The organism is Alkalibacterium gilvum, assembly GCF_900109085.1.
Taxonomy (GTDB): domain Bacteria; phylum Bacillota; class Bacilli; order Lactobacillales; family Carnobacteriaceae_A; genus Alkalibacterium; species Alkalibacterium gilvum.
Genome location: NZ_FNYW01000008.1, coordinates 1 through 48,420 on the forward strand (window position 1 = coordinate 1; position 48,420 = coordinate 48,420).

Sequence of the window (48,420 nt, forward strand, 5' to 3'; positions counted from 1 at the left end):
TTTTTAGTAATCGAGTGTTCCTCATTCATCGATCCGCAGTGATGACAAGCCTTCGGCTTGTATGTCAATGTAGCTTGATAAACTAAGTAGTTCGTCTCTTTTATCTTTTCTTCGGGACAAAGATAATTATTTACATCAAAAATAATGTTTTCATCTTTAATATTTAGTGAATTTCGTATAATATGAGAGTGGGTCATGTAGATTCTCCTTTGATTGGTTTTCGTCGACTTAATTATAAGGGAATCTACTGGCCTTTTTCTATTGATATACAAAAAAACGTGCCAGCGAGTTCGTTAGAACTCACCAACACGATTAATTATAGAACCACAAGAATACACACAGAACGATAGCATCTAGTGGGCGAATATGTGTAAAATGAAATGGATGATGGTATACTAGACATGCATTAAAACGAATGCATTTTCAAAAGGAGAGAAGAAGATGATCAAAACTTTTAAAAATAGACTGAAATTTATTGCTGCCTTAAGTGTCTTAAGCTTGATGCCAATAGCAACGGTAAATGCATCGGAAGGAATAGATACCAGCGTAGTTAATGAAGCATGGGGATTGCCGACCTTTGTATATGGAGGTGGATTGAATGATGCTCAAATTAATGACACATCAGATCTACTTGGAATTGATAATAGAGAAAATGTGGCAAGTGTAGACGTTACAGGAAATGATTTACAAAATTATTTAGGTACAGGTTCAGGGAATACGTCTAGTATGATTTCTTCCGTTCTTGTTCAAAGAGAAAACGAAGGCGGTGGTGTGACTGTTTTAATTGAAACACCAGAAGATATAACTGAAATTACAGAAGAGCAGTATGTCAATGCAGCGATCACTGCTGGAGTGGAAGATGTAACTATTATGGTTGCAAGTATTCGTCCCGTAACAGGCGAGAGTGCATTGACAGGAATATATAAAGCCTTTGATATAAATGGGGAAGAGTTGGACCAAGATCGTATGAAAGTGGCTCAAGATGAACTGGAAACCACTAACGATATTGCCCAAGCTAATGAGGGCAATGAAGGATTTGATACAGCACGATTGGATCAAGCCATTGTCGAAATTAAACAACAGCTAGCAGAACTGCGCGAGAAGCAGGATGATTTGGCTACACGCGAAGATATTGAGCGTATCATTAATGATGCACTGGAAAATAATGAGCTAACGAACGTAATCAGCCAGGAACAAATCGATCGTTTATTAGGATTTTTTGAACGTTATCAACAAACCGGAGCCATTAATTCTGAAGAAGTTAAAAAGCAATTGGAGAATTTATCCTCTAATATAAAAGATCGCTTTGGTGATTTATGGCAAGATGCTGAAGACAGTGGATTAATAGATAAAATCGGTAATTTCTTCAGTGAATTGTGGCAGACGATAAGAAATTTTTTTAATTAAATAAAAAGGAGTCAGATCAAAATATGATCTGACTCCTTTTCTGTTTTAAAAATCAAACTAAATTAACGAGGAAATACTTTTTCTTACCTTTACGTATAATAATGAAGCGTTCTTCAAAGCTATCCTCTTTTGAAATTAAATAATCAACATCTTTAACTTGGACACCTTTGATACGAATAGCACCATTTTTGATGTCTTCACGCGCTTGGCGTCTTGAAGGTTCAATCTTAGTTATATCAACTAGGAACTCAACTAAGTGATGTTCGCCTAGAGGTGCGTTTGATGTTGGAACATCTTTAAATGTCGTTTCAATTTGGTCTGCCGTTAATTCTTGGATGTCACCAGAAAAGAGGGCTTGTGAAATTTTAATTGCTTCATCTAAGGCGTTTTGTCCATGAACAAAACGAGTCATTTCTTCTGCTAGAGCTTTTTGTGCTGCACGTTTATGTGGCTCTGTTTCTACTTTTTCAGCCAAAAGGTCTATTTCTTCTTTTGAAAGGAAGGTAAAGTACTTCAAGTATTTCACAACATCTCGGTCATCTTGATTAAACCAGAATTGGTAAAACTCATAAGGCGTTGTTTTTTCAGGATCCAGCCAGATGGCACCGTCAGCAGATTTACCAAATTTTGTTCCATCCGCTTTTAAAAGTAGTGGAATTGTGAGACCAAATGCTTTGGCTTCTGTTCCTTCTTTTTTACGTATCAAGTCTAAACCTGCAGTGATATTCCCCCATTGGTCAGAACCGCCAATTTGAAGTTGGACGTCTTCATTCTGATATAAGTGCAGAAAGTCTACCGACTGAATGATTTGATAACTGAACTCAGTAAAGGAAATACCTGTATCTAAACGGCTTGATACAACATCTTTTGCAAGCATGGTGTTGATATTGAATTCTTTTCCGAAATCACGAAGAAAATCAAGGAAAGAGAGTTCGCTTAGCCAGTCATAATTATTTACCAATTTGATACCTGACTGTTCGGATCCCGCCTCGAATAACTGGCGCATTTGCCCGCTTAATTTTTCAGCATTCTTTTCAATCTGATCCATTGTTTGGAGAAGACGCTCAGATTTACGCCCACTAGGGTCACCAATAGAACCTGTCCCTCCACCAATAAGAATAACTGGCTTATGTCCAGCCAGCTGGAATCGTTTCAAAATCATAAATGGAATCAAATGACCGACGTGCATGCTGTCGCCTGAAGGGTCAATACCACAATATAAAGCAACCTCTTTTTCATTTGTGAGTTCACGCAGGCCGTCTTCATCTGTCTGCTGATTAATGGCCCCGCGCCATCTTAGTTCGTCTAATATATTCATGTTTTAAATGTCTCCTTTTACATATTTTTGAGCAACAAAAAATCCCCACAAAAGTTTATATACTTTTGCCGGGACGAACAGAGCCGTGGTACCACCCAGATTAAAGTCAATAATATTATATGTACTGACCTTACTCAATCCTATAACGCTAGGATGCGTCTCAAAAGAGAAAAGCTCACGAGTGTAATTCGTATTGTCTGCCTAGGCGAATTTTCACCAGCCATTCGCTCTCTAAAACTATTCAGACATACTACTGTGCTCAGTCATCGCTGATATTTTATATACAAGTTAGTATAAGGGAATGAAAAGAATTAGTCAACTACACATCCTCTGCTTATTTTTTATATTGTTTATTTAAGAGCAAATTGCATTCTTATAAGTGGAGATATGTGGCTTGTATGCTAAACTATAAATAAGAGTTAATGGGAAAGGATGAGGAGACTTGGTTAAGAATCGAAAAGACGTGTTTAATTTAAATAGAGAACCAAAAGCCCCAGTTGAATCACAGATTATATGGGAGAATTACCGATTCACTATTTTAACAACTGCACTTTTCCGTTTAGAATATAATGCAAATGGTGACTTCGAAGACCATGCGACACAAGTCGTTTTGAATCGTAATTTCAACACACCAGAATTCAAGAAAAAAGAAAATGATGACTATATAGAAATAATTACAGCCAAAGCGCATCTTATTTTTCATAAAGAAAAGGGTGGATTTACAAAAAACAACCTTCAAATAGAAGCGATTGGGAATTATAGTCTTTATCATAGCAGCTGGCACTTTGGAGAAAAACCAGAAACCCTTAAAGGGACGGCGCGTACATTAGATTTTACAGATGGAGCAATCGAACTCAAAGAGGGACTTATGAATAAAAGTGGGTATTCTGTTTTTGATGACAGTGAATCCATGTGCTTAACCGATGATGGTTGGGTAGAAAAAAGAACTAAGGGCGTTACAGATATGTATTTCTTTGGGTACGGGAGGGACTACTTAGGTACGTTGAAAGACTATCATCACCTTACAGGCAAAGCACCCATGCTACCAAGATACGCCTTGGGGAATTGGTGGAGTCGTTATTACCCTTATACTCAAGAGGGATATAAACGTTTAATCAAAGAGTTTGAAACCAGAGAATTTCCTTTTTCAGTTGCAGTTATCGATATGGATTGGCATCTTACTGATGTGCCGTCTGAATATGGTTCAGGTTGGACAGGCTATACTTGGGATACAGATTTATTCCCAAATCCAAACGCGTTTCTTAGCTGGCTTAAAGAGCGAGGTTTGCGAACTACATTAAATCTACATCCTGCGAATGGGGTGCAGCCCTATGAAGAAATGTATGAACCAATGGCTGAAGAGATGGGCATTGATATAGAAGAGAAAAAACCCATCAATTTTGATATTACAAACGATACATTTTTAGATGCTTATTTTAAATATTTGCATCATCCGCATGAAGAGATTGGTGTTGATTTTTGGTGGATTGATTGGCAGCAAGGAAGTGTGACTAAAGTAGAAGGCCTGGATCCGTTATGGATGCTTAACCACTATCACTTTCTAGATAACGGACGTGGAGAAAGTCGGCCTCTTGTTTTCTCAAGATATGCCGGTTTAGGGTCTCACCGATATCCTATTGGTTTTTCTGGAGATACGTCGGCAACGTGGGACTCATTAGATTTTCAGCCATACTTTACAGCAACCTCTTCCAATGTTGGTTATGGTTGGTGGAGTCATGACATTGGCGGACACTTCGGTGGGAAAAAAGATAACGAACTCTTTGTACGTTGGATACAGTTTGGTGTCTTCTCACCAATCAATCGGCTTCATAGTCAAGATGGTGAATTCAGCGGAAAAGAGCCATGGCGCTATGGGAATAATGCTGAGAGAATAGTTAAGGAATATCTGCAGTTAAGACATCGTTTAGTGCCTTATACTTATACGATGAATGTGATTAGTCATTTTGATGATTTTCCACTTATTCGACCAATGTATTATCATCATCCTTGGAAAGAAGAGGCATATGAAGTACCTAATCAGTATTATTTTGGGACTCAAATGATTGTTGCCCCCGTTACCACACCTCTCAAAAAAAACTTGCGGTTAGGGCAGGTCAAAGTCTGGCTTCCTGAAGGACGATGGTATGACTTCTTTATTAACCGTGCTTATGAAGGCGGGCGTACGATAGATATGTATCGTTCATTATCAGCGTATCCCGTATTTGTAAAAGCGGGTGGAATCGTTCCGCTCGATCAGAGCTTCAGCAATTACACGGATAATCCAGAAACTATGGAAGTTAACGTTTACGCTGGAGATAATGGGAGTTTTTCATTATACGAAGATGATGGCCTTGGAAAAGATTTAGAAGAAGTAACCACTAAAATGTCACTGATGTGGAATCAAGAGAATGATGACTGTTCGATTTTCCGGATAGATAAACCGGATGGAAACCATGGCGTTTTACCGGCAGAAAGACAGTTTACACTAACCTTAGTCGGCTTTGCGTGTCATAAAATGCCAGAAGTGTATGTGAATGATAAAAAAATTGATGTTGAAGTCTTTCGTAAAGGAAAAGTTACGAAAGTTATTATACCAAAGCAACCGATAGATGCTGCGTATAATGTTTATCTAAAAGACATGGCTTTAAAATACAATGACATGCACGGTGAGTTGTTCCGCTTTCTTGATCGCGCTCAATTACCAGCAAGTCAAAAAGAAAAAATATATAACACAGTGATTAGAGGGAAGACGAGTGCCCGTGTTATTAGCGCATTACTCGCCCTAGATTTAGACGAAGATCTTCTTGGGGCTATTAGTGAAATTGTCTGGGCAAATCCAGATGAAGTCGATTAAAATAAAAAAGAAATAGAAAAAAGAAAGCAGGAATCGGGTCAAAATGACTAGCCATACTGCTTTCTTTTTTTGATCTTATTTTAGGCACTCGTCTCAACTCATGATATAATAGAGGGAACACAGATATTAAGGAAGTGAGCTTTTATAATGGAGAAGGTAGTTTTTCTTGACATAGACGGCACTCTTGTAACAAAATACAACAGCATTCCCGAGTCAGCAAAACAAGCAATACAAGACTTAAAAAAGAATGACATATTACCCGTTATTGCCACAGGACGTGCGCCTTTACTTATTGAGGAAGTGCGTAAGGAATTAGGAATTGATAGTTACATTGCCATGAATGGTCAACTTGTTGTCCATAAAGGTGAAGTGGTCTACCACAATCCGATTGAAAAAGAGATAGTAAGTAAACTGATTGATCAGGCAGTAGAAAATAACGATGGGATAATATTATGCGGTGCCAAGGATATATTCAGTAACTCCATAGTATCACTTGCTAAGCGTAGCTCAGTACTCACTCTACTCAAAGGGGTTGTGAAAATAATCCCCGGTTCGATTCAGTTTTCGCTTTTAAGTCGCTTGATAAAAAAGCCGCCCAAACCAAAAGATTATGAAGGCAAACCTATTTATCAAATAATCGTTGAAACATCGATTGAAGAAGAACGACACTATAAGGAAATTTTTGAAGACTTGCATTTTGCAAGGTCAAATCATTACACGGTAGATATAATCAGCGAAGGTATTTCCAAAGCCACTGGAATTGAGCATTATTTAAATCATCTAGGTTTAAAAAAAGAAAATACCTACGCTTTTGGTGATAGCCCCAATGATCTAGAAATGCTCGCGTATGTCGATACTAGTGTTGCGATGGGCAATGGTTGGGATAGTGTTAAAGAAGCAGCTGATTATGTAACGGATGACGTAGATAAAGACGGTATCAAAAATGCATTAAAGCATTTCAAACTGATATAAACTCTCTCATTCCATTCTTTTTCAATAGGCCCTCCTATGCTATACTAGTTAAGAAAAGATTTTTAGCATTAGGAAGGACTAAATCAAAGTAAATTAAAGGAGGACATTAAGTTGTCTGAAAGAAAATCGTTTTACATTACAACCCCTATTTATTATCCAAGCGGCCAGTTACATATAGGTAATGCCTATACAACAATCGCGAGTGATGTGCTAGCCCGATACAAACGTTTAAAGGGGTTTGACACGTTTTATCTTACTGGAACAGATGAGCATGGTCAGAAAATCGAAACAAAAGCTAATGAACTGAATCAGTCACCAAAAGAATATGTTGATATGATGGCGAAAGGAATAAAAGAACTCTGGAAGACACTTGAAATATCTAATGATGCCTTTATCCGTACAACAGATCCCAAGCATAAAGAAGTTGTCGGTAAAATTTTTGAAAAACTTGTTGCCCAAGGCGACATCTATTTAGGTGATTATGCTGGCTGGTATTCTGTATCTGATGAAGAGTTTTTCACTGAGACTCAATTAGCCGAGGTGTTTAAAGATAAAGAGGGCAACATTATCGGCGGGGTTGCACCAAGTGGCCATGAGGTTGAATGGGTAAAAGAAGAGTCCTATTTCTTTAAAATGAGTAAATATGCTGATCGTTTATTGGAATATTACGAAACGCATCCTTCATTTATTCAACCTGAATCACGTAAAAAAGAAATGATTAATAACTTTATTAAACCCGGACTTGAAGATTTAGCGGTGTCTCGCACAACATTTGACTGGGGAATTTCAGTCCCATCAAATCCAAAACATGTGGTTTATGTGTGGATTGATGCACTTACCAATTACATTACAGGTCTTGGCTATGACCCAGATTTAGGCGGCTTTGATAATCAACCTGAGACATTTAAAAAGTATTGGCCGGCAGATGTGCAAATGGTTGGGAAAGAAATTGTCCGTTTCCATACAATATACTGGCCTATATTACTTATGGCACTTGATTTACCATTACCTGAACAAGTTTTTGGTCACGGTTGGTTATTGATGAAGGATGGAAAAATGTCTAAATCTAAAGGGAACGTTGTTTATCCCGAGAAATTGGTTGAACGCTATGGTGTAGATGCTGTACGTTATTACTTGATGCGAGAAGTCACCTTTGGTAGTGATGGTGTATTTACGCCCAAAGATTTTGTTTCCCGTATAAATTATGACTTAGCCAACGATTTAGGTAATTTGGTGAATCGTACGGTAGCAATGATTAATAAGTATTTTGATGGGAAAACGCCAGCGTATAAAGGAGATATCACGTCGTTTGATGAGGCACTACGCCTACAAGTACTTGAAACCGTTGATGACTATGAAATGGATATGTCTCAGATGCAATTCAGTTCTGCACTTAAATCAGTTTGGAAGCTTATTTCGCGTACCAATAAATATATCGATGAAACGGCACCTTGGGTTTTAGCTAAAGATGAGAGCAAGAAAGAAGCACTTGAAAGTGTTATGGCTCATTTGTCTGAAAGTCTACGCATTACTGCTATATTACTTCAGCCTATTCTGATGCATACATCTAAAGCAATCACTGAACAGTTAGGCTTTTCTGATTCAGATGTTGCCTTTGAAAAAGTGACAGTCATGAAGCTTGATGAAGGCAAGACAGTTGTTAAAAAAGGGACACCTATATTCCCTCGCTTAGACGTGGATGAAGAAGCAGAGATTATAGAAAGCTGGATGAAGCAAACGTCTGAAGATGAAGGAGAATCAGAGGAATTGGATACATTTAATCCGGAAGAAACAACGCTAACATCTGTTAAAGATAAAGAAATAAAATATGATGTATTTGATCGTATGGAACTGAAAGTAGCAGAAATTGTTGCAGCGACAAAAGTTGAAAATGCGGATAAGTTACTGAAATTTAGGCTCGATGCGAATGACGAAGGCGGACACCGTCAGATATTATCTGGAATTGCTGCTTTTTACCCTGACCCAGAAGAACTTGTTGGTAAAAAGGTTGTTATTGTAGCTAACTTGAAGCCAAGAAAAATGCGTGGAGAAATTAGTCAAGGGATGATTCTTTCCGCTGAGGATACAGAAGGAAATCTAACAGTGGTCGAAGCGCCCACTCATATGCCGAATGGCTCAATTGTGGCTTAACAGATTTCAATGAAACAAATTTAATATAATCAGAAATTCCAGTAAAGAAAAAAGAGCGGTCTTTTACCTTTGTTGGAATTTCTCTTTTTAAAGTGAAAGTTAAATTGTACGAAAGAGATAAGTAAAGGAGAGAACGTATGCTTTTTGATACACATACACACATTAATGTACACCAATTTAAAGAAGAAGAAGCCGAAGCGATTGAACGTGCAAGAGAAAATCAGGTATCCCGCATGGCAGTGGTTGGCTTTGATACAGACACCATTCAAAAATCTTTAGAATTGAGTGATAAATTCGAAGGTGTTTATTCAATCATTGGATGGCACCCAACTGAAGCAGGCTCATATACCGATGCTGTTGAAAATCAACTCATAGAAAAACTTAAGGGCGATAAGATTGTTGCGATGGGTGAAATGGGGCTTGATTACTACTGGGATGCTGACCCAAGAGCTGTGCAGCATGATGCCTTTCGCCGTCAAATAAGAGTGGCAAAAGAATTAAATCTTCCTATCAGTATTCATAATCGTGAAGCAACAGAGGATGCCTATAAAATCCTTAAAGAAGAACACGCTGGCGATACTGGAGGAATCATGCATAGTTTTAATTTAGATACCTACTGGATGGAAAAGTTTCTAGATATTGGGATGCATATATCCCTGAGCGGGGTTGTTACTTTTAAAAATGCGCCTGAAGTTAAAGAGGTAGCTAGGATTGTTCCTTTTGAAAAATTACTCGTAGAAACGGATGCGCCTTATCTAGCCCCTATGCCTAATCGTGGTAAGCGAAATGAACCAGCTTATGTTAAGTATGTCGCTGAAGAGGTTGCTAAACAAAGAGGATTAACGCTTGAGGAAGTAGCAAAACAGACGACCCAGAACGCCAATCGCCTGTTTAAACTGAAAAATTAAGGTGAATAGAAAATGAAGAAAATAAAAGAAATTATTGTTGTCGAAGGTAAGGATGATACCAAACGTATACAACGTGCTGTAAAGGCAGACACTATCGAAACGCGCGGCTCGGCGATTAATGATGAAATACTTGAACGAATTGCCTTGGCTCAAGAAACGCGTGGGGTTATTGTGTTTACTGATCCAGACGGTCCCGGGGAAAAAATTCGGAAAATCATTTCAAAAAACATTCCGGGAGTTAAGCATGCTTTCATCACCAGAGATCAAGGGCGTCACAGAAAATCCGTTAAAGCAAGTCTGGGTATTGAGCATGCCTCTTTTGACGATATAAAAGAGGCCTTGGACAAAGTTGTGGAAGAACGAATGGATGCAAAGGAGACGGTGAGCCGGGCTTTTCTAATAAGAGAAGGGCTCATCGGAACGGATAAAGCAAGGGAGCTTAGAGAGGCCCTTGGAGAAGAGCTGCGTATTGGTTATACTAATGGGAAACAATTAAAAAAACGGTTAACCATGTTTGGCTTTACAGAACCAGATGTCAAAGCAGCTTTAGACAGAATACGAAAGGAACCGTATGATAATGAATCATAAAGATATTGCAACACCTAACCGTACGAAAGAAATACTTCAAACCTATAATCTCTCTGCCAAAAAAAGTTTAGGCCAGAATTTTATCATTGATACCAATATATTGAAAAATATTGTCGAAGAGGGAGATGTCTCTGAGCGTACGACAGTCATCGAAATTGGGCCAGGCATAGGAGCATTAACAGAACAATTAGCCAAACAAGCAGGTCGGGTCATTGCTTTTGAAATAGATGATCGTTTACTTCCTGTTTTAGAGGACACACTCTCTCCTTATAATAATATTGAAATCATTCATAAAGATATTTTAAATGTTGATATGGAAGCTTTTTACACCTCTCACTTAAAAGAAGCAGAAGAAATTGTGGTTGTAGCCAATCTGCCTTACTATATTACGACACCTATTATTTTGAGATTTCTAGAGTCTAATCTACCGGTTGACCGTATGGTATTGATGATGCAAAAGGAAGTGGCCAGTCGTCTGTCTGCCCAGGCAAGTACGAAGGCGTATGGGTCCTTGTCTATTGCAGTACAGTACTATATGAATGCTGAGGTAGCCTTTACTGTGCCTAAAACTGTCTTTATGCCACAACCGAATGTAGATTCAGCTATTATTAAACTAAGTAGAAAAAGTGAAAACGTCAATGTAGTGGATGAGAAACTATTCTTTACTCTTACAAGGGCTGCTTTTGTACAACGTCGAAAAACATTATGGAATAACCTCCAGGTGGCGTTTGGTAAAGATCCAATGATGAAAGAGAAAATGTCAGAAGGTATTCTCCAAGCAGGAATAGACCCGAAAAGAAGAGGAGAGACCCTCACAATCGAAGAATTTGCCCGTTTATCTAATGCCTTTAGCCAACTAAATATCACCCCCCAAAATGCTATTCGGTGATGAAGTGTTAAAATGCATATAAAAGAAAAACACGAACAATAAAGATTGACTATTGGCATGTTGTGTTAAAGAAATCTCATTTTGTAAACCGATTAATTGATTTTTAAAGGATTTAAAACTCACTATAATTTAATATTCACATGAAATCCTATCTTTATTGGGCTTATAGCTTTTAATTTTCGTTTTTTAGTGTTATGATGGGTATACTACTTTGTGAGGTGAGTCGGAATATGCCAATTACTTTAGCGAGCATTAAGAAAACCTTGGATAGTCAAATTGGACAAAAAATCAAATTGACTGCACAAGCGGGACGAAAAAAGACGACAGAGCGCAATGGTATTTTAACAGAAACATATCCTTCGATTTTCGTCGTAGAACTTGATCAGAAAGAAAATGCAGTGGAACGCGTCTCATATAACTACACAGACGTATTAACGAGTGCTGTAATAGTCGAACTTTCAGAAGAAAATAATCTAGCATTCAACTAATTGAATTAAATAAACGGTGGTAGTATGATTTATATAAATTGTACTACTTTTTTTTGTTTAAAATACTGTAAGTAAAGGATAAAATAGAATCTCAACTCCTATAACCCAATATTTTCTTGACAGGGGTTAAAAGAAAGTGATATTCTTTAAATCGTAATCATTACGATTTGACTTATCGGAGGAAAATATAAATGAAAATAACAAAGAGCATGATTTTTTCTATTCTAACTGTTTTTGTACTTGTTGGGTGTGCAAAAGAAGGGGAAGAGTCAAAAGGAACGTCTTCAAATAATAAAGAGAAGCTATCCGTTGTAACAACTTTCTATCCAGTCTATGAATTTACCGAGAAAGTTGCTGGGGATCGGGCGAACATTGAAATGATGATTTCTGGTGGGACAGATGTCCATCATTATGAGCCGAGTGCTAAAGATATGGCCATGATAAATGATGCAGATATGTTTGTTTACAGCAGTGATGAAATGGAAACATGGGTGCCAAGCATGCTTGATTCTCTTGATAACAGTGACCTTTTGGTAGTGGAACAAGCTGAAGCAATTGAATTACTTGAACCTAATGAAGAAACGTCTGGGGATCACGATCACGACAGCGAACATAACGATGACGACGATCATGACCATGCAGTGGATCCGCATATCTGGTTAGACCCTGTCTTGGTTCAACAGCAAGTAGAAACGATGAAAGAGACCTTAATTGAAGTTGATCCAGAACATTCAAGGGATTACTCTAAGCGTGCAGAAGCATATCAGGGTGAACTTCAAGAGCTTGATAGAGAACTGGCAGAGGCTTTCAAAGATGCTAAGCAACGCCGTTTTGTAACGCAACATGAGGCCTTCGGTTATCTAGCCGATCGGTATGATTTAAATCAGATGGCGGTAGGCGGCTTATCTACTGAGGTCGAGGTTAGCCCGTCGCGTATAGCTGAAATCAATCATAAGGTTGAAGAGTATGCCATTCCTATCATTTATTTTCAAGAGGGAGCGAACTCTGCGATAGCTGAAACAATAGCTAATGAAATAGGTGTTGAGGTTGCTGAATTATATAGTTTAGAGTATTTACCCCAAAATATTGAAGATAAAGGGCAAGGTTATATTGAAGCAATGAGAAAAAATTTAGAAGCCTTGAAAATGAGTATCTATTAAATTTCAACTTATGATAATTAAGCATAAATGAAAGTGGGAAAGAATATGCAATATATAAAAGTGGAGGATTTAGCCTTCCATTATGAAGACGAGCCGGTACTGGAAAACATTTGTTTTCAAGTTAACTCCGGCGATTTTGCCATGCTCACAGGTGAAAATGGCGCAGCCAAAACAACGCTTTTACGTAATATTTTAGGATTGTTGAAGCCGACAAAGGGCTCTGTGACGCTTTCTAAGAAGAATAAGGAAGGGGAAAAGTTAGTTGTTGGCTATATCCCTCAGCAAGTTGCCTCTTTTAATGCTGGGTTTCCAAGCACAGTCCTTGAGTTAGTCAATTCTGGACGCTTTCCAAGGGGGAAATGGTTCAAAAAATTGAATGCAGACGATAAAGAGCATGTAAAAAAAGCTCTAGAATCTGTTGGGATGTGGGATGCCCGTCATAAAAAAATTGGTGAATTATCGGGTGGGCAAAAACAACGGATATCCATTGCCCGTGTATTTGCCATGGACCCAGACCTATTTATTTTGGATGAGCCAACCACAGGGATGGATGTCGACTCTAGAGAAGAATTTTATAAACTTCTCCAACATGCAAGTGAGTTTCACAATAAAGGTATACTGATGGTGACCCATGATCACGAAGAAATCAGACACTATGCCAATAAACATATTGAACTTATAAGAAAGGAGGGCTCACCATGGAGGTGTTTTTCTACGGATTCATGCAAAGAGCGTTCCAAGCATCCATCCTCATTTCACTAATCGCTCCTGTACTGGGTTTGTTTTTAATATTAAGGCGTCAGTCTTTAATGGCGGATACCTTATCACACGTTTCATTAGCTGGAGTAGCCTTAGGTTTACTTTTGGGGTATGATCCTACATGGATTAATATACTAGTTATTGTGATAGCGGCTATTTCACTTGAATATTTAAGGAAGGTGTACCGGACATATTCTGAAATTTCCATTGCTATTTTAATGTCTGGCGGAATGGCTGTAGCCCTTGTTTTAATGGGCCTAAATGATAGTGGAGGAACTGTGAGTATTCAACAGTTTCTTTTCGGTTCAATTGTTACGATAAGTAATCAACAAGTTTGGATGTTACTTATATTGACAAGTATTATTCTTATTTTATATGGTATTTTCCGTAAACCTATGTATACACTGACTTTTGATGAAGAGACAGCTTACACTGCTGGTTTGCCGATACAATTTATGTCATTGCTGTTCAATATATTAACGGGAATAACGATTGCGCTTATCATGCCAATTGTTGGAGCGTTGCTGGTTTCTGCGATACTAATTATGCCAGCGGCTATTTCTATAAGACTGAGCAAACGATTTAATGGTGTTATAGTTATAGGTATCGGTGTTGCTTTAACCGGTATGATACTGGGACTTTTGGCCTCCTACTATATAGGAACACCACCTGGCGCATCGATTACATTAATTTACATTGCCATCTTTTCTTTGATTTCAGTATTTAAATAAAGGGAAAAAAACAAAGAGAAGCTGAGAGAACAATCAGCTTCTCTTTGTTTATACGCGTTAAATAATCCTACAAAAACAAGTCGTCTTTCTAATAGGATTTTATTGGATAGTAAATGTGAAGATATACGGAATAAAATATGAATGATTGGAACAGACTTTGTTTAAAAGAGAGCAACGTGATACACTATTTTTATATATAAAATAAGAACAATAAAAATTTGATTTAATAGCTCAATATTGAATAAGAGGAGGATTTGATGGTATCTGATTTGTTTGTCAATTTTTCTGTTGTTATCTCACTAATTTTTATTTATATGAAATTGAGATGGAAAAGTTATGAAAAGTCATCTGTTCCAGGGCTCTCTGCGCTTATAGATGGAATTTGTGGTGGAACCTTGGGCTACCTTTTGATGTATTTTTCTATAAATGTTACATCAGACACAATTATTGATTTCAGGTTTGTTCCAGTTATGCTTCTTGTTTTGTTTGTAAGCAAGCGGTCTGCATTAATAGCTGCTTTAATTATTGTATTGGGTCGTTTTCAGATTGTTATGGGACTATCAGCTGTATACGCGTCCTACTTGATGCTTACACTTTTAGTAGGCTATCATATACTAGATCGTTTATTAAAAAAGGAAGAACGTATGCTAAGAAAGGGATTTTATTTCATTCTATATTCCAATATAGCGACCACTTATTTCCTAATTATTGCCGTTGACAAAGTTAATTTACTTCCAGTGATTCTTCTATTTTGGTTAACAGCAACCCTTACTGGTATGTCTGCCGTATATCTCGTCAACTACATAAGGAATTCGGAATACCTATTTAATAAATATCAGGTTGAGTCATCTACAGATTTTTTGACTGGTTTAAGTAATGTCAGACAATTTGCAGACTATTGGACAAAGGTTTCTCAAAAGGCAGAAAAAACCCAAGAGGCTTGTGCAATTATCATGCTTGATATTGATCGATTTAAATTGACTAATGACACCTATGGTCATGCTGCGGGTGACTACGTCCTTGTTGAATTGGGACGTTTGCTTGAAGAAACTATTCAAGACAAGGGGATAGCCTTTAGAAAAGGCGGGGAAGAATTTACAATTGTTTTACCAAAAACAGGTAAGGGCGAAGCCGTTGAGTTGGCAGAGAACATTAGAGAAAAAGTTGCTAAACATAAATTTGTAACTAACCAATTAGTGCGTATTCCAGTGACGATTTCTATTGGTGTCGCTGCTTATCCAGAAACAATTAACCAGATCTCAACTATGGTTGAAAGAGCAGATACACTTCTATATAAATCTAAAAATGAGGGTAGAAATAGAGTAAGCGTATAGCATACGTCTGTAAAAGAGTGCTTTTAAGCATTTTTTTTTTCAGTATAAATTGAAAAACTTTTTAATTTCACTGCTACTCTGGTAAAATAAGGAGTAAGTTTATAAGATGATAACATTTTCATAAAAATAAGAATGAGGTGAATTTCTGATGAGAAAAGTATTGGTCGCGAATAGAGGCGAAATAGCTATTCGTATTTTCAGAGCACTGGCCGAGCTTGAAATTGATACAGTAGGTATTTATGCTCAAGAAGATGAAGCAAGTGTGCACCGTTTTAAAGCTGACGAAGCCTATCTTGTAGGAAAAGGAAAGAAACCAATAGAGGCCTATTTGGACAGCGAAAGCATTATTGACGTTGCTAAAAAAGCAGGAGTGGATGCTATTCATCCCGGATACGGTTTTCTTTCAGAAAACCTGGCATTCGCAAAAGAGTGTGAAGCGAATGGCTTAACATTTATTGGACCAAATACGCATCATTTAGATATATTTGGAGATAAAATAAAAGCAAAGAAAGCAGCCATTGAGGCAGGTATACCAACAATACCTGGGACAGATGGACCTGTTAAGGATATACAAGATGTACTAACCTTTGGTGAAGAGCATGGTTATCCAATTATAATGAAAGCTGCTATGGGCGGAGGCGGCCGTGGCATGCGTGTCGCTAATAATCCCAAAGAGGCTACAGAAGAATTTCCAAGAGCAAAAAGTGAGGCAAAAGCGGCATTTGGACTAGATGATATGTACGTCGAAAAATATATTGCTGAACCTAAACATATAGAGGTACAAATTTTGGGCGATCAGCATGGTAATATCGTGCATTTGTATGAAAGAGATTGCTCGGTTCAAAGACGTCATCAGAAAGTTGTTGAGGTCGCCCCTTGTGTTGAATTAGAAGAAAATGTAAGAGAAGAACTGTGCCAAACAGCAGTGAAATTAATGAAGCATGTTGGCTATGTAAATGCTGGGACAGTTGAGTTTTTACTGGAAAACGATTCATTTTATTTTATTGAGGTTAACCCACGTATACAAGTTGAGCATACAATCACTGAAATGGTTACGGGAATTGATATTGTACAAACACAGATTTTGATTGCACAAAATAAACACTTGCATTCAGAAATTGGTTTGCCTGAGCAGAAGGATATTGTGTTAAAAGGTGCAGCAATACAATGCCGAATAACAACTGAAGATCCGGCGAATAATTTCCTACCTGATACGGGCAGAATCAATACATACCGCTCCCCAGGAGGTTATGGTGTTCGCCTAGATGCTGGGAATGGCTTTCAGGGATCCGTCGTTACACCATTCTTTGATTCTTTGTTAGTTAAATTATCAACCGAAGGCTTAAGTTATGAAAAAGCTGTACAGAAGATGACGCGTGCCCTAGAGGAATTTCGAATCAGGGGAGTCGTAACAAATATTCCGTTTTTGATTAATGTTTTGAAACATCCAACATTTAAAAACGGTGCAATGACAACGCGCTTTATAGACGAAACACCAGAATTATTTCATTATCCCAAAGTGAGAGATAGAGGGAATAAGACATTAAAATATATTGGAAACGTTACGGTTAATGGATTTCCGGGAATTGGAAAACCAGAAAAACGTGCATTTGAAGAACCGAGAATGCCTGAGAAACTTATCATCCCCTCAAAAGAAATTATTCGTCCCAAACATATATTAGACAAGGAAGGGCCTGAAAAAGTTTCCGGTTGGGTGAAATCTCAGGAGTCTGTTCTACTGACAGATACTACATTCCGTGATGCCCACCAAAGTTTGCTGGCCACTCGCTTGCGAACGCACGATATGCTCGCTATTGCTGAAAAAACTGAAAAAGCCATACCAGAACTCTTTTCTATGGAAATGTGGGGCGGAGCAACTTTTGATGTAGCTTACCGATTCTTGACAGAGGATCCGTGGGTACGATTGAAAAAGTTACGGAAAAAAATGCCAAATACTCTTTTTCAAATGCTATTCCGTGGGTCGAACGCTGTGGGTTACGACAATTATCCGGACAATGTATTGGAAGAATTTATACGCCTTGCTTCCGAGAATGGCATTGATGTCTTTCGTATATTTGACAGCCTTAATTGGTTGCCTCAAATGGAAAAAAGCATTCAGTATGTAAGAGATAATAATAAAATTGCAGAAGCAGCTATTTGCTACACAGGTGATTTGCTTGATTCAAATCAGACCAAGTACACAATGGCTTACTACAAACGTATGGCGAAGGAACTAGAAGCGTCCGGGGCACATATTTTAGCTATCAAAGATATGGCTGGATTACTTAAACCACAAGCAGCCTATCGTTTGATTGGAGAATTAAAGGATACGGTGTCTATACCCATTCATTTGCATATGCATGACACAAGTGGAAATGGTGTATACACATATGGTGCAGCAATTAGAGCCGGCGTGGATATTGTAGACGTTGCGCAAAGTGCTTTGAGCGGGAAAACAAGTCAACCAAGTATGGGAAGTCTTTACTATGCTTTGGAAGGAACATCTCATGCGCCAAAGTATAACATCAAGAATGTGGAGCAATTAAATCGCTTCTGGGAAGATACCCGAAAATACTATACCGATTTCGAAGAAGGTATGCCGGCCGCTTCTACTGAAGTGTATACTCATCAAATGCCTGGAGGACAATATACAAATTTAAAACAGCAAGCTAAGGGGCTAGGTTTAGAAGAACAATGGGATGATATCAAAGAAATGTACGCTGTTGTTAACCGTATGTTTGGCGATATTGTAAAAGTAACGCCATCTTCTAAAGTAGTTGGAGATATGGCGTTATTCATGATCAGAAATGAATTAACAGAAGAAGATGTTTATGAAAAAGGTGAAGACTTAAGCTTCCCAACATCAGTTGTGCGCTTCTTCAAAGGTGAAATTGGTCAGCCTGAAGGAGGCTTTCCAGAAGAACTGCAAAAATTAGTCTTGAAAAATGAAAAACCTATGAAAGAAAGACCGGGTCAATACAAAGAACCGCTTGATTTTTCTGAAGTGAAAAAAGAATTAAGCGAGCATTTAGATCGTGAACCTACCCAGGAAGAGGTTCTTGGCTACATTATGTATCCTCAAGTCTTTTTAGATTATACATTCTTTTATAACATGTACGGCGAGGTAACCAAGTTAGATACACCGACGTTCTTCTATGGTATGCGTATGGGGGAGCAAGTAGAAGTGAAGCTTGAACGAGGAAAAACGCTTATTATTAAACTGAATCAAATCGGCGACCCGGATTTAGAGGGTAACCGTGTGCTGTACTTCGAGCTAAATGGGCAAGGAAGACAGATTGAAGTGAAGGATAAAAATATAACGAGTACTAAAGCGATCCGTAAAAAAGCTGAGCCTACGAATAAAGGTCATGTTGGAGCAACGATGCCTGGTTCAGTTCTACAAGTTCTGGTCAATCGTGGCGATAAAGTTGAAAAAGGCGATCCGATCGTTATAACAGAAGCAATGAAAATGGAAACCACCATACGATCTGCTATAGCTGGAAAAGTCGAACGTCTCTTTGTTAAAGAAGGAGATACAATTCAAACCAATGATCTACTTGTCGAAATTGAGACTAAATAAAAGAATCTGCGCAGTTCTTGCGCAGATTTTTTAACCCTAGTAATCGATTATTGGTAAATTTAATAGCTAAAAGCAGTAACTCACAAGAATAACCTATCAATAATTGATAGAAAACGTTAAAATGAAATATATAGTGAGCACAGTTTTAAAACATAAGAGGTGTTTTTAATTGAAAACGAAACGAAGTGAACGACTGGTCGATATGACCCATTATTTATTGGAAAATCCGCATACATTGATTCCCTTAACATTATTTTCGAAGAAATATGAATCTGCGAAATCCAGTATCAGTGAAGACTTAGCAATTGTTAAGCGTACATTCTCTGAAAGAGGGATAGGCATACTCGAAACGGTGCCCGGAGCAGCAGGTGGCGTGAAATATATCCCGAAGATGAATAGAAAGGATATAAAAAATTTCATAGCTGATTTGATTGAAGAGTTAAACCATTCAAAACGCCTTTTACCAGGTGGGTATGTTTATCTTTCAGATTTAATGGGAGATCCCAAGTGGCTAAGGAGAATCGGACGAGCGATTGCTTCTCAGTATATGGAAACAGAAATAGACAGTGTGATGACAGTAGCAACGAAAGGTGTGCCGGTTGCCCAATCTGTAGCCTTTTATCTTGATGTTCCTTTAGTTATCGTTAGCCGAGATTCCAAGGTAACAGAAGGATCTACTGTAAGCATAAACTACGTGTCAGATTCTTCATTTGCCCGTGTTGGAAAAATGGAACTATCCAGACGTAGTTTGAATACAGATTCAAAAGTCCTTATCGTTGATGATTTCATCAAAGGTGGTGGAACGATTAATGGAATGATGAGTTTGGTTGAAGAATTCGATTCTGAGGTCGTTGGCGCCACTGTTATTGCAGAGAATATTTATAAAGGGAAACGATCCACTTCAGATTACACGGCTTTACTGAAGGTAGATAGTGTGAACAGTGATGATCGTACAATCGCTATCTCTGAAGGGGATTTTTATTCTAAAAACATGTAATATACTATTACATGTTATGAATCACAATATTTAAAAACTAGCGGCATCATTCTCAAGATGAATGATGCCGCTAGTTTTGCTAGTTAGAGATTGTCTTTTGAATCATCAATAGTCACGATATAAAAGCCATCCCTAAGATCTTCACGGTAGGGAGCAAGTAAATCACTCTCTGGGCGGTAATTGGAATGATCAAACTCATGATCTTTTCGGATATGAAAGGCATCCCGAATAGACGTCCAGAAATTTTTGTCCTCTAGAGATTTATCATTACTTTTTGTTTTTTCAATATCAGGCTGTGTGACTTCAATGTTCCTGTCTTCAGAATTAAAAGGGTGTTTTTCTTTGTTAGTATAAATAGTTAATTGCTTGTTTTGGAAACCTTGAGCGAGTAAATGTCGAATGACACGCTCTGCTTCCTTCTCATCTTTATAACTCCCGACAACACGTTGCTTTTGCTTAATCATTCTTTGCCTCCTTAAGAGTATCATGAATGCTTAAATTAGAGTTTTTGGATTTGGAAAGTAAAAGTGCCTATGTATAGTATAAGAAAGGAAAACTTTCAGCTCAAATATTAGACCTTATATATCTTGAAAAGATTATAGTCATACAGTATGATAAGAGAGGAATTTTAGTCATATAGTTGTGTTAAAAATAAGGATAGTATACAGTCTAGAGTATAGATAGGAGACAAACAATGACAAAAAGATTTGCAGTGGTACTTGCAGCAGGACAGGGCACACGAATGAAGTCTAAATTATATAAAGTAATGCATCCCGTTATGGGGAAGCCGATGGTGGAGCACGTTGTTGATCAAGCTAAAGCAGCCAATATAGATAATATTGTCACGGTCACGGGCGTAGGAGCTGAGACAGTACAGGAATGTCTAGGTGATAAAAGTGAATACGTCTTGCAAAAAGAACAGTTAGGGACGGCGCATGCTGTATTACAGGCAGAACCACTTCTTAAAAATGAAGAGGGAACGACCTTGGTTATTTGTGGTGACACTCCTCTGCTTACAGAAGAAACGTTAGAAGGTCTTATGAAACATCATGAAAGCAACGGGGCCAAAGCGACCGTTCTAACAGCCCATGCGGATGATCCGTTTGGATATGGACGTGTGATCCGAGATGAGGATGGAACTGTACTCAAAATAGTAGAGCAAAAAGATGCATCTGAAAAAGAGCAAGCTGTTAAAGAAATTAATACAGGAACGTATTGTTTTGATAATCAAATGCTTTTCAAAGCCTTGAATCAAGTTGGTAATGACAACGTACAAGGTGAATATTATTTACCGGATGTTATAGAAATACTTAAAGATAAGCAAGAGCTTGTTTCTGCTTACCAATTAACTCACAAGGAAGAAGCCTTAGGAGTCAATGATCGTGTGGCTCTCTCAAAAGCAAATAGATTAATGAAAAATCGTATTAATGAACAACATATGAGAAATGGTGTCACGATGATTGATCCTGATCAGACTTATATTGAGCGAGATGTAAAAATCGGCCAAGATACGGTTATTGAGCCAGGTGTTTACTTGAAAGGTAAGACAATTATCGGAGAAGATTGTATGATTGGGGCACACTCTATTATTGTTGATAGCACTATTCATTCAGATGTCCAAGTGAAAAGTTCGTTAATAGAAGGGTCTGTGATGGAAAATCATAGCGATATTGGGCCTAACAGTCACTTGAGACCTGAGTCTATTATTAAAGAAGCGGCACACATTGGCAACTATGTTGAAATTAAAAAAGCAACGATTGGTGAAGAAACTAAAGTAGGGCACTTAACTTACGTAGGAGATGCCACATTAGGCAAGAATATCAATTTAGGATGTGGAACGGTTTTTGTTAATTATGATGGTAAAAATAAACATCATATTAATGTGGGGGATAACTCATTTATCGGCTGTAATGCAAATTTAATTGCGCCAGTAGATATCGAAGAAAATACGTATGTTGCTGCTGGTTCTACAATAACCGATAATGTGCCTGCGGAGTCATTAGCCATTGCACGTTCTCGCCAGACTAATAAGTTAGATTATCACAAAAAAAGCAGAAACAAGGAGTGAAATCCTTAAAAAAGAAAAGGAACTATAGATTCTGTAGTTGATTTATTTTGCTCTTAGGCATAAACTGATAGTATATAAATAAAAGAATAAAAATGATGGAGGCCGACATGTCTGAACAATATTCTGATCCAAAATTAAAAATCTTTGCACTGAGTTCTAATCAGCCCCTTGCTGAAAAAATCGCTCAAGATATAGGTGTAGAGCTGGGTGAGGTTTCTGTAACAAAATTCAGTGATGGAGAAATTCGTATCAACATTGAGGAAAGTATTCGAGGAGACCATGTGTATGTAGTCCAATCTACGTCAGCACCGACGAATGATAATCTAATGGAAGTTCTGATTATGATTGATGCATTAAAACGCGCGAGTGCAAAAACAGTTAATATTGTTATGCCTTATTATGGCTATGCCAGACAAGATAGAAAAGCCCGTTCAAGAGAACCGATTACTGCTAAATTGGTAGCAAACATGATTGAAAAAGCAGGCGCTGACCGTATGCTTTCTCTTGATTTACATGCATCCCAGATTCAAGGGTTCTTTGATATACCTGTGGATCATTTATTGGGGGCCTCTTTGCTAGCCAACTGGTTCTTAGATAAGGGGTTATGCGGTGAAAATACTGTTGTTGTCTCACCTGATCATGGTGGTGTGACACGCGCACGTAAACTCGCAGAATTTTTAAAATCACCGATTGCGATTATTGATAAGCGTCGACCTAAAGCAAATGTCGCCCAAGTGATGAATATTGTTGGTAATGTAGAAGGGAAAACAGCCGTATTGATTGATGACTTGATAGATACAGCAGGAACGATAACCTTAGCTGCTGATGCCTTAATGGAAAAAGGAGCCAAAGAGGTTTACGCTTGTGGCACACATCCCGTTTTCTCAGGTCCTGCCATCAAGAGAATAGAAGAATCACCTATCAAGAAGATGATTGTTACAGACTCAATCATGCTCCCGGGAGAAAAACATATTGATAAAATCGTACAGGTTAGTGTTGGAGAGTTAATGGGACATGCAATCAAACGTATTCACGAAAACCGTTCAGTGTCTCCGTTATTCGAAAAACAATTCAAAGGTTATGTCAAAGATGATGAATAAAGGCTAGTAGTTCTTTCTGTACTAAGTCCCAGTATTTTTGATAGGCTATTTCAAGAAGAAGTATTCAGTTCATCTTGAATGCATATTGTCACTTCAAGGAAGGAGTATAGCGTCATGTTTGACAAGCTAAAGTATCATTTAAGAAACACTAAACCACTGGATGTCATCATTATTGTCACTCTTATGCTAGGCTCTTTTCTTCCACATGTGGTGTACGGTATGCAGTTGAGTCAGATTGATGAAGATGCGCAAATCATTGCTACAGTGAGTATTTCAGGCGAAGAAGTTTATAGTGTAGAATTAAGTGAAGAGACGCCACATGAAGAATTCACTTTAAAGCCTTCAAAAAAACAGTACAATATCATTGAAGTGGATGGGACTCGTATCCGAAATAAAGAAGACAACAGTCCCGATCAATTGGGAGTCAGACGCGGTTGGATTAGCCAGCCTGGTGAAACGGCTGTCGTCTTACCGCATGAATTGATTATTGAAATCCATGCAGAATCGCCTGATGGAGAGAAAATTGACCAAGAGGACGATATCATTATACCGATGTAAATATATGTATAAAAGCAGCAGGCTTTGTTATTATTACAAAGTCTGCTGCTCTTTTTTTAAAATATATGAGTAAAATTAATCAATTGTGAAACCTAGATCAGGATTTTTTTCAAGTACTTCTTTTAAATGTTTTCGTATAGTATTAACAGAGTAATCCATTTTTTCTTTTTCGGAATCATTCAAGGGGATTTCTACAACTTTTTTAAGACCATTACTATTAACAATGGCAGGAGAGCCAATATATATGTTATTTTGGCCATATTCTCCTTCAAGATAAACTGAAAGAGGTAGAACAGCTTGTTCATTGTTTAAAATTGCACGTGTAATACGCGCAAGGGAAGCACCAATACCATAGAAAGTGGCTCCTTTTTTCTGAATGATTTCATAAGCCGCATCCCTTACAGAGAAGAATATTTCCACAAGGGCCTCTTGATCCGTTTGAGGATTATTACTTAGCCATTCATTTATATGCAAGCCGGCTACGTTAGCATGTGACCAGACTGGGAACTCGGTATCACCATGCTCTCCAATGATGTATCCATGAACATTACGCACATCGACATCCAGTAAATTTGCTATGGCATGGCGGAAACGTGCGCTGTCAAGGGACGTTCCTGTTCCAATGACTTTATGAGAAGGAAGGCCAGATAATTTGTAAACAGCATAGGTGAGTATGTCTACTGGATTCGCAGCAACTAAAAAGACACCGTCAAAGCCACTTTTCATTACATTTTCTACAACTGATTTAGTGATACGAAGATTCTTCTCAGTTAAATCTAAACGTGTTTCTCCTGGCTTTTGAGAGGCACCGGCTGTGAAAACAACAAGATCTGCATCATGACAATCTTCGTAGTCTGCAACATAAATTTTCTTTGGAGATGTGAAAGCCAAGGCACTGTTTAGGTCCATGACATCACCTTCTACCTTTTCTCGATTTACATCGATGATACCAAGTTCATGACCAATGTTTTGATTTAATATGGCATAGGCAAAGCTTGAGCCAACTGCACCGTCCCCAATTAAAATAATCTTTTGACGTTTGTCTTTCTCTTTCATCTCATACATCCCTTTCCTTTTTAACTAATAATAGTATAGCATAATTAACCTCTAATATAGACAAATATATTGAAGAAAATTCAACAATTCACAATCATGCAATAATTGACTAAACCTATTATAAATGGGAAAATGATAATATATTTTTAACGATATACTAACCTTTGAATGGAGATGTACAATTGAAGCCAATAACAAGTGAAAGTTTATTTGAATTGAAAAATGTGTCTCAGCCAATATCCGTGGAGGATCGCTTTTTTTATCTTGAAACACGGACAGATAAAGATGAAAATACTTATCTTACATCAGTATGGGGATTGGATAAAGAGACCCGTGAGCGTACAAAATGGGTCAGCGAAGACATGAGTCCATCCCAACTTAAAGTTAGCCCAAATAAAAAATGGTTGAGTTTCTTATCAGCTCCAAAAGAAAAGAAGGCTCAAATCTGTATTATGCCCTTAAAAGGTGGAGGAGCTACTCCTTTAACGGAAGAAAAAACAGGGATAAGTACTTATGAATGGACAGATAATAGTGCATCAATTTATTATCAGACCTCTGTAAAAATAGAGAAACAAAATCAGGAAGAAGAAAAAGAGGCATCAGAAACAAAAAAAGTTGAAGCTAAAACCATTACAAAATTACAGTATAAAATGGATGGACAAGGCCATTTACCTAATGATAAAAATTACCAAGTAAAAAAGTTAGATGTTGAAAGTAAAAAAGAGGCAGTTGTCATTGAAAAGGATCGCCCATTTAAACTTCAATATGTTTCCAAAGATGAACGTTTCTTACTGTATATTGATAAACTTGATCCAGAAGATGAATGGGTGTACGGAGCGAGTGTCTATGAATATGATATAAATTTAAAGGAATCACAGTTGATTACAAAAGATATACCCAAAGGAAGTTTCTCTTTTGAGGCAGCAAATGAAAACGAAACATTTTTCTTATTTACAGGTAATGATTTTTCCCATGCGTTTGTAACCTTGGACAAAGTTTTTGGTTGGGACCGTGAAAAACAAACATTTATAGAATTGTCAAAAGAGGATAAGCATGTCGGGGATGCTCTTATTGGCGACTTCCAACAAAAAACAAAGGGATTTCCTGTGTGTTGGTTGACTGATGAGACCTTTGTATATCCCGTTTCTGTGGAAGGGAAACTCCAGTTATATCATGGGGATATCGAAGGAAACAACATAAAGATATTTGACGCATATGCCCATTTAACTGATGGCGATTTGATTGAGAAAAACAAATTTGTCGTGACCTATTCAGATTTGAATACGCCAAGTGTCCTTGCATCTTTAGATATTGAAAGTGGAGAGATAGATGTTTTATATGATCCAAATGAAGCATTCTCAAGCACGCATGCATATGCTTGTGTTGAGCGATTCTGGTTTAAGGGAGCAGATAACTGGGATATTGAAGGGTGGTACGTGAAACCGACACAAGATAAAAAGGAGCACCCTGCTATACTTTATATACATGGTGGACCTCAGGTGTGTTACGGGGAAACATTCTTTCATGAAATGCAACAGCTTGCAAGTTCTGGGTATGGTGTCATCATGATAAACCCACGTGGCGGAAATAGTTACGGACAAGATTTTGTGGCCTCAATCTTAGGTGATTACGGAAATAAAGACTATCAGGATTTGATGCTAGGCACAGATTATGTTCTAGAAAAGCATCCGGAGATTGATAAAGAGCGAGTCTTTGTAGCTGGGGGAAGTTACGGCGGGTTTATGACTAACTGGGTCATCGGGCACACTGATCGATTTAAAGCCGCCATAACACAGCGATGCATTTCAAACTGGCTTAGTTTTTACGGAACAAGTGATGTCGGCGCATTCTTTGTCGAATATCAACTTCAAAAAGAGTTGAAAGATGCAAAGGCCTTGTGGGAAATGTCCCCCCTTGCTTATGCTGATAATATTAAAACACCTCTGCTTGTAATGCATGGCGAAGAAGACCTGCGTTGTCCTAAGGAACAAGGAGAACAAATGTATACGGCAATGAAGAAACAGAAAGTGGACACCAAAATGATTCTCTATCCAAAATCCAGCCATGGCTTATCACGTTCTGGCCTACCTCATTTAAGAATGTACAGAATGAATGAAATAAACGCATGGTTTGAAAAATACCAATAAAAATAGACGGTGTAGTGTTTTCTGCTCTGAATCAGATGGATTTGAAAGATTCGGACGGAGGCACTGCACCTTTTTTTATAAATAAATGAGAAAAGTATAAAATTCTGATAAGTAGAAGACGATAACCTTTGTTAAATAGAAACTATCTGTTATACTCACTAACGATTACGACATATACAAATAAACGAAAAAACACTATAGGAGTGTAACCTTGACACAAAATCTGGAAAGTTTAAGCCCTTTTGAATTAAATCTTTATCTTGAAAGCAGAATGACCAAGCAAAACACAAGTAAACAATGGCTCAATGCTGGAAGGGGTAACCCCAACTGGACAGCACCTATTCCAAGGGAAGCTTATTTTCTATTAGGCGAATTTTCAACGAAAGAAACGATGCTTAAAGAAAAAGAATCGATTGGGACAATGATCAAAAAAGGAAACGGCCAAGTCACTCGGTTTGAGGCCTTTATAAAAAGCAAAGAGTCTCCTGGAGCAACACTTTTAGAAGAAATCTGGGAAAAGGGTTCACACCTATTAGGTATGGATAGAGAAGAATGGCTTACGCAAATGCTTGATTATAGTATAGGAGATAATTACCCCTATCCTGAACGCGTACTGAACGCATGTGAGCAGCCGATAAAACAATACCTCCATCATGAACTATTTAATGCAAAAACAGAGCCGTTTGATATTTTTGCAGTTGAAGGTGGCACAGCGGGAATTGTTTATACCTTTAATTCACTTGTAAATAATCACTTGCTCGAAAAGCATGATAAAATTGCTCTAATGGTTCCAACCTTTGCACCATATATGGAGATACCGGAACTGCCAGAATATGATTTTGATGTAGAATATATTCGATCAGAGCTAATGGAAATTGATGGACAGAGAAGTTATCAGTTTCCTAAAGCGGAGCTAGACCGTTTGAGAAATGATGAAATTAAGGCGGTCTTTGTGGTTAATCCAAGTAATCCAACGGCAAATGCAATTTACGATGAATCAATTGAACAGTTGAAAGATATTGTTAAAACAGATAACCCCAATTTGATGATTCTTTCCGATGATGTTTATGGCACGTTTTTAGAAGACTTCACTTCTTTATTTACAGCTATGCCATATAATACGGCTTGTATTTACTCGTATTCCAAATACTTTGGAGCAACGGGATGGCGTGTTGGAACAATTGCGTTGGCTAAAAATAATGTCTTTGATAAACGACTTCATGAATTACCCAGTTCAAAAAAATTAGCCTTACATGAACGTTATGGTTCTTTAACGTCAGAACCGGAACGATTAAACTTCATTGATCGCCTAGTAGCAGATAGCCGATCCGTTGCATTAAATCATGCAGCAGGCTTGTCCGCACCCCAGCAAGTAATGATGACCTTGTTTAGTCTTTATGCGCTACTGGATAAGGAAGATGAGTACAAGAAAGAAGTCATGGCTATTTGTCAAAAAAGAGGCGAGCTTTTATATGAGTCATTGGAAATGTCCAGACCTTATAAAAGTTTGAATACTGCCTATTACTGTGAAATTGACTTTGATTGGTGGATTGAAAAGCGCTATGGTTCAAATTTCAAGACTTTTGTACAAGAGACATGGACAATGACGGATATCGTAGCTAAATTGGTTGAAGAAGAACGACTCATGCTTTTAAAAGCTGAAGCATTTGGTTCAAGCAAGTGGACTGTTCGTGTGTCACTAGCGAATTTAAAAACAGAGGCCTATAGAGAAATAGGCTCACGTGTATCTAATATGATGGATCGGTTATACACGAACTGGAAAAATGACTAAATAAAAAAAGACTCCCTCTGTAGCATAATCAAAAAAATGTGTATGCATTTTCTGATTGCAACGAAGGGAGTCTTTTTATGTCAGTAAGTTTTACTGATAAATTATTCTACTGTAACTGATTTAGCCAGGTTCCTTGGTTTATCCACATCATTACCACGGTGTAAACTGCAGTAATAGGCGAGTAACTGTGTTGGAATAACACTAACCAAGGCTGATAATAAGGGATTAACATGGGGAATGACGATTTGGTCTTCCGGACGGTCGAGACCTTCCATTGAAATAACCATTGCATGTGCGCCGCGTGCTTTTGTTTCTTGCAAGTTACCACGTGTGTGTCCAGCAACTCTTTTCTCGGTCACAAGTGCGATCACGGGAGTATCCTCTTCAATTAAGGCAATGGTTCCGTGTTTCAACTCGCCAGCAGCAAAGCCTTCAGTTTGAATATAAGAAATTTCTTTCAACTTAAGAGCTGCTTCTAAAGCAACATGATAATCCATGCCACGCCCGATATAAAACGCATTACGAGAAGTACTTAAGTAATCTGAGGCAAGAGATTCTATTTTTTCTTTATCGTCGATAATAGCTTGAATCGCATTAGCCGCAATACCGATATCATGAAGCATGGTCCCTTTATTAATGAGCCCTTTTTCTATACCAATAACTTCACTTAAAATGGCTAGAACCGCAATTTGTGCTGTGTAAGCTTTCGTTGAAGCAACAGCGATTTCAGGGCCTGCATTCAGGAGTAATGTGAAATTGGATTCGCGAGACAGGGTTGAGCCAGCCACATTTGTTACAGTCAACGATGGGTGGCCAAGCGCGTTTGTTTTAACGAGCACTTGACGACTGTCGGCTGTTTCACCACTTTGAGATAAAAAGATAAAGAATGGCTTCTCAGAAAGAATGGGAGTGTTATACCCGAATTCACTTGAAACATGTACTTCAGTTGGAATATGAGTCATTTTTTCAATAAGTTCTTTCCCAACAAGGCCACCATTATAGCTTGTTCCCGCCGCAATGATATAGACACGGTCAGATTCAAGCATGGCGTCTACGATAGCTTGATCAACCGTCAGATTATTATTTTCATCCTGATACTTCAATAAAAGTTTACGCATGACAGCGGGTTGTTCATCAATTTCTTTCAACATGTAATAAGGATAGGTTCCTTTTTCAAAATCATCTGAATCAATTTCAGCTGTATAGGGCGCGCGCTTAATTTTTTCACCAGTGAAGTCTTCAATGATTAGTGATTCACGTGTTACCGTAGCGATTTCCTTGTCCATCAACTCAACGAATTGATTTGTTTCTTTAATCATTGCCATAGCATCACTACATATAACGTTGAAGCCATCTCCTTTACCAAGTAAAAGCGGGCTCTTATTTTTAGCTGCATAGATGACATCTGGATTTTGATTATCCATAAGAGCGATAGCATAAGACCCTTCTAAAGCAACAATGGCTTTTTTAAAGGCATCAATGGTTTCCAAGTCCTCAGATTCTACAAACCAAGAAATAAGTTGCACGATAATTTCTGTATCTGTATCACTTTTTTGTTCGACGTCAGATAAGTAAGCATCTTTAATCTCTTGATAGTTTTCAATCACACCATTATGAACAATCGTGAAACGTTCGCTAACAGACTGGTGCGGATGCGCATTACGTACACTTGGAGCGCCGTGTGTTGCCCAACGTGTATGTCCAATACCGGCAGTTGCCTTTACTGAATCATCAACTTTCTCACGTAGAGCAGCCATTCTTCCTTTTTCTTTGAATAAATAACCCTCTTCTGCTTTTTTTAAAACATAAATACCTGCTGAATCATAACCACGGTATTCTAGTTTTTCTAAACCGTTTAAGAGTATTTCCTTGGAGTCTTTTGCTCCGATATAACCTACAATGCCACACATAATATTTTCCACCTTTCAGAAATTTTGAAAAATCAAATGAATTGGATTTGATATCATAATATAAACCCACAATAGTAAAAAGGAATTATTATAATAACATTAATTAAAATCAACTTACGAGAGAAAAAAAGCTAACATATTAAATGAGTATAACAAGATAATGATACACGTGAATGCGCTAATAGTCAAGTAAGCCAATGATTTGAGCGCTTATAAACGGACGAACACGTGACGGTTTTTTAGCTGTCAGATATAACTCAATATAATTGTAGACTCATTGTAATTGTGGTATGATAGCATCGAAAATGAAAAATGTTTAACACATTGTAATAATGGTATAAACATACAGGAGGAATTATTGAAAATGACTTATAAAAAAATGGTGGGTTTACTCGCTGTTTCATCATTTGCGCTGGCAGCGTGTGAGAGTGACGACGTATCAGACGTGAAAGAAAACGCTGAAGAAACTGGGGATAGTGCGAGTGACGTTATTGACGGCATCGATAGTGATCTAGATTATACATCATCCGTTGGTTTAGAAATCATAGGCGGTAATTGGTCACCAGATGGGTATACCTTCACTCCAACAGACGGTGAAGCCACTGTGAATGGTAAGGCAACACCACAAGACGATGTTGAAAAGGTGTATGCTTTCGTTATTGAAGATGGGATTGTTTTTGAAAAACCTGAACTTACTGAAAATGAATTTACATTTACAGTAAGTGAAACAGATGCTGAACAAAACTTTGAAATTGGCGTTTCTGATGAAGATTTATGGGAAATTGGAGACGAAGCTGATTCAGAAGAATTGGTTAGACACGAAGATGTTATTATAGAAAGCTCTCAAGCAGAATAAATTGAAATAGAAAAGTCAAAGGATTCCAAAAGGGGAATTCTTTGACTTTTTCTTCACTATTTCTTAATACTCGTTTGGTATAGTGCTACTATAGATTGAAGGATTACAAACATAAATATAAAGAAATGAAGGAATGATTAGGATGCAATGGGTCAGTAAATTGATGTTTTACATGAGAGGACGCTATGGTTATGATGAATTATCAAAGGTTTTAATCTTAGCGGGACTGATAACGAGTATTTTCAGTAACTTTACCGATGGATTTATTTTGAATATCCTAGCCTTGGCTTTAATTTCCTTTGGTGGCCTTCGTGTTGTGTCAAAGGAAAAAAATAACCGATTAAAAGAATTAAAAAAATATATTGATTTCAAGCAAGTTATTTTATCTAGATTTAGAAAGTATAGGAATCGATGGTTTCAAAGAAAAGCTTTCAAGATAACAAAGTGTCCAAACTGTAAGCAAAAAATAAGAATCCCTCGGGGCAGAAAAAAAGTACGTGTTACTTGCCCGTCATGTAAAAATAAATTCATCAAAAAAACTTAGAGTCCACTTTATAGGGCAACAATTAAAATTATGTTATAATAACAGAATAATAAAAAAGACTGGACGTAACCGTTCAGCTTTTTTGTGTGTTCAAGAGCATTTAAGATAAAGGATTAAAAAGACAATTCAAATAAATTTTCTACATAATCCAACATAACAATTAAGGAGACAATCATGAAATTAATCATAGGTTTAGGGAACCCCGGTGGAAAGTATAAGGAAACAAAACATAATATAGGTTTTATAGCGCTAGATGAGATTGCATTTCAAAATGGCTGGGTATTTAATCGCTCAAAATTTGAATCAGTATATGCAGAAGGAATAGTTAAGGGAGAAAAAGTTCTATTAATTAAACCGCAGACTTATATGAATGATTCAGGACGCTCAGTGAGACAATGGCTGGATTATTATAATTTATCTGATGAAGACATTGCTGTTGTCTATGATGACATGGATCTTCCCACAGGAAAAATAAGATTAAGACAAAAAGGTGGGGCCGGTGGACATAACGGTATAAAGAGTATTATTGACCACATGGGAACAAAGAATTTTAATCGTTTACGTATCGGTATTGGACGTCCCTTTGAAAATCAAACAGTCATTTCACACGTGTTGAGTCCCTTTCATAAATCTGAAAATGAAAATATGTTGTTTGCAGTGAAAAGAGCTGCAGATGCGGCGATGTATTGGGTTGAAGGACAAACCTACATTGATACAATGACACGATTTAATTAATTAGGATAAGGAGTTGATAATTATGCCACAATTACACAGGTTTTTAAGTGATATGCCTTCAATACAGGAGGTTTTTAATACTCTACCTAAAAATAATCGTCAATTAATCACAGGGCTTGCCGGTTCTGCTCGGACACTTTTGCTTCAATCAATGTTGGAAGAAAAGCAAAAACCACTTGTTGTATTCACGCAAAACATTTACCATGCCAATCAATTGCTTTCTGATTTAAATGGCCTTGTTCCAGATGAACAGCTATTTTTATTTTCTGTTGATGATATGATCCACGCTGAAATGGCAGTAGCCTCTCCGGAAGCACGAGCAGATCGCGTGAGAGCGTTGAATTTTTTATTGAAAAGTGAACCGGGAATTGTTGTCGTTCCACTTGCAGGTGCCCGGAAAATTTTACCAGATCCAAAATTATTTAAAGAAGCAGCCTTGTCTTTTACTTTGGGTGATGAAATTGAACGCGATGCAATGACCTTGAAGTTAACAGAGATGGGCTACCGAAGGGAACAGAAAGTGACCTCACCAGGTGAATACAGTATTCGTGGAGGTATCGTTGACGTTTATCCTCTGACTGAAAAAAAGCCCGTTCGTATGGAATTGTTTGATGTTGAGATAGATTCGTTGCGTTATTTTGATGCAGATTCACAGAGGTCAAGTCATAATATTGAAGAAGTTACAATCATTCCAGCTACGGACACACTGTTCCCTGTTGCGCAAAAAGAGGACATACTTGCGCGATTTGATAAGGCTTTTGTAAAAGCTACAAAAAAAATAAAAGACCACGAGCGTAAGGAACAGTTAACACAGAATGTCACGGACGTGATGGATGCGATACGTGAGGAAGCATACAGCGAGGACCTTGTAAAATATACAAGCCTTTTATATCAAGGCGATGTAACTATTATGGATTATGCGTCTCAAGAGGCAATATTCATTATGGATGAATACCCACGAATCATTGAAAATGAAGCCCTTCTTGATGAAGAAGAAGCAGAATGGGTAACAAGCCAGCTCTCAAGTGGCACAATTATGCCTGATCAGAGCTTCTCTATTTCATTTAGAGAGACTTTAAAAGAAATAGCGCAATCACAATTATACTTCTCTCTCTTTCAAAAAGGTATGAAAGGATTAAAGCTTAACGCGATACATAATTTCCAGTACCGTACAATGCAAAAATTCTTCGGGCAGATGCCCCTTGTTAAAACAGAGATGGAACGTTGGATGAAGCAAGATTATACCGTTGTTGTGATGGCCGAAAATCAGGAACGCGCTGAAAAAGTTTATCAAACATTACGAGATTTTGAAATACAAAGCATTCTTTCTAAAGATGGCACGATTTTAAGTGGAAGAGTTCAAATTATTCAATCAAGCATTCATACAGGATTTGAGTTGCCCGAGCAGAAAGTAGCAGTGTTAACGGAAAAGGAACTGTTCAATCGTATTCCAAAGAAAAAACCAAGACGTCAGAATATATCGAATGCTGAAAGATTAAAAAGTTATTCAGAACTCGAAAAAGGCGACTATGTTGTCCATGTGAATCACGGAATTGGTCAGTTTACCGGTATGGAAACAATGGAGATAAATGGTATCCATCAAGATTACATGTCTATTGTCTATAGTGATACATCGAAGTTGTTTATCCCGGTAACGCAGCTTAATCTTCTACAAAAATATGTTTCTTCTGAAGGAAAGACGCCAAAACTAAATAAATTGGGTGGAACAGCCTGGGCTAAAACCAAAAATCGTGTGGCAGCTCAAGTGGAAGATATTGCGGATGATTTAATTGAATTGTATGCGGTCAGAGAGAACGAAGTCGGCTATGGCTTCTCTGCTGATGATGCCTATCAAAGAGAATTTGATGATGCCTTTCCATACACAGAAACGGATGACCAATTACGTACAATTGATGAAGTGAAAAAAGATATGGAGAAGCCTAAACCAATGGATCGGCTCCTTGTTGGTGACGTAGGTTATGGTAAAACAGAAGTCGCTATGCGTGCAGCATTTAAAGCTATTCAAGATGGAAAACAAGTCGCATTTCTAGTTCCAACAACGGTACTGGCTCAACAGCATTACGAAACGATGCGTGAGCGTTTTGCTGATTTTCCAGTAGAAATAGGCTTGCTAAGCCGCTTTAGAACAGGTAGCCAGTTGAAACAAACTGTCGAAGATATTAGAAAAGGAAAAGTGGATGTTGTTGTGGGGACACATCGTGTGTTATCTAAAGATATCATATTCCAGGATTTAGGATTACTGATTGTTGATGAAGAGCAACGCTTTGGCGTAAAACATAAGGAACGCTTAAAACAATTAAAAAATGAAGTGGATGTTCTGACGCTAACCGCAACCCCCATACCACGGACGTTACACATGTCAATGCTTGGGGTGCGTGACTTATCGGTTATTGAAACCCCACCAGCAAACCGCTATCCAGTACAAACATATGTAATGGAAATGAATGGGCCGGTTGTTCAGGAATCGATTAAAAGAGAACTAGCAAGAGGCGGACAAGTTTTTTATCTTCATAACCGCGTCAGCACGATTGAACAGCGGGCAGATGAACTGCAGCAACTCGTCCCGGAAGCACGTATTGCGGTTGCGCATGGACAAATGAGTGAAAACCAACTTGAAAATGTCCTCTACCAATTTGTTCAAGGGGAATTTGATGTCATTGTCACCACGACCATTATTGAAACCGGTGTGGATATACCTAACGTTAATACACTTATTGTAGAAAATGCCGATTGGATGGGGCTGAGTCAATTATACCAACTAAGAGGGCGTGTCGGACGAAGTAGTCGAATTGCGTATGCTTACTTTATGCATCAGCCAGATAAAGTGTTGACTGAAGTCAGTGAAAAACGACTGCAAGCCATTAAAGACTTTACGGATCTTGGTTCAGGATTTAAGATTGCTATGCGTGATTTATCTATTCGCGGTGCCGGTAATTTATTAGGGCAGCAACAACACGGTTTCATTGACAGTGTCGGTTTCGATTTGTACTCTCAAATGTTATCTGAAGCTGTCGCGAGAAAACGTGGGGATAAACAACAAGTCAAAACACATGTTGAAATTGATCTGTCTCTGAATGCTTACCTTCCAGGCACCTATGTCGAAGACGAACGACAAAAAATTGAATTGTACAAACGCGTTCGTCAATTTACATCTGAAGAGGACTATGTAGAGTTACAAGATGAACTAATTGATCGCTTTGGTGAGTACCCTCAGTCAGTCTCTGATTTGTTATCTGTAGGACTTCTCAAGATGTATAGTGAAACAGCTTTGATAGAAACAATTAAGCGTAATAATAAGGAAATAATTGTAAGCTTTTCAGCAGACGGAACGAAAAAACATCCTCTGCCTGAAGTCTTCAAAGCATTGAAGGATGTTCCAATGAGAACAGAAATGCAATCAGATCAAAAACTTACGATCGCCTTCAAAATAACCAGACAGATGAAGGACAAGGAATGGCTTGATTCGCTCATACTCTTTTCTAAAAACTGTGCCGAATATCGTGTGGAAAAAGATGAACAAAGTGAAAGCCAGGAATCTGATAAATAAACACCTGTATGATGAGGTATTTTACAGGTGAGTGATAATAAGTAAGAAATGTCATACTCGGGGTTGAAGAGTAGCTGAGTGCACACTTTTTAACTTCAGATGTCGAACTGGGCGTCCCAAATGTTTTGAGTGAGCACTTTCGAGAGAGAAATGTCATACTCAGGGTTAAGAAGCAATTGAGTGAACACTTTCGAGAAAGAAATGTCACGCCCAGGGTTTAGGAGCAGCTGAGTGCACACTTTATGAAAGAAAATAAGGAAGAGATAGGAGGAAAAAATGTATAACATCAATATAGTTGGACTTGGTCCTGGTGATAAAGACCAAATGCCAATCAAAACAGAAAAACTTATAAAAGAAGCTAAAACTGTTTTTTTAAGAACAAAAGATCATCCGGCTGTGAAAGAATTGGAAACTGAGGGTGTTTGTTTTAAGTCATTTGATGATCTCTATGAAGACGCAGGGGAAGATTTTGAAGTGGTATACACCTCAATTGTAGAGCAGTTGATAAAGCTGGCTGAGGAAAAAGAAGTTTTATACGCAGTACCTGGACATCCGATGGTTGCTGAAAGGACTGTAAAAGAACTCTTGGAAAACTATCCAAACGTAAACATTTTAGGTGGGAAAAGTTTTATTGATGATCTTTTTCAATCGGTCAAAGTAGACCCAGTTGAAGGATTTCAACTATTGGACTCTTTCGATTTAAACCACGACACAATAAATACCGGTCAGCATCTCATTGTGATGCAGGTATTTAATGCTTTGATGGCGGGGGAAGTGAAGCTTACGCTGATGGAAAAATATCCTGATGACCACGAAGTAGCTGTAGTGGATGCAGCGGGAAGTGCTCAAGAAAAGATTACCTGGATGCCCTTGTACGAAATAGACCGATTTGCGGGTGTTTATAACTTAAGGTCATTATATATTCCACCGCTTGAACGTGATGAACAGGTTACGTCGCTTTCGACACTTCAATATTATATCGATAGAGTAACAGATCCAGAAAAAGGTGATGTCTGGATAAATGAACAAACTGCTCACTCTTTGATTAAATACCTTAATGAAGAAACTGAAGAATTGGTTCAAGCCATACAAAAAGAAGACAGCGAAAATTGGATGGAGGAGTTGGGAGATGTTTTGACTCAACTTTTATATCAAAGTAGTATCGCTGAAAAAGAAGGATTGTTTACTTTTGAAGAGGTCCTTGAAACGGTGAACCGTAAAATAAGAAGACGCCATCCTCATGTGTTTGATGGTGTGAAAGCATCAACACCAGAAGAAGTAAACGCCATTTGGCAAAATATAAAAACTGAAGAAAAGAGGGGAAAAGATGAGACTCGATAAGTATTTAAAGGTAACCCGAATCATTAAAAGACGATCTGTCGCTAAAGAGATTGCAGATAAAGACCGTATTTTAATCAACGGAAAAACAGCTAAGTCATCCAGTAAAGTCAGCATAGGGGACGAGTTGACAATACGCTTTGGAAACAAAACAATGATAGTATCTGTGGATGATATTAGAGACACCACAAAAAAAGATGAAGCAAAAGACTTATATTCTATAATAGAAGAAACGTATAAATAGTTTTACTATAAGATGAAAAAGCGAATAAAAGTAAAAATGTGTCATTGTTATCAGAAAAATAGATAGCAATGACACATTTTTTTATTTATTAGGGATGGTTCTTTTCATTCGAAAGATTTATTGCTATACTTTAACCACGCGATAAGATAATAAGAAATTAGCTTGAGGGGGTTATGACATGGTTAAAAAGAAAACCGAAATAACACGCATGAATAATCCATATACAAAACATAAAACACTTGAGAGCATCCGAGATTTTAAACATAAAAGAAAATTAAAAAGAAGAATGCGTCTAATTGTAGCAATAGGCTTACTTTTAATTCTACTTGTCGGGAGTGGGATAGTACGTAATTACAACCAACTGGCGAAATTAGAAGAAGATAAAGTCTTAGCAGAAAAAGAATTGGAATCACTTGATTTAAGGCAAGACGAATTAGAATATTATATCGGATTATTGGAAGATGAAGAATATGTAACAAAATTAGCGCGGAGCGAATATTACCTTACTAAGGATAATGAAATAGTTTTCAGCTTCCCTGATGATAAAAAACCTGATCACACACAAGTAACAGAAGAAGAGAGTGAAAGTGTAGAAGAAGAAACGCCACAATCAGAACAATAAAAGAGGGAGTACTCTTATAAAAATCGAAAAAAATTCACAAACTAAGCAATAGTTCTTTATTAATTAAATTTAACATGGTATAATTAAGCCAAATCATTTAGGAGGCAACATAGAAAACATGTCAATTGAAGTTGGAAGCAAAGTAGAAGGAAAAGTTACGGGTATCGCTAATTTTGGTGCATTTATTGACTTGGGTAATAATAAAACAGGTTTGGTGCATATTAGTGAAGTGTCAGATAGTTATGTTGAGAACATCAACGAAGAGTTAGAAGTTGGACAAATCGTTACAGTGAAAGTATTATCGATTGCCGACGATGGAAAAATTGGATTATCTATTCGTAAAGCGCAAGAAAAACCGGCAGCTGAGGCTTCCAAACCAAAACCATCTAGCAGAGGACGTCAAAGTTCTTCACATAAACGTCCAGCAGCTAAAAAAGATGATTTTGATTCATTGATGAACTCGTTTTTAAAAGACAGCGAAGACCGTTTGACCTCTTTAAAGAGGCATACAGAAAACAAACGCGGTGGCCGCGGTGGACGTAAAGGTTAATTAAACATTAGGATTACTTGAAGTAAGAGGGTTTAGGGGTGTCCCTGAATCCTTTTTGTTTATTTATAAATTTTTTACTAAAAGAGGTGAGATTTTAGTGGGTTTAGGTAAACAATTCTGCGAACAAATAGTAACACAAAGATATTGGAAAAAAGACGACACTGTAATTGTCGGCGTATCGGGTGGTGTTGATTCCATGGTCCTGTTTGATTTACTCTACCATCTACCTGAGAATTACCGGCCAATCATCCATGTGGCTTATATCAATCATAAATTAAGACAAGAATCTGATGCAGAAGAACACTTTATAAAAGAGTATATGAAAAAGCGTTCTGTTCCAGTCCATGTGTATATTTGGGATAAAAAAGACCATCCTACCTCTGGTATTGAACAAGAGGCAAGAAAAATAAGGTATCAGTTTTTCAGTGATGTTGCAAAAGAGATTAATAGTGAAATCATTCTAACTGCCCACCATTTTGATGATCAGGTGGAAACCATTCTGATGCGCTTTATTCGTGGAAACTCACTTGATGAATTGATCGGGATCTCTGTTGAAAGAATGAATCAAAAACAAAGGATTATACGGCCACTCCTCCCTTACAAAAAAGAATGCATTAAAGCGCACGCTGAACAAAGAAAAATTCCTTGGAAAGAAGACGAAAGCAATCAATTAGGTATTCATACGCGCAATCGTTACAGGAATGAAATTATCCCGAAGTTAGAGCAGGAAAATCCAGCTGTAAAAGCTCATATTCATGAGTTTTCTGAGGATATAAAGGACTTGTTGAGTGCCTTGAAACCGTTAGTTGAAGAGGAAATCAAGCGATCGTTTAAAATTACTGAGTCAGGTATGACTGTGAACCTTACATCGTTTTCAACAATTGAAAAAGGATTTCAAAAAATAGTGTTGAGTAAGGCGTTCAAAAAAATGCAAGGTGCAAATCATTTTGCTGTCAGTCAACATCATATTAAACTATTACTTGACTGGTTTAAAACAGGAGGGCCAAACACACAGCTTGATCTGCCTGAACCATTAATAGCAAGAAAAGAATATGACAGATGTATAATTGAAAATAGAGAAAACGTCAGTCAAAAGAATCGTGTTGTGATCGAATCAGAAAAGTTGGAAATTAATCAATGGAAAAAGTTAAGTGAAACAGAGAAAATAGGTTGGTTTGAACGTGAAGTTTATCAACAGTCAAGCAATCAGAACGCGCATTGTCTCTACTTAGAAAAAGAGAGTGTAAAAGAGCCTCTCTTCATCCGGCATCGAAAAGCAGGAGATAGAATGAAAGTCAAAGGACTTAACGGATCTAAAAAGATCAAAGATATTTTTATTGACCAAAAAGTCCCTACAAAAAAAAGACAAGACGCTTGGTTGGTTACAGATGAAGAAGATACAATTGTTTGGCTTGTCGGTTACAAAGAATCACCGTTGTCACTTAACCCATTAACTGATACAATAACCTACGTACTGATTTATCAGAATACATCCAGTTAGAAATCACTATATTTATTTAAAAAGGAGATAATATAATGGAAAAAGATATGGAAAGAATCTTAATTTCTGAAGAACAAATTAAAGAGAAAGTAAAGGAGCTTGCAGCAGAACTTTCTAAGGAGTACAAGGGGAAAAACCCGCTATTGGTAGGTGTGTTAAAAGGAGCGCTACCATTCATGGCTGATCTAATCAAAGAGATGGATATTTACCTTGAAATCGACTTCATGGATGTCTCCAGCTATGGCAACGAAACGGTATCGTCAGGTGAGGTGAAAATACTTAAAGACTTAGATACAAACGTCGAAGGCCGTCACGTCTTATTTGTCGAAGATATCATTGATACCGGCGGAACATTAGCTTATTTGAAAGACATGTTTAAATATAGAAAGGCAGCATCGGTGAAAATTGTAACCATTCTTGATAAACCAACAGGACGCAAGTTAGATATACAGGCTGATTGGGTTGGCTTTGAAGTGCCACATGAATTCGTTGTGGGCTATGGTCTTGATTATATTGAAAACTATCGTAACTTGCCTTTCATAGGTATTTTGAAACCAGAAATATATCAATAGTAAAGAGTGGAGCAATAAAGCTATTCTTTAACTAAGATATAACATAAACATCAAACAAAATTCATAGTCTAAAATGTCGAAGTGTGTTAACATATAAAAGACTATTAACTAGGCATATGCTTAATTGATAATAAAATACAAGTGATAGATGGAGGATGACATGAAGAAAGGATTTTTCAAAAGTGGCCTCTTCTACGTCATCGTTTTTCTTGCAGTTATAGGAATTGCAAGTTGGGCGACGAGTGGCGGACAAGATCAAGCTTCAGAAGGTATAAATTCAACTGAATTCATAGAATTTCTGGAAGATGATCGAATAGAAGAATTTCAAGTACAGCCTACAGCTGGTGTCTATGAAATTACCGGTCAATTACGCAAAGGACAAGAAATAGAGATAGAAGACGATCAGAATGTTAACTTCTTCGGAAGTGGCGAACAGGAAGACGCTTCATCTTTTAGTACCTATATATTAAGAAACGATACTGTTGTTGACGAAATGTACAAGCTCGCTAAAGAGAATGATGTAGAAATCTCTTCTGTCGAAGAACCGTCAACAGGTATTTGGACAAGTTTACTCTTTTCATTCTTGCCCCTCTTATTGTTTGTTGGAATCATTTATTTCATGATGGGTCAAGCAGGCCAAGGCGGTGGCGGCGGTGGCGGCCGTGGTGTGATGAACTTTGGAAAGTCCAAAGCGAAAGAAAGTAGCGCCAAAACAAGTAAAGTACGCTTCTCTGATGTCGCCGGTGCAGATGAAGAAAAAGAAGAATTAGTAGAAATTGTAGAATTCCTTAAGGATCCTAGACGCTTCTCTAATCTTGGTGCACGCATACCTGCCGGTGTTCTATTAGAAGGACCTCCTGGGACGGGTAAAACACTTCTAGCTAAAGCCGTTGCCGGTGAAGCGGGTGTTCCATTCTTCTCGATTTCAGGTTCTGAATTTGTAGAGATGTTTGTTGGTGTTGGTGCTAGCCGTGTGAGAGATTTGTTTGAGAATGCGAAAAAGACAGCCCCGGCGATAATTTTTATAGATGAAATTGATGCTGTGGGACGTCAACGTGGTGCCGGAATGGGTGGCGGACACGATGAACGTGAACAAACCCTTAACCAGCTTCTTGTTGAGATGGACGGGTTTACGGGTAACGAAGGTGTTATTGTTATAGCAGCTACGAACAGACAAGATGTTCTTGACCCTGCACTTTTACGCCCGGGCCGTTTTGACAGACGTATTATGGTTGGAAGACCAGATGTTAAAGGTCGTGAAGCCATTCTTAAAGTACACTCTAAGAATAAACCTATAGGACCAGATGTCGACATGAAAGTTATCGCAAGACAAACGCCAGGATTCTCTGGTGCAGATTTAGAGAACTTGCTGAATGAGTCGGCGCTAGTAGCTGCTAGACGTGACAGCAAGAAAATCGAAGCGATAGATATTGATGAAGCGCATGACAGAGTCATTGCCGGACCTGCGAAAAAAGATCGTGTTATTTCTAAAGTTGAACGTTCAATGGTAGCCTATCATGAAGCAGGACATACAATTGTTGGTCTTGTTTTAAGTGATGCACGTATCGTTCACAAAGTGACCATCGTTCCTCGTGGAAGAGCAGGGGGTTATGCAATCATGCTCCCACGTGAAGACCGTTTCTTGATGACCAAAAAAGAATTATTCGAACAAATTGTGGGGCTATTGGGTGGCCGTGTTGCTGAAGAAATAATCTTTGATTCTCAGTCAAGTGGTGCCTCTAACGACTTCCAGCAAGCAACTCAAATTGCTAGAAGTATGGTCACTCAATATGGTATGAGTGACTTACTCGGACCAGTTCAGTATGAAGGTGATGGTGGGCAAGTATTCTTAGGTAGAGATTATTCTCAGTCCAAAGCATATTCTGAACAATTCGCTTATCAAATTGACCAAGAAGTATTGCGTATATTGAACGAAGCCCTAGCTGAAGCAAGACGCATTCTTGAAGAACACAAAGATGCTCATGCTCTCATCGCTAAGAAATTACTTGAAGTAGAAACCTTAGACGAGAAACAAATCAAATCATTATTTGAAAAAGGTGAAATGCCTACTAAAGAAGTGTCAGCTCCATCAGAATTCCCATCAGAGAAAGAAGACACTGAAGAGGAAACTGAAGAAGAGATCGGAAAAACATTCGAAGAAATAAAAGCGACGCGAGAGAAAAAAGAGCGCGAACGCGAAAGACACTTTGCAGAAAACGATGATGATGAACCATTAGAAGGTTTAGACGAACTAGAAAATTCGGAAATTTTAGATGACGACTCTGACAAAGATAAAACAGAGAAGTCAAAGGATGAACACTAAGAGTAATAAGCTAAGAAGAGGATGGCGGATGATTATTCCCATCCTCTTCTTTACCTTGTAAAATAGAAAAAATATATCTTATAGTAAGGGAATGTGACGAATGGGAGATAAATTAATAAAAGCACTAGGATATGATGACGAAATCCGTATCTATGTGGTAGATGCGACACAAATGGTCAAAACAGTACAAGCAAAGCACGAAACGTGGAGCGCTGCAACAGCTGCTCTTGGACGTGCGATGGTTGGGACAACACTACTTGGCGCGACAGTTAAAGGCGATGAAAAATTGACTGTTCGTATTGAAGGGGGCGGCCCTGTTGGTTACATTCTTGTAGATAGTAATGGAAAAGGTGAGACCAAAGGATATATTAAACAACCCAAAGTTAGTCTACCTTTAAACGACCATGGTAAAATTGATGTCAAGGGTGCTGTAGGGACAGAAGGCATGTTGACTGTCAGTAAAGACTTAAATTTAAAGGCACCCTTTGTTGGTCAAGTCCCTCTAGTAAGTGGTGAATTGGGAGAAGATTTTACGTACTATATGGCTAATAGTGAACAGGTCCCGTCAGCTATTGGTTTATCGGTACTTGTTAATCCAGATGAAACTGTAAAAGCAGCAGGCGGGTTTATGATCCAAGTGCTTCCAAATGCTTCTGAAGAAACGATTGGTAAAGTAGAAGAAGCTATTTCAGATATGCCACTGGTTTCTAAATTAATGGATGAAGGTGAAACACCAGAAGCAATCTTGGGTAGACTAGTTATGAACGACTCTGCACGCACTTTAGAAGAGATGGAGGTTTCCTTTACATGTAATTGTTCAAAGGAACGCTTCAAGGATGCTATTGTATCTCTAGGAGAGACAGAAATCCAAGAAATGATTGATGAAGATCACGGGGCTGATGCTGTGTGTCATTTCTGCCGAACAAATTACCATTTTAGCGAAGAAGAATTAGAAAATTTGAAGCAAGAAACGAATAAACCGTAATATTTTACACTTTCTTCTTTATGGAAAATAAGAGTTATGGTACGATTAGTCATAATGGCTAAATAGACTATCACAGCAATGAAAATAAAAGGTTGTATAAACTTATGTTGAAATGGAGTGACGACAGTGTCTCAGGATAATGAAACTCTTGAAAATTTAACAGATCAATTGGTTGTTCGTCGTGAAAAAATGGAAGAGCTAAAAGAACGTGGCATAGATCCGTATGGTGATCGTTATGTACGTACGCACTATTCAAAAGAATTACAGGAAACGTATGATGAGAAGACAAAAGACGAATTGCATGATGAAACGATTGATGTTTCTGTTGCAGGACGCTTAATGACTAAACGAGGTAAAGGGAAAGCTGGATTTGCGCATCTTAAAGATAAAAAGGGACTTATACAGATTTATGTAAGAAAAGATGCTGTTGGGGATGAACAGTATGAAAGTTTCAAACAGGCTGATTTAGGCGACTTTTTTGGTATAGAAGGAACAGTGATGAAAACTAATACAGGGGAAATCACTGTCAGGGCAACAAAATTAACCTATCTATCAAAAGCTCTCCGTCCTTTACCAGATAAATATCATGGTTTGACAAACGTTGAACAAAAATACCGTCAGCGTTACTTGGACTTAATCGCAAATGAGGATAGTTTTGAACGTTTCACAAAACGTAGTCAAATCATCCAAGAAATTAGAAATTATTTAAATGGATTAGGCTATCTTGAAGTTGAAACGCCTTTATTCCACAATATTGCAGGTGGAGCAGCTGCACGTCCATTCACTACCCACCACAACGCTTTGGATATGGAATTATATTTACGTATTGCAATTGAACTTCATCTAAAACGTTTAATTGTTGGTGGTATGGAAAAAGTTTATGAAATTGGACGCGTATTCCGAAATGAAGGAATTGATACCACACATAATCCAGAATTTACAATGTTGGAATTGTATACAGCTTTCCACGATATGGAAGATGTTATGGATCTAACAGAAGTATTGATCCAAACAGTAGCTGAAAAAGTATTGGGTGAAACTGAGATTTCTTATGGTGAAGAAACCATTCAGTTAGGCGGCAAGTGGGCGCGTAGGCATATGGTTGAATTGATCAAAGAAGAAACAGGGATAGACTTTTTCAATCACTATACGGATGAGGAAGCGCGTCAATTAGCACATGAACACAATGTTGAAATTGACGATTACGCGACCTTTGGGCATGTGGTGAATGAATTCTTTGAAACCTTTGTAGAATCAAACCTTGTTCAACCAACATTTGTTTATGGACATCCGCTTGAAATTTCTCCATTAGCTAAGAAAAACAAAGAAGACGAACGATTCACCGATCGCTTTGAATTATTTATTGCTAAGCATGAATATGCTAATGCCTTTAGTGAGTTAAATGATCCAATCGATCAACGTGAACGTTTTGAAGCACAAATGAAAGAAAAAGCACAAGGTAATGAAGAAGCCCAAGAAATTGATGAAGAATTTATTGAAGCTTTGGAATATGGCATGCCTCCAACAGGGGGATTGGGCATCGGTATCGATCGCTTGATTATGCTTCTAACAGATGCACATACAATAAGAGACGTATTACTGTTCCCAACTATGAAAAACACATTAAGCAATTAATTAGAATACGTTTAAAAAGAGAGAGTCTAAAAATGACTCTCTCTTTTTTTAGATAGTGATGGAAAATTTTATCCATGATATAATTGTTTTTTCTCGTATTTAAAGAAAAAGTCCTTTAAGATATATAATAAACACATAGATGAATAGAAAGAAGGAAAAGAAATGAAAAAAACACGATGGATAAATTTTTTAGGAGCAACTAATTTAATCTATAGTTTAGTTGTTATTATATTACTGGGAGTTGCTTTCTTTTTATTTAATCAAGTTAGCTATATATTTACCCCTGTACTTGTCCTTTTCTCAAACATACTGATACCCTCTGTAATAGCCCTATTATTATATTATTTATTTAATCCGTTGATAGACTTTCTAGAACGGCATAAAGTAAAGCGAATCATTAGTGTTCCGCTTTTATTTTTATTGATTATTGGTATATTAAGTTCAGGGATAGTGCTCTTGTATCCCGTTTTAGAAAATCAAATAACAATGTTTGTAAAAGAGTTCCCAAGTTTTATAGAGTCATTGTCAGCATCTATACCAGCATGGGCAGAAAATTTACCTTTTGATGCAGAAGTAGAATCATTTATTGCAGAAGGAGAAAAATTTGTTTCTCAAATACCGGATAATATAAATCAATATTTATCAGATGGATTCAGTGGTCTTTCAAGTTTTGTCTCAGGTCTAACGAACGTTGTTGTTACATTAGTTACTTTTCCAATCATTCTTTTCTTTTTACTTAAAGATGAACAACGTTTCTTCCGAGCATTCCTATCTGTAGCTCCTCCTAAATGGAGACAAGATCTCATTCGTGTTTCCTCAGAGTTAAATGCTCAGGTAGGTGCTTATGTTAAAGGACAGTTGATTGTTGCGTCATCTATTGGAATTATGATGTTTATTGGCTTTAGTATTATTGGGCTTAAATATAATGGGGTATTGGCGATTATAGCTGCCTTCACATCGGTTATTCCGTATATTGGACCAGCTTTAGCCTTTTTACCAGCATTAATTATCGCACTAATAGACTCATGGTGGATGGTAGCTCAGTTAGTGATTGTATGGATGGTTGTTCAATTTGTAGATGGCAATTTAATCGAGCCTAATGTCTATGGGAAACAGCTCAATGTTCATCCGCTAACTATAATTATTGTTTTGTTAGTTATGGGGGACTTGTTGGGAGTATTCGGATTAATATTTGGAGTCCCAATTTATGCGATATTAAAAGTGTTAGTTGTCTATGTTTTCCAAAAGTTCAAAAAGCGCTACAATAAATATTATGGTGATGTTGCTGGAGAATATGAAGTGAAACCTATTGAAATAGCGGTCAGTGGTGAGAAAAAAACGAGTAATCAATTAAAAAGAACCATCGATATAGCAAAACTAAAAAGAGACAAAGTGAAAGACAAGCAAAAAGACGATGGAAATTCTACAGAAAAAAGTGAAAAAGAAAGTAAAGAGTAGTGAGTTAATATAAGACGCTTTGGACAGGAGAATACTTCTGTCCCCAAAGCGTTCTTTTTTATAGAAATTAAATAGGCCTATACTGAAGGGATTAGCTTCAGGAAATCAATTTATATTAAAATAAATTCTAAATTACCATTGACTCTATATAAATAAACTGATATTATTAATCTCGTTGTTGCAAAAGGAATACAAAATTGCAGCGATAAAAAAAGTTAAAATTTTTGTTGACATTTATCTTGCGAGCAATTATACTAAAGTAGTTGTCGTATAGAAGAAGGGAACGCTTCCAACTGGAAAAAGTTTTCGAAAAAGAATTTGAAAAAGTTTTCTAAAAAGAATTTGGAAAAGTTTTCTAAAAAGAATTTGGAAAAGTTTTCTAAAAAGAATTTGGAAAAGTTCTTGACAACAAAAAAGAAACACTGTATTATTATACGAGTTGGCACATCACGTCGCCGACAACTGAATGAAATAGATCTTTGAAAACTGAACAAAGTAAAACAACCAAATGTGCAGGGGTCTTCGATTCAATTTATTGAATCAAGACAACACAAATGAGTTAACATGTTTAACTCACAATTTTTAAATTGAGCTACATCAAACAATCAAATTGAGAGTTTGATCCTGGCTCAGGACGAACGCTGGCGGCATGCCTAATACATGCAAGTCGAACGATGATGCACTCTGCTTGCAGAGTGTTGAAGAGTGGCGAACGGGTGAGT

37 protein-coding genes, 1 rRNA gene, 1 pseudogene and 1 other annotated feature are annotated in these 48,420 nt (G+C 37.6%); of the genes and pseudogenes, 34 read left to right on the plus strand and 5 right to left on the minus strand.

Annotation, left to right across the window (positions count from 1 at the left end; genetic code table 11):
* A pseudogene (locus BMX83_RS03760) lies at nucleotides 1-197 on the minus strand (hypothetical protein); the annotation flags it as partial.
* A 244-nt stretch (nucleotides 198-441) separates the two neighbouring features.
* Here BMX83_RS03760 and BMX83_RS03765 point away from each other — a divergent pair.
* Nucleotides 442-1,407, plus strand: a complete 966-nt coding sequence (locus BMX83_RS03765; protein WP_091633588.1) for a DUF1002 domain-containing protein — start codon at nucleotides 442-444, stop codon at nucleotides 1,405-1,407.
* Between the two features lie 52 nt (nucleotides 1,408-1,459).
* Here the strand turns inward: BMX83_RS03765 and tyrS are convergent, their stop codons facing one another.
* On the minus strand, nucleotides 1,460-2,725 hold the full coding sequence (gene tyrS / locus BMX83_RS03770) for a tyrosine--tRNA ligase (protein ID WP_091633590.1): 1,266 nt from the start codon (nucleotides 2,723-2,725) through the stop codon (nucleotides 1,460-1,462).
* Nucleotides 2,726-2,791: 66 nt separating this feature from the next.
* Nucleotides 2,792-3,001, minus strand: a binding site (T-box leader).
* Nucleotides 3,002-3,167: 166 nt separating this feature from the next.
* On the opposite strand from tyrS, the gene BMX83_RS03775 reads away from it, so the two are divergent.
* The 13 genes from BMX83_RS03775 to purR all read left to right on the plus strand — a co-directional run bounded on the left by BMX83_RS03775 (nucleotide 3,168) and on the right by purR (nucleotide 20,136).
* Nucleotides 3,168-5,579 carry a glycoside hydrolase family 31 protein gene (locus BMX83_RS03775; protein ID WP_091633593.1) on the plus strand — a complete coding sequence of 804 codons (2,412 nt, stop codon included), beginning with the start codon at nucleotides 3,168-3,170 and terminating at the stop codon, nucleotides 5,577-5,579.
* Between the two features lie 147 nt (nucleotides 5,580-5,726).
* Nucleotides 5,727-6,551 carry a Cof-type HAD-IIB family hydrolase gene (locus BMX83_RS03780; RefSeq protein WP_091633595.1) on the plus strand — a complete coding sequence of 275 codons (825 nt, stop codon included), beginning with the start codon at nucleotides 5,727-5,729 and terminating at the stop codon, nucleotides 6,549-6,551.
* Nucleotides 6,552-6,662: 111 nt separating this feature from the next.
* A complete protein-coding gene (metG, locus tag BMX83_RS03785) occupies nucleotides 6,663-8,702 on the plus strand; it encodes a methionine--tRNA ligase (RefSeq protein WP_091633598.1) in 2,040 nt (679 codons plus the stop codon).
* Nucleotides 8,703-8,839: 137 nt separating this feature from the next.
* The gene (locus tag BMX83_RS03790) at nucleotides 8,840-9,610 is read left to right on the plus strand and encodes a TatD family hydrolase (protein ID WP_091633600.1); all 771 of its coding nucleotides are present in this window, start codon (nucleotides 8,840-8,842) and stop codon (nucleotides 9,608-9,610) included.
* 12 nt (nucleotides 9,611-9,622) lie between these two features.
* Nucleotides 9,623-10,198 (plus strand): ribonuclease M5, encoded by a 576-nt coding sequence (rnmV, locus tag BMX83_RS03795; protein WP_091633603.1) that lies wholly within the window; start codon nucleotides 9,623-9,625, stop codon nucleotides 10,196-10,198.
* On the plus strand, nucleotides 10,185-11,087 hold the full coding sequence (gene rsmA / locus BMX83_RS03800; protein ID WP_091633683.1) for a 16S rRNA (adenine(1518)-N(6)/adenine(1519)-N(6))-dimethyltransferase RsmA: 903 nt from the start codon (nucleotides 10,185-10,187) through the stop codon (nucleotides 11,085-11,087). The genes rnmV and rsmA overlap by 14 nt, the downstream gene beginning before the upstream one ends.
* A gap of 230 nt (nucleotides 11,088-11,317) precedes the next feature.
* The gene (locus tag BMX83_RS03805) at nucleotides 11,318-11,575 is read left to right on the plus strand and encodes a Veg family protein (protein WP_091633606.1); all 258 of its coding nucleotides are present in this window, start codon (nucleotides 11,318-11,320) and stop codon (nucleotides 11,573-11,575) included.
* A gap of 191 nt (nucleotides 11,576-11,766) precedes the next feature.
* Nucleotides 11,767-12,735 carry a metal ABC transporter solute-binding protein, Zn/Mn family gene (locus BMX83_RS03810; protein ID WP_091633609.1) on the plus strand — a complete coding sequence of 323 codons (969 nt, stop codon included), beginning with the start codon at nucleotides 11,767-11,769 and terminating at the stop codon, nucleotides 12,733-12,735.
* Nucleotides 12,736-12,780: 45 nt separating this feature from the next.
* On the plus strand, nucleotides 12,781-13,497 hold the full coding sequence (locus tag BMX83_RS03815; RefSeq protein WP_091633612.1) for a metal ABC transporter ATP-binding protein: 717 nt from the start codon (nucleotides 12,781-12,783) through the stop codon (nucleotides 13,495-13,497).
* Nucleotides 13,434-14,225, plus strand: a complete 792-nt coding sequence (locus BMX83_RS03820) for a metal ABC transporter permease (protein WP_091633614.1) — start codon at nucleotides 13,434-13,436, stop codon at nucleotides 14,223-14,225. Before BMX83_RS03815 ends, BMX83_RS03820 begins: the two co-directional genes overlap by 64 nt.
* A 257-nt stretch (nucleotides 14,226-14,482) precedes the next feature.
* Nucleotides 14,483-15,559 (plus strand): diguanylate cyclase, encoded by a 1,077-nt coding sequence (locus BMX83_RS03825; protein WP_091633617.1) that lies wholly within the window; start codon nucleotides 14,483-14,485, stop codon nucleotides 15,557-15,559.
* 148 nt (nucleotides 15,560-15,707) lie between these two features.
* On the plus strand, nucleotides 15,708-19,139 hold the full coding sequence (locus BMX83_RS03830; RefSeq protein WP_091633619.1) for a pyruvate carboxylase: 3,432 nt from the start codon (nucleotides 15,708-15,710) through the stop codon (nucleotides 19,137-19,139).
* Nucleotides 19,140-19,308: 169 nt separating this feature from the next.
* Nucleotides 19,309-20,136, plus strand: coding sequence for a pur operon repressor (gene purR, locus BMX83_RS03835; protein WP_091633622.1), 828 nt, complete (start codon nucleotides 19,309-19,311; stop codon nucleotides 20,134-20,136).
* Nucleotides 20,137-20,219: 83 nt separating this feature from the next.
* Here purR and BMX83_RS03840 read toward each other — a convergent pair whose 3' ends face one another.
* Nucleotides 20,220-20,600: a general stress protein gene (locus BMX83_RS03840; RefSeq protein WP_177170489.1), complete on the minus strand. Its 381-nt coding sequence runs from the start codon at nucleotides 20,598-20,600 to the stop codon at nucleotides 20,220-20,222.
* Nucleotides 20,601-20,830: 230 nt separating this feature from the next.
* Here BMX83_RS03840 and glmU point away from each other — a divergent pair, with 230 nt between their 5' ends.
* From glmU to BMX83_RS03855, 3 genes are all read left to right on the plus strand, one after another.
* Complete coding sequence (glmU, locus tag BMX83_RS03845; protein WP_091633627.1) at nucleotides 20,831-22,204, plus strand: bifunctional UDP-N-acetylglucosamine diphosphorylase/glucosamine-1-phosphate N-acetyltransferase GlmU; 1,374 nt, start codon at nucleotides 20,831-20,833, stop codon at nucleotides 22,202-22,204.
* 107 nt (nucleotides 22,205-22,311) lie between these two features.
* A complete protein-coding gene (locus BMX83_RS03850) occupies nucleotides 22,312-23,304 on the plus strand; it encodes a ribose-phosphate diphosphokinase (RefSeq protein ID WP_091633630.1) in 993 nt (330 codons plus the stop codon).
* Nucleotides 23,305-23,418: 114 nt separating this feature from the next.
* The gene (locus BMX83_RS03855; protein WP_091633633.1) at nucleotides 23,419-23,862 is read left to right on the plus strand and encodes a NusG domain II-containing protein; all 444 of its coding nucleotides are present in this window, start codon (nucleotides 23,419-23,421) and stop codon (nucleotides 23,860-23,862) included.
* Nucleotides 23,863-23,937: 75 nt separating this feature from the next.
* On the opposite strand, the gene BMX83_RS03860 is transcribed toward BMX83_RS03855, so the two are convergent.
* On the minus strand, nucleotides 23,938-24,927 hold the full coding sequence (locus tag BMX83_RS03860) for an L-lactate dehydrogenase (RefSeq protein WP_091633636.1): 990 nt from the start codon (nucleotides 24,925-24,927) through the stop codon (nucleotides 23,938-23,940).
* Between the two features lie 173 nt (nucleotides 24,928-25,100).
* On the opposite strand from BMX83_RS03860, the gene BMX83_RS03865 reads away from it, so the two are divergent.
* Nucleotides 25,101-27,065: an alpha/beta hydrolase family protein gene (locus BMX83_RS03865; RefSeq protein ID WP_091633638.1), complete on the plus strand. Its 1,965-nt coding sequence runs from the start codon at nucleotides 25,101-25,103 to the stop codon at nucleotides 27,063-27,065.
* A gap of 211 nt (nucleotides 27,066-27,276) precedes the next feature.
* Entirely contained in the window at nucleotides 27,277-28,857 is a 1,581-nt protein-coding gene (gene aspD, locus BMX83_RS03870; RefSeq protein ID WP_091633641.1) for an aspartate 4-decarboxylase, read from the plus strand.
* A gap of 101 nt (nucleotides 28,858-28,958) precedes the next feature.
* Here aspD and glmS read toward each other — a convergent pair whose 3' ends face one another.
* The gene (gene glmS / locus BMX83_RS03875) at nucleotides 28,959-30,767 is read right to left on the minus strand and encodes a glutamine--fructose-6-phosphate transaminase (isomerizing) (protein WP_091633644.1); all 1,809 of its coding nucleotides are present in this window, start codon (nucleotides 30,765-30,767) and stop codon (nucleotides 28,959-28,961) included.
* Nucleotides 30,768-31,131: 364 nt separating this feature from the next.
* Between glmS and BMX83_RS03880 the strand changes: the two genes are divergently transcribed.
* The 15 genes from BMX83_RS03880 to BMX83_RS03950 form a co-directional block, all read left to right on the plus strand.
* The gene (locus tag BMX83_RS03880) at nucleotides 31,132-31,623 is read left to right on the plus strand and encodes a hypothetical protein (RefSeq protein ID WP_091633647.1); all 492 of its coding nucleotides are present in this window, start codon (nucleotides 31,132-31,134) and stop codon (nucleotides 31,621-31,623) included.
* A gap of 142 nt (nucleotides 31,624-31,765) precedes the next feature.
* Nucleotides 31,766-32,167 carry a BRcat domain-containing protein gene (locus tag BMX83_RS03885; RefSeq protein WP_091633649.1) on the plus strand — a complete coding sequence of 134 codons (402 nt, stop codon included), beginning with the start codon at nucleotides 31,766-31,768 and terminating at the stop codon, nucleotides 32,165-32,167.
* A gap of 174 nt (nucleotides 32,168-32,341) precedes the next feature.
* Nucleotides 32,342-32,902: an aminoacyl-tRNA hydrolase gene (gene pth / locus BMX83_RS03890; RefSeq protein ID WP_091633651.1), complete on the plus strand. Its 561-nt coding sequence runs from the start codon at nucleotides 32,342-32,344 to the stop codon at nucleotides 32,900-32,902.
* Nucleotides 32,903-32,924: 22 nt separating this feature from the next.
* Nucleotides 32,925-36,470 carry a transcription-repair coupling factor gene (mfd, locus tag BMX83_RS03895; RefSeq protein ID WP_091633654.1) on the plus strand — a complete coding sequence of 1,182 codons (3,546 nt, stop codon included), beginning with the start codon at nucleotides 32,925-32,927 and terminating at the stop codon, nucleotides 36,468-36,470.
* A gap of 276 nt (nucleotides 36,471-36,746) precedes the next feature.
* Entirely contained in the window at nucleotides 36,747-37,811 is a 1,065-nt protein-coding gene (locus BMX83_RS03900; protein ID WP_091633657.1) for a MazG nucleotide pyrophosphohydrolase domain-containing protein, read from the plus strand.
* Nucleotides 37,798-38,052, plus strand: coding sequence for an RNA-binding S4 domain-containing protein (locus BMX83_RS03905; protein ID WP_091633660.1), 255 nt, complete (start codon nucleotides 37,798-37,800; stop codon nucleotides 38,050-38,052). The genes BMX83_RS03900 and BMX83_RS03905 overlap by 14 nt, the downstream gene beginning before the upstream one ends.
* 178 nt (nucleotides 38,053-38,230) lie before the next feature.
* Nucleotides 38,231-38,674: an FtsB family cell division protein gene (locus BMX83_RS03910; RefSeq protein WP_091633662.1), complete on the plus strand. Its 444-nt coding sequence runs from the start codon at nucleotides 38,231-38,233 to the stop codon at nucleotides 38,672-38,674.
* Between the two features lie 118 nt (nucleotides 38,675-38,792).
* A complete protein-coding gene (locus tag BMX83_RS03915; protein ID WP_091633665.1) occupies nucleotides 38,793-39,224 on the plus strand; it encodes a S1 domain-containing RNA-binding protein in 432 nt (143 codons plus the stop codon).
* A gap of 97 nt (nucleotides 39,225-39,321) precedes the next feature.
* On the plus strand, nucleotides 39,322-40,725 hold the full coding sequence (tilS, locus tag BMX83_RS03920; RefSeq protein ID WP_091633668.1) for a tRNA lysidine(34) synthetase TilS: 1,404 nt from the start codon (nucleotides 39,322-39,324) through the stop codon (nucleotides 40,723-40,725).
* Between the two features lie 32 nt (nucleotides 40,726-40,757).
* The gene (hpt, locus tag BMX83_RS03925) at nucleotides 40,758-41,297 is read left to right on the plus strand and encodes a hypoxanthine phosphoribosyltransferase (protein ID WP_177170490.1); all 540 of its coding nucleotides are present in this window, start codon (nucleotides 40,758-40,760) and stop codon (nucleotides 41,295-41,297) included.
* Nucleotides 41,298-41,457: 160 nt separating this feature from the next.
* The gene (gene ftsH, locus BMX83_RS03930) at nucleotides 41,458-43,620 is read left to right on the plus strand and encodes an ATP-dependent zinc metalloprotease FtsH (protein ID WP_091633674.1); all 2,163 of its coding nucleotides are present in this window, start codon (nucleotides 41,458-41,460) and stop codon (nucleotides 43,618-43,620) included.
* 100 nt (nucleotides 43,621-43,720) lie between these two features.
* Nucleotides 43,721-44,605 (plus strand): Hsp33 family molecular chaperone HslO, encoded by an 885-nt coding sequence (hslO, locus tag BMX83_RS03935; RefSeq protein WP_091633676.1) that lies wholly within the window; start codon nucleotides 43,721-43,723, stop codon nucleotides 44,603-44,605.
* Nucleotides 44,606-44,731: 126 nt separating this feature from the next.
* Nucleotides 44,732-46,240 (plus strand): lysine--tRNA ligase, encoded by a 1,509-nt coding sequence (gene lysS / locus BMX83_RS03940; protein WP_091633679.1) that lies wholly within the window; start codon nucleotides 44,732-44,734, stop codon nucleotides 46,238-46,240.
* 162 nt (nucleotides 46,241-46,402) lie between these two features.
* Nucleotides 46,403-47,698 carry an AI-2E family transporter gene (locus BMX83_RS03945; RefSeq protein ID WP_091633681.1) on the plus strand — a complete coding sequence of 432 codons (1,296 nt, stop codon included), beginning with the start codon at nucleotides 46,403-46,405 and terminating at the stop codon, nucleotides 47,696-47,698.
* A gap of 606 nt (nucleotides 47,699-48,304) precedes the next feature.
* A 16S ribosomal RNA gene (locus tag BMX83_RS03950) occupies nucleotides 48,305-48,420 on the plus strand; the annotation flags it as partial.

Bases quoted from the DNA above. Each gene is read 5' to 3' on its own strand.
- BMX83_RS03765 (WP_091633588.1), top strand. From the start codon at position 442: ATGATCAAAACTTTTAAAAATAGACTGAAATTTATTGCTGCCTTAAGT.
- tyrS (WP_091633590.1), bottom strand. From the start codon at position 2,725: ATGAATATATTAGACGAACTAAGATGGCGCGGGGCCATTAATCAGCAG.
- BMX83_RS03780 (WP_091633595.1), top strand. From the start codon at position 5,727: ATGGAGAAGGTAGTTTTTCTTGACATAGACGGCACTCTTGTAACAAAA.
- BMX83_RS03790 (WP_091633600.1), top strand. From the start codon at position 8,840: ATGCTTTTTGATACACATACACACATTAATGTACACCAATTTAAAGAA.
- rnmV (WP_091633603.1), top strand. From the start codon at position 9,623: ATGAAGAAAATAAAAGAAATTATTGTTGTCGAAGGTAAGGATGATACC.
- BMX83_RS03805 (WP_091633606.1), top strand. From the start codon at position 11,318: ATGCCAATTACTTTAGCGAGCATTAAGAAAACCTTGGATAGTCAAATT.
- BMX83_RS03810 (WP_091633609.1), top strand. From the start codon at position 11,767: ATGAAAATAACAAAGAGCATGATTTTTTCTATTCTAACTGTTTTTGTA.
- BMX83_RS03815 (WP_091633612.1), top strand. From the start codon at position 12,781: ATGCAATATATAAAAGTGGAGGATTTAGCCTTCCATTATGAAGACGAG.
- BMX83_RS03820 (WP_091633614.1), top strand. From the start codon at position 13,434: ATGGAGGTGTTTTTCTACGGATTCATGCAAAGAGCGTTCCAAGCATCC.
- BMX83_RS03825 (WP_091633617.1), top strand. From the start codon at position 14,483: ATGGTATCTGATTTGTTTGTCAATTTTTCTGTTGTTATCTCACTAATT.
- BMX83_RS03830 (WP_091633619.1), top strand. From the start codon at position 15,708: ATGAGAAAAGTATTGGTCGCGAATAGAGGCGAAATAGCTATTCGTATT.
- BMX83_RS03840 (WP_177170489.1), bottom strand. From the start codon at position 20,600: ATGATTAAGCAAAAGCAACGTGTTGTCGGGAGTTATAAAGATGAGAAG.
- glmU (WP_091633627.1), top strand. From the start codon at position 20,831: ATGACAAAAAGATTTGCAGTGGTACTTGCAGCAGGACAGGGCACACGA.
- BMX83_RS03850 (WP_091633630.1), top strand. From the start codon at position 22,312: ATGTCTGAACAATATTCTGATCCAAAATTAAAAATCTTTGCACTGAGT.
- BMX83_RS03855 (WP_091633633.1), top strand. From the start codon at position 23,419: ATGTTTGACAAGCTAAAGTATCATTTAAGAAACACTAAACCACTGGAT.
- BMX83_RS03860 (WP_091633636.1), bottom strand. From the start codon at position 24,927: ATGTATGAGATGAAAGAGAAAGACAAACGTCAAAAGATTATTTTAATT.
- glmS (WP_091633644.1), bottom strand. From the start codon at position 30,767: ATGTGTGGCATTGTAGGTTATATCGGAGCAAAAGACTCCAAGGAAATA.
- BMX83_RS03880 (WP_091633647.1), top strand. From the start codon at position 31,132: ATGACTTATAAAAAAATGGTGGGTTTACTCGCTGTTTCATCATTTGCG.
- BMX83_RS03885 (WP_091633649.1), top strand. From the start codon at position 31,766: ATGCAATGGGTCAGTAAATTGATGTTTTACATGAGAGGACGCTATGGT.
- pth (WP_091633651.1), top strand. From the start codon at position 32,342: ATGAAATTAATCATAGGTTTAGGGAACCCCGGTGGAAAGTATAAGGAA.
- mfd (WP_091633654.1), top strand. From the start codon at position 32,925: ATGCCACAATTACACAGGTTTTTAAGTGATATGCCTTCAATACAGGAG.
- BMX83_RS03900 (WP_091633657.1), top strand. From the start codon at position 36,747: ATGTATAACATCAATATAGTTGGACTTGGTCCTGGTGATAAAGACCAA.
- BMX83_RS03905 (WP_091633660.1), top strand. From the start codon at position 37,798: ATGAGACTCGATAAGTATTTAAAGGTAACCCGAATCATTAAAAGACGA.
- BMX83_RS03910 (WP_091633662.1), top strand. From the start codon at position 38,231: ATGGTTAAAAAGAAAACCGAAATAACACGCATGAATAATCCATATACA.
- BMX83_RS03915 (WP_091633665.1), top strand. From the start codon at position 38,793: ATGTCAATTGAAGTTGGAAGCAAAGTAGAAGGAAAAGTTACGGGTATC.
- ftsH (WP_091633674.1), top strand. From the start codon at position 41,458: ATGAAGAAAGGATTTTTCAAAAGTGGCCTCTTCTACGTCATCGTTTTT.
- hslO (WP_091633676.1), top strand. From the start codon at position 43,721: ATGGGAGATAAATTAATAAAAGCACTAGGATATGATGACGAAATCCGT.
- BMX83_RS03945 (WP_091633681.1), top strand. From the start codon at position 46,403: ATGAAAAAAACACGATGGATAAATTTTTTAGGAGCAACTAATTTAATC.